Source organism: Lactobacillus xujianguonis (assembly GCF_004009905.1).
In the GTDB taxonomy this organism is placed as follows: Bacteria; Bacillota; Bacilli; order Lactobacillales; family Lactobacillaceae; genus Lactobacillus; species Lactobacillus xujianguonis.
In genome coordinates, this window is sequence record NZ_ML136883.1 from 1 (window position 1) to 57,671 (window position 57,671).

A 57,671-nucleotide genomic window follows, 5' to 3' on the forward strand; every position below is an offset into this window, starting at 1 on the left:
TGAGCGAGCTATTTTAGCCCAGCGACACATGAGATCAATCTTCCAATTGTACTTTTGATGACAATCATGGATTAATTGATATGTTTCTATTTTCCAGCGTTTTCTTATTGCTGTTTGTCTATATTTTTGGTTGCCCGGCAAGCACATCCTTTCTGGCTGAGTGGTTTTTCTTCTCGCTTTAGTCATATAAACCTCCGGATAGGGCTCATAGTTCCGATTGTCTATATGACTATTATACTTAGAAACCCATCTTCTTACTGTTTCGTGACTTCTAATGCCATACTTGTTAGCTAAAGAAGACAATGAGGTATTGCCATTTAAGTATTCCTGCACAACTTTTTCTTTGAATTCTTTAGAGTAATGCGCATTATGCTTTGCGTTACTAAGAAAAGCTTCATGATTGCTTTGATACTGATGAGCCCAGCTGCTAATCTGGATATATCCACTTTTAATTGGCATATCAAGTTGTGTAGCTATTTCAACAGCACTCACATAACCATTCAAGTACTGTTCAACGGCCCATTTCTTCTGTTTAAATGAATACTTACTTTTTCTAGGCATAAAAAATCCCACCTTCGTGAATAATTGAATACTTTATGTATTTCAATCGTCCACTTTAGTGGGATTGTATCAAATTGGGAGTCTCTCATAAATAAAGTATTTAATTCTAACCCGAATTACGTAAACCAGCAGCTACCCCATTGATAGTAATTGGAATAATGCTTTCATAAACACCATGTACTTCATCTTGACGATCACGTTTAATCATTTCTAATTGAACGTAATTTAGGATATTAAAGTATGGCATTCTTGCAGCTAAGCTAGTTTGCAAAGTTGGGGCGTCACTAAGCAACTTTTGATGGCCTTCAATTTGCAAAATGACTTCTTTAGTTAACTGCCATTCCTGATTGATGATTTCAAAGACAGACTCTGCTTGTTCATCTTGACACAAATCTGCATATTGCTTGGCAATTTCCATGTTTGATTTTGATAAAACCATATCAACATTAGACATCAATGCATGGAAGAATGGCCAGCCTTGATACATCTGTTGTAACTCTTTCAAGTTGTTAGGATCTGCATCAATAAAGTGTTTGAATGCTGAACCTACACCAAACCATCCTGGGAACATTACTCGACTTTGAGACCAAGAGAAGACCCATGGAATAGCTCTTAAACTAGAAAAATCGGAAAGTTTCTTTCTTGAGGCTGGACGAGAGCCAATATTTAAATTAGAAATTTCCTTAATTGGAGTTGCTTGTAAGAAATAAGAAAGAAAATTAGGATTTTCAAAGACCAGTTTCTTATAAATTCGGTTGCTTTCTTTAACGATCTCATCCATGGATGAACGAAATTCGGCAATATGGTCTTCACTAACAATTTGCTTAGAATCAATCCGATCGATCGTAGCTGAAACTAACATTTCTAAATTGTAGTATGCTGTATCTCTATTACCATATTTGTTTTGAATAATTTCACCTTGTTCGGTCATGCGAATGCGATCATTAATTGACTTAAAAGGTTGAGCCGTAATTGCTTCGTAAGATGGACCACCACCACGACCAACAGTACCACCGCGGCCATGCATGAAGGTAATCTTAACCCCACGATCTTCACCAATGGCTGTTAAATCTTTTTGTGCCTTGTAAAGATTCCAATTTGAAGCTAAATAACCACCATCTTTATTAGAATCAGAGTAACCGAGCATAATTTCTTGGTAATGATTTTGCGAATCGAGCCAATTCTTGACAATATCCAAGTCTAAGTATTCTTTGATAATTTCTCTTGAATTATTCAAATCCTCTACCGTTTCAAACAATGGTACAACTTGGATACGTGCTTTTTGCTTGTCTAGCAAATCGTATTCTTTGAGCATTACCGCTTGTTCCAACATATCAGAAACACTTTCAGTGTGTGAAATAATATGTTGCTTGATTACATCTTCACCTAAACGATCTTTTAATTCACGTGCGGTTTGATAGATTTTTAATTCTTTTTCTAGTAATTCAGACTTTGGCTGATTATTAACATGTAAACACCGTGGATCATTTTTTAATTCTTTGAGTAATAATGATACCTTTTCTTCTTCACTTAAATCACTATAATGATCACAAATTTCAGCACTTTTCAGTAACTCTGCAACACATGCTTCATTTACACTAGAATCTTGCCGCATATCAATTGTTGCTAAATAAAAGCCAAAGACATCAATTGCTTCTAAAATTTCAGTAAAGTAACTCTTAACAACTGCTTGATCACGATTCTCTTCTAAAGAATCTTTGATAATTTCTAAATCTGCTTTAAATTCTTGAGCATTATTATAGGAAGGAATTTGATCTAAATGTTTTAAATCTTTCTCTTTCAAAAAGCTATTTTGATTAGTAATCCCCACTAAGTCTCGTTCAGTTTTCACCAAACGACTTTCAATATAATAGAAAGCTCTTCGATATGGTTCATTAGTTCTAAATGGAGAATCATCATTTGAAAGTTCTGACAAATGCATTACTTCATGGGAAGGCTTCATATATGAAGTTGAAAGTGAAATTGCACGATAAAGTTGGTTTATTTGCTTAATATAATACTCAAAGATAACTTGACTTTGAAGAGTTGCACTTAATCGTAAGGTTTCAGCCGTTACGTATGGATTACCATCACGATCGCCGCCAATCCACATCCCCATCGTAATCGGGGTTGCATCACTTACATCTAAGCCATGTTTTTGTGCCAATTTCTTGTAGCGACTGGTAAATTTAGTGATTGCTGGAATTAAAGCCTTAGGATAATAAGCTAGAACATTAGTAATTTCGTTAGAAACTTTCAGTTTTTCGCTTCGAATAATATCTGTTTGCATCAGAATTTCAATTGATGCACGTAATTGCTCAGTCCACTCTTGCCGATTAATAGTACCATTCTTGACTTCACGATAACTACGTAAAAGGTTATGAACTCTATCAGTTATTTCAAGCACAGTTTTTCTTTGGACCTGAGTCGGGTGCGCAGTTAACACAGGTACGACATTTACATGATCCAAGATTTCTTTAGCATTGCTCTTTTGCGCAACAACATTAATCGTATCTTCCAATTTACCTAAGTAATCTTGCTCAGTATTATTTAAGACATTAACTTTGCTGGCTAATTCTACATCTTCAGAAATATTAATTAACAGTGGTAATGTTGCAAAGTAGCGCGCTACTACGATCATTTCTTGATTGTCTAAATCAGCAATTTGCTTTTCAAGTTCCTGATAGTCTTGTTTAGCAGAAATTTGAATTAGTTGCTCGATTTTTCCAAAAAGTTCTTTACCAACTAATTGTTCAGTCGATTCATTCAGTAAGTTAGTTAAGATTTTTACTTCTTCTGCTACTACTTTCACATCGCTGCTATTTTCTAATTTTTTAACAGTCATGTTGAAATTCCTTTCTTATTTGCTAGGAATAAGATACCATAAAATATTCAAAAAATAGCATAAAAAAGTATTAAAAAACACCCAAGTCAAACAGACTAGGTGTTTATCAGTTACTAATTTTTTAATTAATCTAACTCTTCATTAGTAGTTACCAATCTTTTCTTCTTCATCAAATGACCAACTAATCCAATTACCAACCCTACTAAAGCAGGTACAAGCCAGGATAAACCCATACTTGCAAGTGGCAAAGTACTTCTCACTGAAGCTACCCATAAACCAAATTGACTTTGACTAACTACACTCGGAAAGGCAATGACCATATCACCTAATGCAGGAAGGACCGTAAACAAGATGACAAAGAAGTAGACTACTCCATCTTTATTGAACAATGGTGAAAAGACAGATAATAAGATTAAGACCATTGATAATGGGTACAAGAACATGAGCATTGGAGTTGACCAAGAAATGATCTGATCCAAACCAAAGTTAGCAGCTAAGAAAGATGCTAAACAACTAAGAGCAAGCCAAGTATGATAGCTAACTTTAGGAAAATGCTTGTGGAAGTCTTGCGCAAACGCAGCTACTAAGCCAACAGCAGTAGTTAAACAAGTAACAGTTAATAAGAATGCTAATAATGCTTGACCAAAGAGGCCACCATATTCATTAACAATTTGATTAAAGGCAACACCACCGTTATCAGAAACTTTAAAGCGTCCCAATGACATCGCACCCATTAAGATCAAAAGTAAATAGATTAAACCAACGGCTCCCATGGCTACTACACCAGATTTAGCAACCACCTTTGAAACACTCTTAGGATCCTTTTGGCCCATTGACCGAACAGCGGTAACAACAGTAACACCAAAGGCTAAACCTGCCAAGGCATCCATCGTGTTGTAACCTTCAAGAAATCCATTTACTAAAGCTGAATGCTTGTAAGCAGCAGTAACAGCGGCAGTTTGCGGATTACCTAGAGGATTAAGAAAGGCAACAATAAAAACTAAGAATAATAATGCTAGAAATAATGGATTGAGAACCTTACCAACATTGGATAAGATATTGTTTTCATGATAGGAAAAAGCAAATGCTAACAAGAAGAAGACTGCCGAAAAGATAAACAAAGCCGCCGTCTGTTGATCTTTAGGGATGAATGGTGCAACCCCAACTGTGAAAGAAACAGTTGCTGTTCGTGGAGTACCAAACAAGGGCCCAATCGTGGCATGAATTAAAACCATGAAAACTACTGCAAATCCTGCACCTAGCGGTTTCCCAATATCATAAACCCCTTCTGAACGAGTAATTGCTACAGCTAACACCGATAGTAAAGGTAGTAGCACACCAGTGATCAGAAAACCAACTGCGGCAGTACCCCAATTGGCACCAGCAAGTTGTCCTAAATGAAGTGGGAAAATCAAGTTGCCGGCTCCAAAGAACAAACCAAATAGTAATGAAGCAACGACTAAATATTGCTTCCAAGTCAATTTTTGAGATTTGGATAAATTTTTCATCGAAAACTCCTCCTGAGAATTAAGAATTATCTGATCACAAAAAAAGCCCCTCAACCAAAATAACTTTGATTGAGGGACGCTTTAGCGTGGTACCACCCTTTGTTTATATTGCTATTACTAGCAATACCTTTCACGTGCAGTTGAACAAATTCAACGATACGTAGGCACTATAATGGGTGCTCCCACTATTTCTTACTAAAATTAAGAAACAGAACTCGAAAGTGATTTTCACCTAATTTTACCTTTATCTCCTCACACCTAACGAGACTCGCTGTAAATTCAAATTAGATTACTCTTCTTTCTCTTTGCTTTCAGATTAATTAAATTGCTAATAAGTATTTTAATCTATTTATTATTAATGTCAACATCTTTTTATAATTAATTCGCTTTCGAGTTAATTTTAGTTTATGCTTAAGTTGTATCCAATTAGAAACGAGTATAAAAATGAGTAAATTATATTTAATGCGTCATGGTGAAACCTATTTCAATCTTTGGCACAAAATTCAAGGATGGTGCGATTCACCCTTAACTGAAAGTGGAATCAAACAAGCTCAAGCTGCTAGACAGTATTTTTTAGATAAAAACATTCATTTTGATGCAGCTTACTGTTCAACTTCTGAAAGAGCGAGCGATACTCTCGAAATTGTAACCAATCACACCCTTTCCTATCACCGTTTAAAAGGTTTAAAAGAATGTTATTTTGGCTCCTTTGAAGGACAAGATGAACGGCTAAACCCCAAGCCACCCTATGGTGACTTTTTTGTACAATATGCTGGTGAAAGTCAAAATCAAGTTCAAACACGCATGCTGCAGGCACTAACCAAGATAATGATCACAGCACGAGAAAATGATAATGTCCTAGTAGTTTCTCATGCCGGCGCTTGTTTTAATTTCTTGACTGCTATTCAAACTGATCCTCAAGAATTATTGACACACCGCTTAGGTAATTGTGCAATTATTGATTTAACTTATTCAAATCAACATTTTTCACTTAATCAAATTATCAATCCCAATTAAAAAGACGCCAATGGCGTCTTTTTTATTTAATAAAAGCGATAATTTTTCTTAGTATCTACTTTCACATCAGCATGAGTCAAATACTCAGTAAACATTTGAACATAATCTTTATCAAGCGTGAATTCAATCTTATCCATGCTATATTCCGGATAAAAACCGCCCCCCATTGCTCGATAGTTGTTCACTGCCAAATGATAAATCTGATCATCTTTAATTGGCTTGCCGTGCAAAGTTAATTTAGTTAGTCTTTGACCTTCAGGCTTAGATAAATCAGCCTCATATTCGACTGGATAGAACACATCAAAATGATAAAGCATTGGCTTAGGTTTAATCCAGCGATCAATAAAACTAATAGTGCCATCTGAATTCTTCTTCAAAAAACCAGCGCTATGTTCAATAATATGTCGCAATTGTTTGCCTGTTAATTTTACTCGGCAAAGTTGGTTGGCATATGGATAGTTTAGTAAAACATCCCGCATGGTTACTTCTTTACCAAATCCTTTGGCCTTTTCACTCATTACCGCAGTTGCTGAAATATCGGCCTTAGTGAACCATAACTGCATTTGCTGAAGCAAATTAATAAATGGTGCTCCCTCGATTCTGCCTTTCATAGCATTCTCAATTGGAGCTGGTTCACTCAATTTAGCTAATGGTCGATCTAGCCATTTTTGTGTCCGTTCATCTAGTGGTTTAACTATGTCAACAATCTCTGGATCTGGCTCATAGTTTTTAGTATCAATCAATTCAGTAGACATCTTTTTGATCTTCTTGGTTTGATCATCAATCTCTAAGATCACTTTTGCAACAGCTTCACCACGATACCCTGGTTGAACAATAGCTGTATCACGCGTAACTACATTTAAACGACGATGTTGGTGGCCTGTTAAAAAGACGTCGATTTCAGGAATTTCAGTTAAGATCTTATAGCCTTCATTTTCACCACGATGAGGTTCAGTTGCTTTTCCAGACACTGGATCACTTTCAAAACCACCATGGTACATCACAGCTAAGACATCGACTTGCGGACGCAAAATTTTAGCATAATGTTTAATTCGCTCAAAAGCCGAAACGAACTTTAAACCAGCAATATTTTCTTTAGGCTCCCAATGAGGAATATATTGCGTTGTAATTCCTAAAATTCCAATTTTAACCCCATTCTTTTCAATAATGGTGTACTCTCTTCCAAACGCTGGGACATTAGTTTCTTCATCAAGCACGTTATCATTGATCATTGGGGCACGATTATTATCAATGTAATAAGTCAAATAGTCTAACCCAAAATTAAAATCATGATTACCTAAGCAGCGCGCATCATATCCCACCTTGTTATAAGCCTCAGTAAAAATAGCCAAATCAGCGTAATCGCCCGTTGAATGAGCATATGAAGCCAATGGTGATCCTTGCAAGCAATCGCCGCTATCCGTCACGACGACGTGATCGGCACCATATTTTTCTCTTTCAGCCTTAATAACTGAGCTTACCCGACTTAAACTAAATGGTGCATCACAGTCATTTTTATCTTGATAATCTGTCGGTAATAAAAAGCCATGAGTATCACTTGAATGTAAAAAAACTAGTTTCATCTTTTTCCTTCCAAAATTAGGTATAAAAAAAGACACCTGAATGCCGGTGCCTTTTAATTAGTTATTGCCGTTGTTGTTTTCGTTAACAACTTGACGACCCTTGTAGTAACCCTTAGGTGAAACACGGTGGCTTAAACGGTATTCACCAGTAGTTGCATCATAGTGCATTGCTGGAACACTCAACTTAATATGACCACGACGTGAACGTTTCTTTTGTTTAGAAGTATGTCTTGCAGGAACTGCCATTTGATTTGATCTCCTTTATTGTAGTCTTTAAGTTTTCATAATCACTAAAAAGTAACTATGAATTACTCACATGGTTCAATGATACTATTGAATTAACGATAAATCAAGCTCATTACTTCTTCTTTTTATTAATTTGGTGATCTTCATTCCAAAACCAACCTAGTAAAACTCCAACAATTACCATTACTACTAAAACGACAATTAAAGGCAATTTTACTTTAAAGAAGCCAAAGTTAATCGCAACTGGATTAGTATTTAAAACCACAAAAATTACTGCTACTAAGGCAATAATCAGCCCAATAATTAAATTAAGCTGACGCCGCTTATCTGTATTCATTCCTATCCTACTTTCTTGAAGCAAATTCTAATGAAATCTTATCTCCAAGAGCTGGGAATAAATTATACAACTTAGCCGCAACTGCCAAACTAATTGGTAAATTCAATTCTCGCTTATTGCTACCAAAGTAATGAACAACTTGCCAAGCAACATCGTCAGGATCCAGCATGAATTCTTGAACATTTTTGACGTAATTGCCACTCTTATCAGCAATATTAAAGAAGTTAGTGTAAACAGGACCTGGGTTAACCGTCATGACCTTAACACCAAAAGGCTTCAATTCTAAGCGTAGAACATTCGAGAATTGAATAACTGCTGATTTAGATGCACTATATGCAGCTGATTTAGTTGTTGGCACTTTACCAGCAATTGAACCGAAGTTAACAATTTGTCCAGTCTTCTCTTCAATCATTACCCGACCGACTAAACGAGTAAAGTACATTAATCCCAGAACATTAACTTGGAACATATTAGTAGCATCTTGCATGTCACTGTCCATGAAGTTTTCAAATTTACCAAACCCAGCACAATTTACTAAATAGTCAATATGCTTGACAGAAGAAACAATCTTCTTAAAAGTGGCTTCAATTTCATCTGCCTTGCCCATATCAGTTGGGAAAACAAAAGCATCTGCCCCTGAGAGTTCTTTAGCTTCAGCCGCAATATCATTTAATTTATCTTCGCTACGAGCAATTAAAATTACAGTAGCTCCGCGTCCTGCGCTTTCCAAAGCAATGGCACGTCCAATACCACTAGAAGCTCCAGTTATAACAACAACTTTATTTCTCAATGAATCACTCATTTTTCTGTTCCTTTCATTGGAATTATAATTTGGTCAAAATCATTTACTAACTTAGTATTAGGGAAAACTTTTTTTGCCTGCTTCTCTAAACGTTTAGCCTTGCTTCCTAAATAACGAGCTGAAATATGATCCAAACATAATTGCTTAACTCCATTATCGCGCGCCACCTCTGCTGCTTCAACACAAGTTGAATGGTAGTAAGCATGAGCTAACTTAGCTTCATTACCAGCAAAAGTTGATTCATGAACTAAAACATCTGCATTTTTAGCCAGTTCAGCAATACTTGGAGTTGAGCGAGTATCATAAATAATGGTTACAATTTTTCCTGGTCTTGCAGGCCCTAAATACTCTTTACCATCAATCATTGTACCATCTTGCAGAACTATCTGCTGACCTGCTTTTAATTTTCCTAATAACGGTCCATTAGGAATATTAAATTTGGCCAATTTATCCATCAATAGTTCACCTGGCCGAGAATTTTCAACAATTCTAAAACCAAAACTAGGTACACGGTGATCTAACTTATCAGTATAGACTTTAAAGCCTTTCTCCTCGCAAATAATTCCACCTTCGGTTAATTCGACAAAGTTAATCGGATATGAAACCTTAGTCCGTGAAACGCGTAAGGCCGTCTTCACAAATTGTTCAATTCCTGCTGGTCCATAAATCGTTAACGGACCAACATCTCCCTGAAAAGAACGTGTCGCCAATAATCCTGGTAAACCAAAAATATGATCACCATGGTTATGGGAAATAAAAACCTTGGTTACTTTACGCAATCGAATATTGGTCTTTAAAATTTGATGCTGGGTTGCTTCCCCCACATCAAACAGCCAAATTTCATTTAATTCATCTAATAACTTTAACGCTAAACTAGCGACGTTTCGCTGCTTAGACGGCTGTCCTGCTCCTGTACCTAAAAATTGTAATTCCATGAAATTCCTATTCTAAAATTTTGAATGTTCTACTATCTTTTTCACTATAAATGCACTGTAATACTTAGAACCGGTAACATTAGGGTGCGTTTGGTCTTGATAGAACCAATTTGAATGTCTCTTTGAATACTCATACCAATTTATGACTGTAAGATTATGATACCGTTTTGCCGCTTGAGTTAGCAAGTCATTAACCTGTCCTTGCCACTGTCTAGTTGGCACATGTGTATTGATCCAAAAGACATGGCGCTTAGGGCCAACTTGTTTCATTAAGCGATCCAAATCGTCCATTGAAAATGGACCATTCGTGCCCAAGCCAATTAAGACATTATCTGCCAAAGCTCCTTGATTCTGATAACTAGTAATTAATCCAAATGCAACATTTAATTGTCTGGAAACAGCTGCATCAATAATTGCCTTTGGCATCAAACGCTTTATATCATCACTCGATCCTGCCATAACCGAATCTCCAATAGCTGTCACTTCTAAGTTACGTGCTAATTCTAGATCAATCTGAGAAATACCATATTTTTCAAACGATTGATTAATTGGATGCTTTTTAGCATTTCTCCGTGCTTCTTTTAAAGCGTGACTATCTTCCAACTGGTCCTGTTTTTTCTTTTTATCTTTCTTTAGTTTAGCAATGATATCCCGATTATCTTTTTCTTGTTTTTTACGATTAGTATTAATTCTTTCTGCTAATTGTGACTTATTAAAATCCTCAACTTTTACCTTAGGCGAAATAGCAATTCCAACACTACCGATTACTAGGATAAAGACAGCCAGTCCTGCTTGGATTTGTTTGACGTAATTATTGCTCTTTGGCATAAATAGTTGCGTGCAATAATTTTTAACTTTAGCAAAAGTAACTTGGGCAAAGGGCTTTTCAATCAACCGATAAGAGACTTCTCCTGTTATTAAGATAAGGATTACTTCAATGATATGATACAAAGTTGGGTGCTCACCCACATTAGTAAACTTATCCTCAAAAAAGATCATAATTGGGAATTGATATAAATAGATTCCATAACTGCGGGACCCAATCCAACTAAAGACTGGATTAGTTAACAGCCGATTCCAATGACTACCCGGATGAGCAATAATTGCAATTAAAATAGCAGTAATAACTGAGAATAAGAACATCCCACCTTGATAGGTAAAGGCCTCTTGTGGGTTCATCTTCTTACTAAAGAACATCCCAATCATACCTAAAAAGGCAGCTAGCCCAATACCATCTAGAATCAAGGTATCTTTAAAATCAATCTTTTCTTTTAAATCCTCAATTGGCCAAATAACAGCCAATGCAGCACCCAAACCTAATGAGAAGAAGCGAGTATCAGTACCATAATAAATCCGATTAATATCAATATTAGGACGATATAGTAGCGCCATTTCAAGTGCGGAGGCCAACGAAAGAATGAGCAATATCCCAAAAATCTTTTTACGACTCTTTACAAATCTAAATAGTAAAAAAATCACTAGTGGCCATAATATATAAAATTGCCCTTCAATTGACATCGTCCATAAATGGATAAACGGCGATTCATTCGCCGCAAAACGTTCAAAATACGATTGTCCATTGGCAATTTGCCAGAAATTATAAACACTAAGTAAATTAGTGATCACAATTTGATTCAATTTTGCCAATAAATTCTGCTGAAATAAAACGATCCATGCCGCCGAAACCCATAAAACTGTAATGAGCTGAGGATAAAGGCGCTTTAACCGGCTTAAATAAAAATGACGATTATTATAATGACCTGTTGCTTGATAGGAACGCAACATATGATCAGTTACTAAATATCCTGAAAGAAGCAAAAAAATCGGCACTCCAAGATAACCGCCGATAAAAGTATTAGGATCAAGGTGATAAAGTATAACCCCAATAACTGCTAATGCTCTAATTCCAGAATATCCTGTAATAAATTGATTCTTTTTCATGCTTTCTCATTCTTAAATTCTAATCTGCTATCAAATTTATCAATTATTGCACAAATTCAAAGTTGAAATCACCTATGGCAACATCGTCGCCGTCAACAGCACCTTTTTGCCGTAAAGCCTCATCAACCCCGAGGTTCTTTAACTTTCTCGCTAAAAGCATTACTCCGTCTTGGTGATCAAGGTTAATTCTTTGAACCAAGCGTTCCAAACCTTCACCTTTAATGACAAAGTAATGGTCATCAACCTTTTCAACAGTAAATTGATCAGCCTTGGGTGCTTTGTACTTATATTCTTTAACAGCTACTGTCTCTTCTGGAACAGCTTCAGCTTGTTGTGCTTCAACTTCGTCAACTAAGTTAGCTGTATCTTGCATCAACTTATCAACGCCTTGATGAGTTACACTGGAAATCGCATAAACTGGTTCTTCAATCTTTTCAGCAGCTAATGCTTTTTTAAACTCAGCTAATTTTTCTTCAGAACCAGGGATATCCATTTGTGTAGCAACAATCAATTCGCGCTTAGTTGACAAGTCCTTAGTATAACTAGCTAATTCATGCCGGATGGTCTTGTAGTCTTCAATGGCTTCACGCCCATTATTAGGATCCATTGAAACTAAATGTAAGATTACTTTGGTTCGTTCAATATGCCGCAAAAATTGAATTCCTAAACCTACACCCTGGCTTGCACCTTCAATTAAGCCTGGTAAATCAGCCATGGAGAAGTCACGACCATCTGGTAAAATTACCATCCCTAAATTAGGGGTTAAAGTCGTAAATGAATAAGCAGCAATCTTTGGCTTAGCTTTAGTTACTACTGATAACAGTGTTGACTTCCCAACTGAAGGAAAACCAACTAAACCAACATCAGCCAACATTTTTAATTCCAAACGTAAAACTCGATCTTCACCGGGTTCACCATTTTCAGCAATTTCTGGGGCAGTATTGACACTAGTAGCAAAGTGAATGTTTCCTCTACCACCACGACCACCTTTAGCAACAACTAGTTCTTGACCATTCTTGGTCAAATCACCAATCATTTCATTGGTATTAAAATCATAAACAGTCGTTCCAACTGGAACTTTTAAATATAGGTCTTTAGCTGCACGACCATATTGTGATTTAATGCGCCCATTTTCACCACTATCAGCTTTAAACTTACGCCGATAACGGAAATCCATCAAAGTTCTTAAGCCACTATCAGCGACAAAAATAATGCTACCGCCACGACCGCCATCGCCTCCGGCGGGTCCACCATTTGGGACAAATTTTTCATGGCGGAAAGCTACCATACCATCGCCGCCTTTTCCGGCTTGAACTTCAATTTTAGTTTGATCAACAAATGTTGGCATGTGTAAACCTCCCCATCTTCTCTAACTCTAGTATCATACTACAAAAACTTGATTTAATCAGTACTTTTCTTCTTATAAACTTAATTTTACTGCCTGTGCTTGGGTCAATGTCAAGCCAGCTTCTCTTAATTGATCAACGGAAGCTTCTTTGATCTTTTTCAATGAACCAAATTGCCGTAAAAGTTTATTCCGACTTTTCGGTCCAATACCCTTGATGGAATCTAATCTACTAGACAAGGCATTCTTAGCATGAGTTCTTCGGTGAAAAGTGATGGCAAAGCGGTGGACCTCATCCTGAATTCGCGTCATCAAATAAAAACCTTGTGATTTAGGATTTAACGGAATTAACTTTAAAGGAATTCCGTTAATTGGATCTCCAAATAAAAGGTGATTGGTACGGTGTTTATCATCTTTAACCATTCCGGCAACTGGAATATTAAGATTCAATTCATTTCTTAGGACATCTTCACACGCCTCAACTTGGATTTGTCCACCATCCATCAAAATTAAATCAGGCATTTTCTTATGTTCGCGCAATAAACGACCATATCTTCTGCGCACAACTTCACGCGTGTTACGCACTTCGTCACCACCATTTTGGTGCTCAACTTCACCCTTTAATTTGTATTTGCGATAGGATGTTTTATCTGCTTCTCCATCTTTAAAGACGACTAGCGCAGACACGGGATCAGCTCCTTGAATATGAGAGTGGTCAAAACTTTCAATCACATGGCCATAAGGTAAGCCTAAAGCATCAAAAATTTCTTTTTGCGCTCCTTTAGTCTTCCGATTTCCTAATTCTAAGAGTCTAAATTTGTCATCAAGTTTCAACTTGGCATTGTCTTTCGCCATTTCTAGCAAGGCCTTTTTTTGTCCGCGTTGCGGAGTTCTGACTGGCACATGTAAAACTTCAGATAAAGCTTGATTATCAATGCCTATTGGTACTAAAACTTCTTTTGGTAAAACGTGATTTTTCTGACCATAAAATTGCACAATAAATGAAGCAAATTCATCCTCTGGATCATTTTCATCAGTTAACGGAAACATTCTAGTTTCCCGACGCAAAAGTTTAGCTTGGCGTAAGAAAAAGATTTGCACTGAGAGCCATGACTTATCAACGTAAAAGTTAAAAATATCACGTTGAGTATTATCATTTGAGATGATTTTTTGCTTTTCAACCGTCTCTTCAATGTATTTCAATTGATCACGATATTCGCCAGCCCGTTCAAATTCTAATTGTGCCGCAGCTTGACTCATTTTTTGCGTTAAATCCTGCTTAACCCAGCCAATATCACCATTCAAAAAACTCTTAATTTTCTTGATTTGTTCATCATATTTTTTTTGTGGCACTTCTTGAAAACAAGCCCCTAAGCATTGCCCCATATGATAGTAAAGACATGGTCGACCCTGATATCCTTTACAACGTCTCAAAGGAAATACTTTTTGGATAAATTTTAATGTCGCTTGTGCTGCATAAACGTTAGGATATGGTCCAAAATAATAACCATTATCCTTGCGCACAATACTAGTTAATTTGGTTTGGGGATCATGTTCATGGGTAATTTCAATATATGGATAACCTGTTCCCTGCTTGAGTTGAACATTGTAATATGGTTGATATTTTTTAATTAAAGTAATTTCGAGCAAAAAGGCTTCTTTATCAGTTGAAACAGTGATAATGTCATAATCACGAATATTTGCAACTAATTCTGCCCGTCGCCCTACCTGCTTACTCTTGAAGTAAGAACGAACACGATTCTTTAAGTTTTTTGACTTGCCGACATAAATGACGGAACCGTTAATATCTTTCATTAAATAGCAACCTGGTTTTTCAGGTAAAAGTTTTAATTTGTTTTCGATTAATTCAGTTTCCAAAAAATCACTTCCTAAATTCGCACGTTAAATTTTAACATATTTATTAATTTTTTCTTTAATCGACGCTTCTTTATTAAAAATTCGATATTTGTTAAATCTTTTTTGATATATTAAGTAAGTAATAACTAGTATTAAGGAGCTTAATATGACAGATTGGATTTATTCATCAATTGATCAATTTGGCTATCTCGCCGTCATTTTTTTAATTGCTATTGAGAATATTTTTCCTCCTATTCCTTCAGAAGTTATTTTGTGCTTTGGTGGCTTTATGACTTCTTCCACTAAAATGAACATTGGCGGTTTAATTATTGCTTCAACTATTGGAGCCTTAATTGGCGCTTTGGCTTTATATGGGTTTGGAAGAATTTTAAATGAAGAGCGCTTAGAAAAAATTTTTAGCCACAAGTTATTCAAACGCCTAGGCTTTAAAGCAAATGACGTTAATCGCTCGATTGCTTGGTTTGATCGTCACGGAATCAAGGCGATCTTTTTTGGGCGGTTTATTCCAGTAATCCGCAGCTTAATTTCTATTCCCGCCGGAATTGCCAAAGTTAAAATGCTTAAATTTTTGATTTTAACAACTTTAGGAAGTCTGATTTGGAATACAGTATTAATCGTCCTTGGCGCATACATGGGTAGCAAATGGGAAGTTATCGTCACTATTTTTGAGGAATACTCATTGATTGTCTCAGTTATTCTACTTATTGCAATTTGCTATTGCGTATATCGTTGGTATAAGAGTAGAATTAAAGAATAATGAAAACTATTAAAAGGAGTGGAAGCGATTGGAAATTAATCTCTTCAGAAAACCAGGAATTAAATCCTATTTAAATGAGGACATTAAATTTAGTAAAACTTTATCTGCCTTTGATCTAATTGCCATGGGTGTTGGAGCTGTAATTGGTACTGGAATTTTTATCCTGCCAGGAACGGTTGCCGCTTTAACAGCAGGACCAGGTGTCAGTTTTTCATTTTTAATTGCTGCTTGCATCTGCGTATTAGCCGGAATGTGCTATGCAGAGTTTGCCTCATCAATTCCTGTCGCCGGTTCTGCTTATTCATACGGTAATATCATTTATGGCGAATTTATCGGTTGGTTAATGGGTTGGGCTTTAATACTTGAATATATGCTGGCTGTAGCTACAGTAGCCGCCGGTTGGTCATCTTACTTTAATTCATTTATTGAACCTTTCGGTCTTAAATTACCGAAATCATTGTCTGGCCCATTTGATCCGCAGCATGGGGTTTATTTCGATCTGGTCGCAGTTGTGGTGATTGTCTTAATTGCTTTACTATTAGCTCGCGGAATTAAAAGTTCAATCAAAATTAACAACTTAGCGGTAATTATTAAGATTGCAATTATTTTGATTTTTATTGTTGTTGGCTTAAACTTCATCAAACCGGCAAATTATCATCCCTTCATGCCCTATCATCTCTCTGGGGTAATCAAAGGTGCGACTACTGTCTTCTTTGCCTTTCTTGGTTTTGATGTAGTTTCCGCATCAGCCGCTGAAGTTAAAAAGCCACAAAAGAATATGCAATTAGGAATTATTAGCACTCTAGCGGTTGCCGTTGTTCTTTATATGGGTGTTTCTATTGTCTTAACAGGCATGGTCAACTACAAAGATTTAAATGTTGCTAATCCAGTAGCTTTTGCATTGCAATACGTTCACCAAGATTGGATTGCTGAACTACTTTCTTTAGGAGCAATGGTCGGAATGGCTACAATGATGTTAACCATGATTTATTCTAGCTCTCGCTTAATTTACGCAATGGCTCGAGATGGTCTTTTACCCCACCATTTCAGTAAATTAGACAAAAAACATAATTCCCCTCAAATTGCCCTTTTTGCAGTGACTGTTATTATCGCATTAGGCGCTGCCTTCTTCTCAGTTGATCAATTAACTAACTTAGTTAGCTTTGGTACCTTATTTGCCTTCACCTTAGTTTCCTTTGGAATCTTACTACTTAGAAAGCGGACTGATATTCCAAATAACGGCTTTAAAGTACCTGGCTATCCTGTTATCCCAATTATTTCAGGTTTATTCTGTATTTTTATGATGTGCCAATTAAACAAAGATGTTTATATCATGGCTGGTATCTGGTTATTAATTGGAATCGTCATTTACCTATCTTATGGCTATCGTCATAGCTTAATCGAAAAGAACAATTCTACTTTTGGTAAGGACTAACAATGAGTCAAAATCAATTCGATGATCTAGCAGTCTTGATGGCTAAGATTTCTCATAATTATGCTATCTTAGCACAGGCTAATAAGTTAACTTTAAATGAATTACATGTACTTTATCATATTGCTACCTTGGGACCTTGTTCTCCATCGATTATTGGGAATAAATGGAGTTTGCCTAAGCAAACATTGAACTCTACCAATAACAAATTAGTCAAAAAGGGCTTAATTTCTTTTGCTAGTTCAACAACCGATCGACGCAAAAAAATTATTAGTTTAACTCCAGCTGGAAAAGAGTTTGTTAAGCCAATTATCGACCAAATTAATCTGGCAGAAAAAAATGCTAGTCAGCAACTTGGTAAATCTAAATTTAACAAGTTAATTCAAATTATGTCTGAATTACAGCAACTGCTAGCCAAAAACCTTGATTAGGTTTTAAAAAGTGGTGAGAAGATGAATCTTCTCGCCACTTTTTTTATCTGCTATTGACTTTTTCTAAAGACGCGTTATGATATTTTTGTCCGAGGCCGTACTACCTTTGGAGAAAAATATCAAATGAAAGAAAAAAAGATACCGAGTCTTTAAGACTGGGTAAGTACTCTTGGACATTTATTATTAAATGTCTAATTGGAATTATGCTGTTATATGCCCTTTTTGGCTGGGTCTTTGTTTCCAGTCCTTTTGCTTTTTATACTGCTAGAGGGACAAATTTAAACTATTCTCGTATTTTTTACTTACACGGATTAACTGTTGGCTTTGCTGGAATTACCTGCCTAATGGTTAGCTAAACCTTTAGACTAAAACAAATAATCAAGAAAATTATTTTCTACGCAACAATTGTTTGTGTATTAATCGGCGTCACCGGCGGGGCCATCAACCGTTCCATGAAGTACAAAATTACCTTGTGGTATCAAATTCTAAGTATGTTTGCCCTCGATGTAATTTTAATTACCATGTTAATCGGTTTTATTATCTTCATGGTAAAAAAAGTAAATTATCGCAAAAATATTGCTTATTGGTTAGGTTTACTAGCTACCCTTTCGGCAACAATTGTTGGACTTTTTGGTGATCGAGTAGGTTATATTATGGATTTTGGCGACAATCCACCGATCTTGGGCAGGTATGCTCATGCAGTTGGCTATACTCTAGCAGAATGGCAAGATAACCTGCTTCGCACTCACTCAGACATGATGGTCGTTTCTGTTCTCTGCTTGCTGTTATCAATCACCAATTACAAATATGGTGAGCACCTCACTAACAATGCAGCCAAAGTAAGACTCTGGGGTGAATGGTTAATTATCATCGGGATTATTTCTATGCTTTTAATTTACGTAATTTCAGGTCTTGGCGGGTCAGGTGTTCAAATTCCTCACCTCTTCACTGAAAAAGGAATTTTTGAACCTAGAGGACATAGTGTTGCTGGGGTTGATTTAGGTGACTTTGTCATTGGCGTTTTTGTCTTCATCGGTGGTATCTTAACTACCGGTGCTGCAGCTTTTGGCAAACATGTCGCTGGTCACGAATTAAGTAAAAGTAATCGTTATACGGTTCGCGGTATTTTCACCGCTATGTGTTGTATTTTACTTGCAGTTGGTGGACTAGGCTTTTTAGAAGAATATCGTGCCGACTTATACAATTTTGATGTGGCAACTACCCCCTCTTGGTAACTATGGCTTCATTTTTAGAATTTTACACGTTGATGTCTGTTTGTTGCCATTCCCAGCAATGATGTTAATCATGCTTTTAGCTGAGAGAAATTTAGCTGAAAAGGATAATCATCGTTTGCAACTTATTTTAAGAAGTGGAATCATTATTACCTTCATCGGAGCTTTAATTTTCATGTTAGTAAACTATCATAGCTTTGGCCCAGGAAGTTGGGTCCTAGCAATCGGGATCATAATTTTATTGATTGGGATACTTTACTACTTGTTTAAACCACAAGTAAAAAATAATAATTAAACAAATTAACAAAAAAAGTGATGAGATATCTTTAAAAAAAGGTATCTCATCACTTTTTATATACTTGATCTTATTTAACTTGATTTAAAATCTTGCCATCAACTAAATATGAACTAATATTCTTAGCTGCTTCTTTAGTTAAATCAAAGCGAGCTTTATGCGTTGCTGCGCCAACGTGTGGAGTCATAATTACATTATCTAAAGCTGTCAACCGCTCGTCTGGTTCAGTTTCATCCTCAAAGACATCTAAACCTGCGCCTGCAATTTCACCACTCTTTAAAGCTTGAACTAAGGCTGTTTGTTCAACTAATGATCCACGAGCAACATTAATTAAACAAGCCGTTTCTTTCATTTGCTTTAAGGCTGCAGCATCGATAACCTGTTTAGTTTCATCTGTTGCGGGAGCATGCAAAGTTAAATAATCACTTTCTTTAAGCAATGTTGGTAAATCAACATATTCAGCGCCAAGATCTTTTTCGATTTCAGCAGAAACTTGTGAACGATTGTGGTAAATAACTTTCATCCCAAGCATTTGTCCAAACTTGGCAACCATTTGACCAATTTTACCCATGCCTAAAATTCCCAAAGTCTTGCCTTCAATGGTATAGCCTTGGTTATCATATTCATTCATGTTTAAAAAGACACCTTCACGCATTGTATGATCATAAAAGTGCAACCGACGAGCACAGGCTAAGATCATAGCCAAAGCTAATTCAGCAGTTGGTCTAGCAACACTAACTGGACAATTAGTGACTACAATGCCTTTTTCTTTAGCATAGTCAAGATCGATTCGGTCAAAACCAACACCATAAGTAGAAATAATCTTTAAGTTCTTAGCATGATCTAAAATGGTATGATCAATTGGCATTTTGGCAACAATTAAGCCTTCATAATCACCAATGTGATCAATTACCCATTCTCGGTCATCTTCCATCCGATGTCCTACTGGTCCAACAGTAACATCACATTTTTCCTTTAAATCAGCCAAAGCGTCTTCTCTTAAGCCACCTAGTATTAGAATTTTTGCTTTATTCATATAAATTCCTTCTTATCAAATATACTCTTATCATATGAAGTATACTATTTTTGATCACAAAATCATAATATCTTGTCAATTGCTTGGGCTACCCCATTATGATCACAGTCAGCTGTAATTAGATCGGCATTTTCCTTCGTAACTGCTACGGCATTACCCATTGCTACACCTAGACCAGCAAATTTAATCATTGCCAGATCATTAGCTTCGTCGCCCAGAGCCATGACATTTTCAGGATTAATCTTCAAATAATCACATAATACTTTCAAGCCACTCCCCTTGTCGACGCCTTTTGCTGTAGCTTCATAGTAGAAGGGCTCTGTTTTAGAAAAAGTAACTTGATCTGCAACAGTCTTAAACAAAGGATCTTTAATCTTTTCGTCTAAATAATCAGGATCATCAATATACATGCATTTAATGATCGGAATTTGTTGCATCTCTTCAGGGGTTCGATAAGAAACTTCCAACTTAACAATTCTTGAATTATAAATCGTATAATGGCCCAAATCACGATTAGCCGTGTAAAGTCGATCCAGGCCAACTGCATGAAAATGCAACTTCAATTTTCTGGCAATTGCGTCTAAATCAACATAATCAGCGTACTCAAGTCCTTTTTTAAATAAAACATCCCCTTGAGTCGATTCAACAACAGCCCCATTAAAGCTCACCACATATTGATCAGCTTGATTATTTAAGCCTAATTCATCCAAATATTGTTGTGCACCTGAAAGTGGTCTACCAGTACAAATTACTATCTTTTTACCACCTTGTTGAGCTCGTAAAATACTATTCTTAACTTCAGTTGTTATTTCCTTTTTGGAATTTACTAAAGTTCCATCAATATCAATTGCAATCAGTTTTATTTCTTTCATTATTTTTCCCATAAAAAAACATCATCGTGGTTGATGATGCTTAAAACTTAAGTTGTTTAAGTTTCTTCATATCTTCATCGCTAATTTCAAAATCTAATTGGCGATTCTCTTTCATTTCGTCCAGGATATCAGTCTTAGGTAAAACTACGCAACCTAATTGGCAATCATAACGAAGCATCAATTGCGCTACTGAAACTTGATATTTCTTAGCGTATTTTTTTAATGTTTCATTATCAAATAGACGGCCATGAGCTAATGGAGAATAAGCTTCAATGATAATGTCTTTACTTTGACAATACTTAATTAATTCTTCAGGAGTATTACCAATATTAACACCAATCTGATTCACCGCTGGTTTAATCGTACCGTTTTCTAGAATATTATTTACATCTTCGATTAAAAAGTTAGAAACTCCAATCGCTCTAACTTTACCAGCCTTAACTGCTTCTTCCATCGCACGCCAATTCTCGAGATTACCTTCAAAATGTCGATCTTCAACCCGATTTACTTCAATCCAAGGCTGAGGAGAATGAATCAACAATAAGTATATAATCAAGACTAAATCTGTCTAATGCGTCATCAATCGCTTTAACAGTACCATTGTAATCCTTAACTGCTGTAGGAATCTTTGTCGTTAGAAAAATGTCGCTGCGTTCCACATCGGCATTCCAAATTCCCTTACCAACACCTAATTCATTACCATAATCTTTTGCAGTATCAAAACCGCGATAATCTACTGAAATAGCTCGCTGAACTACTTTTTTTACATTGTCGTTATTAATTAACCAAGTTCCCATTTGAACCCGTGGAATCTCGACTTCATTATTTAAAGTTAGCACTGAATCTGAATACATAAACGTCACCTCGCATTTTTGAAATGTCTCTGGTGATTCTTAATTCCTATTTGAATATAGTTTTTCGCCACAATTTATAGTCATATGCCGTTACATCAACTATATTCTATCAATAGTTTACCGCTCTCAATTCATAGTGCAAATTATTTTTGAAAGGTTGCTATTTTATAAAGTCCCTTAGTATCAAGGCTTCTAGCCTTTTTTGCTAAAATATGTTGTCTTATATCCTATACGGAAAATAGTTTTAAAAGCAAAAAAAGAAAGGGCTGACTTTCTCACTTGTCAACTCTTTCCCTTCAGTCTCTTAATTCCCATACATTTATCTTACCTGTTTTTAGTAAGATAACAAGAGCTAATTTTGTGTCGTGTATAGGTTTAGTTATTTATTATCATCAATCAATTAGATTAGCCTTCAGGAAAACTATTTTATTATTCCACTTGTTATATTACAAATATGTTACAAATCACTCAGCAATTCCGAGACTAATTTCTGAGCTATTTCGGTTTTAGTCATTCTAGGCCAAGTTGTGTTTTTGCGCTTTTGACTCAAAATTATGACTTGATCTTCATCGCTACCAAAGACACCTTTGGAAACATCATTAGCAACGATATAGTCAGCGCCCTTTGCCTTCAATTTCTTTTGCGCATTAGTCAATAAATCCTGCGTTTCTGCAGCAAACCCGATTACTATTTGACCTTCCTTTTTCAACTGACTAACTTTTTGAAGAATATCATTTGTTTTCACTAAGGCTAAATCTAATTTAGTTTGACCAGACTTTTTCTTTATTTTCTCAGCACTAGGCTTTTCACTCCGCCAATCTGCTACCGCAGCCGCCATAATTAAGGCATCCATCTTAGGGAAAGCATTTAGCACTGCCTTTTCCATTTCCTCACTGGTTTCAACCGAAACTAGTTTAACGCCGCTCGGCAACTGGACAGTAATATGACCATAAATTAACGTAACTTCTGCTCCTTGATCGCGGGCAGCCTCAGCAAGCGCAATCCCCATTTTGCCACTGGAGCGATTTCCAATATAGCGAACTGGATCAATTGGTTCACTTGTACCTCCAGCAGTAACTAGAACCTTTTTCCCAGCTAGCTTTGATGAAAAGTTGGTCTTCACCCACGCTAAAATTTCTTGTGGCTCAGGCATGCGCCCTTTACCAGCATAGCCTTCGGCAAGCATCCCAACCGCTGGTGACATAATTCTGACTCCATCTTTTTGTAGCTGCGTCAAATTGCGCTGTACAGCAGGATTAAACCACATTTGATCATTCATAGCCGGTACTACGAGTTTTTGCGCTCCGGTTGCTAAAATCGTTGTACTAGCTGCATCATCTGCAATCCCTAAACTCATCTTGGCAATAAAGTCAGCGGTTGCTGGCACGACTAAAGCTAGTTCTGTCCATTGTGCTAAGTGAACATGGGGAATCGTGGCCTCGTTTTCTTTAGTCCAAAGATCATCTAAAACAGGAGCCTTGGTTAAAGCTGCTAAAGTATTGCTCGTAACCAATTTTTCCGCGTTCTTGGTCATGACTACTCTGACCTGATGGCCTTCTTTTTCTAGTCCGCGAACTACCTCAATTGCCTTGTAGATGGCAATTCCGCCAGTTAAATAAACTGTAATTTTCATTTCAACCCTACTTTTTTAAGTTAATTATTCTTTGAAATTCCTTATTCAAATCCTTATCTGAGTTTTGATGTACTACTAGTGGATTAACATTCTTGCTTTCATCAATTAAAATGACACCTTTACCCCGATGCAAAGTAAATAAATATGTTAGATGCATGCCATGTTTTTTAAAATTGTCATTATAGATGGCAACCACGTTATAGTCATATTTGTTTTCGCCCTTGAGACTTAAGCCGATTTTAATTGTCTTTTTACCTAAAACAAATCGTCTCTTCTCTAATACTTCTGGATATTTTGCTCCACTAGAAAGCGTCAAAGTTTTGCCTACGTACGGAGTAAACTTCTGTTGCCGTTTAGCGCTCCACTTCTTCATAAAGGTATTAAGCATCTGCGACTTTTGTTTATTCCAGAGGGTTGAGTTTTTCTTTACTACTTCAGTCTTCTTATGTTTCTTCTTTAAAACTGGTTTGACCTTTTTTATTTTCCTTTTGGAACTAGTTTGTTTAACTTTTACGGGTTCATTCACATGAATGCCGTCTTTTTCAAAACGCATACTACACCCACTTAGAACTAATGCTAAACCAACTACTCCCACTAAAGCTTTTTGATTCATCTTTTTACTCCATTTTTCAAACTACTTCCATTATATCTAACTTATAACTAAAAAAATATGAAAATCCTCGTTTGCATTTGACAACGCTTACATAAATAATTATCATCTATTAAAAAGTATATATTTTTAAGGAGCAAATTATGAATTTAATGGCAATTGATATTGGTGGTACGACAATTAAGCTAGCCTATTGGAAAAATGGCCAGTTAACTAATGAGCATGCGGTTGATACCCCAAAGGATCTAGAAAGTTTTTATCAAGTATTAACTAAAGAGGTAAATCAAGCAAAAACTGCTATTAATGCAAAAGGAGTTGCTATTTCCTCTCCTGGTGCTGTCGACCAAAAAACTGGTATCATCGGCGGAACTAGTGCTCTACCTTATATTCACAACTTTAAAATTCAGGCCGAACTAGAAAAAAGATTTAGTCTTCCAGTCACGCTTGAAAATGACGCTAATTGTGCTGCTTTAGGTGAACTAGCTGCTGGTAGTGGACAAGGATGTAATTCCATAGCCTTCTTTGTAATCGGTACTGGTATTGGTGGTGCAATGATTATGAATCAAAGAATTTGGCATGGTGCACATTTATACGGTGGTGAATTTGGCTATATGATGATTGACAATGATCAGCTGTCTTCTTTAGCCTCACCTGTAGCTTCTGCCAAACGCTATAATGAACGAACAGTAAAGAATTTCACTGGCAAAGAGCTATTTGAAGCTGCTGATCAAGGTGATGCCATTGCTGAAGAAGAACGTGATAAAATGTTACATTCATTGGCTGTCGCTATTTTTAATATCCAACATAGTTTTGATCCAGAAAAAATTGTCTTAGGAGGAGGCATTTCTAACAATCCAGAATTATTGCCATTATTAAATAGTGTCTTAGCAAAAATCGTCAAAAAAGTTCCAGCTGCAATTATGCCTGATTTAGCACTCTGTCAATTGAAGAGTGAAGCTAATTTACGTGGAGCTGTCGCTAATTTCGAACAACAACATTAATAAAAATTTTGATTAAGCCTGATTTTTCAGGCTTTTTTTGTTCTCCTAATAAAAATATATACTTTCACTTTCTTTACAAGTAAAAATATACACTTTTACTTGTAAAGAAAGTGTAAGCGTTTACAGAGAGGGAGCAAATAATGACTGAAAAGCGCAAATTACCTAGCACCTTCTTCTGGGGAAATTCAGTTTCAAGTATACAAACTGAAGGCGCCTGGAATGAAGATGGTAAAGGTCTCTCAGTATATGATATTCGCGGATCAACTGCCAATTCGAGTGACTGGCATGTGGCTATTGATGAATATCATCGCTACGATGAAGACCTTGATTTGATTAAAGACATGAACATGAACATGTATCGAATTCAAATTTCTTGGTCACGGGTGTGTCCTGATGGAGATGGTGAATTCAACCAAAAAGGAATCGATTTTTACGATCGCCTAATCAATGCCATGCTTAAGCGCGGGATTGAGCCAATGGTCTGTCTTTACCACTTCGACATGCCACTAAATTTAGCCAAAAAGTATAACGGATTTATGTCAAGACACGTCGTTGATGCTTTTGTTAGATTTGGCAAGAAGATGATTGATCATTTCGCTGATCGCGTAAAATATTGGATTGTCTTTAATGAACATAACCTTTATTTCCAAGACGAAGTCTTCAACATCTCGGGCTATGAACATGGTGATCAGTCTTTAGACGACATGTACACCATCTTTCATCACACAATGCTAGCTCATATTCGGATTGCTAATTACATCCATCAGCATTACCAAGATGTAAAGATCGGCGGAATGTTAGCCTATCAACAAATCTATCCAGAAACCAGCAAGCCAAGTGATGTTTGGGCTGCTAAACAAGTGCAAGAGTTTTTAAACTTTAACATTTATGATGCGGATACTGGTCAAGGCTATTCGCCAGAGGTTTTACAATATGTGAAAAATCATCACATTCAAATGGACATTACGCAGGAAGACCAAGTAATCATGCAGAAAGCAAGTTGCGATTTTTTGGCTTTCTCCTACTACTCTTCTTGGGTAATTTCAGCTGAGAAAATTCCAAAGGGCGTAGCGCCAAACCGATATTTGAATCAAGGTGGTGTTCCAAGCAAATATTTGAAAACTAATGACTGGGGTTGGACAATTGATCCTCTTGGCTTTAAAAATGCCATTATCACAATGTACAATCATTACCACATCCCGATCTTCCCAATCGAAAATGGAATTGGCCTTAAAGAAACCTGGGATGGAAAACACATGATTGAAGATGATGAGCGCATTGCTTATCATCGCGAGCACATTAAAGCAATGAAAGATGCCATTTTCATTGATGGTGCGCAAGTTCTAGGCTATCTAGGTTGGGGACTCATCGACATCCCTAGTTCACATGGTGATATGGAGAAAAGATATGGTGCCGTCTATGTTAATAGATCAAACCATGATTTAAAGGATTTAAAACGAGTACCGAAGAAATCATTTTATTGGTTCCAAAAGGTACTTAAAGATAATGGAGATGAATTATAATGGCTGATCAAAAACAATCAAGCTTCGGTAAATTCGTTAATGCGAAAATTTTACCGCCAATTATGAAATTCGTTAATACCAAGGCCATTGTGGCCTTACAAAATGGTATGATTTATACTTTACCATTCATTATTATTGGTTCTATTTTCTTGATTTTGACCAATATCCCTATTCCAGCAGTTGCAAATGCAATTAATGCTTCTGGTTGGGGCGCTATTTTCAATCAAGCCTATACTGTTACTTTCAACGTTATGGCTCTTTGGGGTTCAATCGGTATTGCTTATATTTATGTTAAGAATGTAGGCTTCGAACCATTAGCTGGTGGTTTAACCTCATGTGCTTCATTCTTAATGCTGCAAACTTTATCAATTGCTAACCCACTTAAAGCTGCTTTAACTGGCGGGATCAATAATGGTCAAATGACTGGTAAAGTGGTCACTGAAAATATTGATAAGTTACCACATGCTTTACAGTCCTTCCTTGAAGCACCTGTTACTGGTGTAATTAACATCACCTGGCTTGGTGGTGACGGGATGATTGCCGCTATTATTGTTGGTTTAATCGTTGGTTGGGCTTACTCAGCAATGATGAAGAAAGGCTGGACAATTAAGCTTCCTAAGCAAGTTCCACCTGCAGTTTCTAACCAATTCACTGCGATGATTCCAGCTGGCGTAATTTTGATTGCCACGATGCTTATCTACGGTGCCTTCAATACCTTTGCTCATACTGACTACTTACAATGGGTTTACAACACTGTTCAAATTCCTTTGCAAGGTTTATCAGACTCATTTGGTGGTGCCGTTGCGATTGCCTTCTTAGTACCATTCTTCTGGTTCTTTGGTGTCCACGGTGGTTTAATCGTTGGTTCTTTAGTTGGTTCATTATTACAAGCTAACTCATTTGATAACGCTGAATTATACCGTGCTGGTAAGTTAACCATTGCTAACGGAGCTCACGTTGTAACTAACGAGTTCTACAACAATTTCATCAACTTAACTGGTTCAGGTATTACTCTTGGTTTGGTTGTCTTCACAGTTATCGCCGCAAGATCTGCCCAATTGAAATCACTTGGTAAATTGGAATTAGTACCTGGTATCTTTAACATTAACGAACCATTCCTCTTCGGGATGCCAATCGTTATGAACCCATTCTTAGCAGTTCCATTCTTCTTGACTCCAATTGTAGTTGCTATTTCTACTTACTGCGTCATTAAGTTCGGTATTGTTCCACCATTAAACGGAATGGCCGCCCCTTGGACTACACCAGCAGTTATTTCCGGATTCTTAATCGGCGGTTGGAAGATGGCCATTTGGCAGGCATGTACCCTAGTCATTTCAACCTTGATTTACTGGCCATTTGCTAAGAAATACGACAATATTTTGCTTAAACGTGAACAAGCTAATGCTGCCAAAGAAAATAAATAAGCGAGGTGCTAAACATTGAACAACAACGAAAAGATTGTTAACGAATTTGACCGCGATGGTCATCACTTCAAAATCGGCGTCAAAGCTGACGGTCAAGTATCAGTTTATTTAGATGATGAAACTAAAGCTCATCATGGTTACCACTTCCCTGGTGTAATCCAATTACCAAAAGGAATCGAAGTTGATGGTCAAATGATTCTTCGACTTCCAATTGACTGTGATGAAGCCATCGAAAATGGAATAAAGGAATTACAAGCTTAAAGTTGAATAGGAAAAAGAGATGTTACCTGATTTAAGCAACATCTCTTTTTTATCAGTAGACCATTCAGTAATGCTTTTTATGTGTAGAAAAAAGAATCTAAGCATATAATTAAATGTATAGATATATGATTTTAAAATAAATATTTTTAGTAAAGTTGGTTGATACAAATGGTAAAAGCTAAATATCTTGAAATCGCTAAAGCAATCGAAGCAAAAATTATGGATGGTACTTTTAAAAAAGGTAATCCCCTTCCCGATCAGCAAACTTTAGCAAAACAGTTTAACGTTAGTCGCTTAACTGTTAAAAAGGCCTTAGATGGGTTAGATCGAAAAGGCCTAATTTATAAGCAATCGGGACTAGGAACTTTTGTGTTAGGTGAAATTCCAATTAAGGAGGGTATCGATGCCCCTGCCAACGCTTTTATCGGTTTGCGGAACCAAATGGGTAAAGAACAAGTTTCTAGTAAAGTAATTCTCTTCTCTATTGAATTTCCTAACGAAAAAATTCAAGAATATTTAGATCTTAAGCGTAGCGAACCAGTCTATAATATTCGCCGCTTACGTTTATACAACAATGAGCCACTAACCTTAGAACATACTTATATGCCCGTTAAATTGGTCCCTGATCTGGATCAAGATATCCTCTTAGATTCGATTTATGACTACATTCATGAAAAGCTAAACTTGCAGTTTGGTCATGCTTATCGGCGAATTTCTGCTGTTAAGGCTGACGAATATGATGAAAAATATTTAGATGCTAAAAAAGATGATCCCATTTTGGAGTTACAACAAATTGTTTGGCTAACTAACGGTCAACCAATTGAATACTCTACTAGTAAGAATCGCTATGACAGAAGAAGTTACATTACTGTAGAAAATAATAGATTTTAGAGGTTCATAAATGAGTTTAAATAAAGATTTTATGTGGGGTGGCGCTAGTGCCGCTAACCAATATGAAGGTGGTTACGATGAAGGCGGCAAAGGCTTAAACGCAGTTGATGTCTTAACTAATGGTTCAGCCACTGAGGCGCGGAAGGCTACCTGGAAAACACCAGACGGCGAAGTTGGCACCACTGATTTACATTGGGGGCCTGGCGAATTTAAATTACCAGAAGGTGCTGTGCCACAATTAGTTGACGGTTACTACTACCCTAGTCATCAAGGCACTGACTTTTATCACCATTACAAAGAAGACATTAAATATATGGCTGAAATGGGCTTTGACGTTTTCCGTCTTTCAATGAACTGGTCACGTATTTTACCAAATGGTGATGACGAAAAACCAAATGAAGCAGGATTAGCCTTCTATGATCAAGTCTTTGACGAATGTGCTAAATATGGCATTAAACCACTGGTAACTCTCTCCCACTATGAAACGCCATTATCACTAATTCAACGTTTTGGCGGTTGGAAGGATCGGCACCTGATTGATGCCTTTGCCCACTATGCCGAAATTGTCATGAAACATTATCAAGGTAAGGTCCAATACTGGCTGACTTTCAATGAAATTAACGCCATGGATATGGCTCCTTACATGGGAGGCGGTCTAATTGATGGTAGTGAACAAAATCGTGCTCAAGGAGCTCACAATCAATTTGTTGCCAGCAGTAAAGCTGTCAAAATTGCCCATGAAATTGATGCTCACAACCAAGTTGGGATGATGCTGGCCTACAGTGCGATTTATCCTTACACTTGTGATCCTGCCGATCAATTATTGGTCATGAAGGCTAAGCAAGACATGCTCTTTTACTCTGATGTGCAAATGCGTGGATATTACCCTACTAGTCGACTAAAGAAATATGAACGTGATGGCATCAAGCTAGATGATCGTCCCGAAGACTACGAATTACTGAAGAAGTACCCTTGCGACTTTTTAAGTTTTTCTTGCTACACTTCAAACGTTGTTACTACTCATGCTAATGACGCTAAAGCAGCTGGTAATGTCAGCGCAGGTAATATTACTAACCCTTATCTAGAAACTAATGCTTGGGGCTGGGCAACTGATCCAGATGTCTTGTGCTTGGGCTTAAATGAGTTATGGGAAAGATATCATAAGCCTCTCTGGGTGGTCGAAAATGGCCTTGGCTGGGCAGATAAATTCGAAGATGGTAAAATCCATGACGATTATCGAATTAAATATCTTCGTGCTCAAATCAAATCAATGGAAGAAGCAGTTAGCTTAGATGGCGTTGACTTAATGGGTTATACCATGTGGTCAGCAATCGACCTGGTATCCAACGGTACTGGTGAAATGAAGAAGCGCTACGGCTTTGTTTATGTCGACCGTGATGATCGCGGCCATGGTTCACTCAAACGCTACCCTAAAGATTCATTCTATTGGTATAAAAAAGTCATTGCTTCCAATGGACAAGACTTAGCTTAATAAAATAATAGAGCCTAACTTTAAAAAGAGCTAGACTCTATTTTTTCAAGAAAATATAATGAACTTGATAAGTTTTATAGAATAGAGAGTAAAAGAATTGATCACAATTACACGACAATATAACTTTAAGGCGAAGGACTTTTTTAATTACTTAGAAGCTCAATTAGTACCTACGATCAAAAAAGCCCGCGGTAATAATCTTCCTGTGACTTTAACCAAAGGCACTAAATATGAAATGGCTGATGCTAAAGTAGAAATTACTGACTATGAGCGAAATAAGCTTTACGCGGCTCGCTTTCAAACACGTGGAATGGACATTGTCATTAAATATGTGACGGAAGACATCGCGGACGGTGTCAAAATCACCTTCTCCGAAGATATGCTTAGTTTTGATCGAGAACACCATGGTAAATTGCAAACTATGTTTTATAACTTCCAATTAAAAATGGGAGCTAAACGTGAATTGAAACGGATGGCAGATAATGTGTATGCTCATCTAGCCAATTAAAAAGATACGAAAAATGACTACAAGCTTAAAAATTTGTAGTCATTTTTATTTGTTAATAGTTAATAGATGTTAATTTTCTTCTTTAAGAGCACCGGATTTATATAGCTTTTCATAAAGATCAACCATTTCTCCAGCCAAGTCTCTAAAGGTAATTGCATTCATTAAATGGTCTTGGGAGTGCACCACAAGTAAAGTTACATGCATATGATCGCCTTGAGCTTCTTTAGTCAACATCCCTGTTTGAGAATTATGAGCTTCAAGCAAGGATTTATCTGATTCCTTTAACTTTTCACGCGCTCCAGCAATATCGCCTTTTTTAGCTAAGCGAATAGCTTCAAAAGCTAAACTCTTGGCATTACCACCATTGGCAATTAACCCCATCGCAGCCATCAAAGTTGCTTGTTCTTTTTCTTCTGGAGTTTGTTTCTTTTTTTCTGCCATATAATATCTCTCTTTCTTGTGTTAGCCGTTAATTAAGCTTTCAGCTTGCTTTAAGACCTTTTCGCCGTCCATCATGCCGTAAGCTTGCATGTCAATGACGTCTAAAGGAATATCCTTGCCATCTTTACCAGCACCCTTAACTTTGTTTTCAAAGTCACCACGCATGTAACTTACTTGAGGCCCAAGCAAGACACAGTCAATTTCTTCATTTTGAATGTGTTGATCAGCTTCTGAAGCTGGACAAGCAAAAATTTTAGCATCAATGCCATCAGCCTTTGCAGCTTGTTGCATCTTAGTTACTAAAAGTGAAGTACTCATACCTGCACTACAATTAAGCATAATTGTTTGTTCTGCCATAATAAAAATTCTCCTAAAAACGATTTTTTACTTGTTTCTTTACAAAACATATTATAAAGCGTTTGCAGATTACTGTAAACGCTTTTATAGACATACGAAAAAGGAAGTATATACTTTGTCTCTAAAAACCCTAGTCTTATCATGTTTATTCAAGGCAAATTTTTTATTAAGTTTTTTACATCAGCAACCGCTTTCAATTTTTTAACAAATTGTTATCATAGAGATAGATATATGTAATATTTTTCTTAACATATAGTTTCGAAAGGAGGCTAAGATGAGTCGTTATCGCGAAATTGCAACTGCTATTGAAAAAGATATTATTGAGAAAAAATATGTCGATAAATTACCTGAGCAATTCTATCTAGCTGACAAATATCACACTAGTCGCGTAACTATTGTTCACGCCCTAAAATTGCTTTCACAAAAGCATTTAATCAAAACTGTTAAAGGCCACGGGACTTATATTCTTTCAAAAGAAATCCCTAATATTTTTCTTAATTCAGGGACTTCAGAAAATGATGGCTTTACTAAACATATCAATGGTAGTGGTGTTGTCAGTAGCCATATCATTTCTTTTCAAACCCGTAAGCCTACTCATGATGAAGCCTGCGCGTTAAATATTAGTCCCAAAGAACAAGTCTATGATATTATTCGCCAACGCTTGCTTGATAACCATTCTGCTAAGCTCGAATATACAGTCATGCCAGTTACGCGCATCCCTGGATTAAACCGCGACATTTTACATCGTTCGATTTATTCTTACATTCAAGATAATTTAGGCTTAAAAATTGGTAAGGATGACCGTATTATTGCTGCTGATAAAGCTGATGCTTATGACATGCAGTATTTAAATTGCCGCAGCGATGATCCAGTGTTATGTGTCAAACAAAATGCTTATTTAGAAGATGGAACACCTTTTGAAATTTCTGAATCACGTAATCGTTATGATCGCGGCGTTTTAACCGTTAATAATAGTTAACTTAATTTAAAAGTGAGGTTTATGTTTATGTTTTCAGCAAAAATGCCAAAGAATTTTTTATGGGGCGGTGCTGTAGCTGCTCACCAACTTGAAGGTGCATGGAAAGAAGGCGGAAAAGGTGTTTCTGTTGCCGATGTGATGACTGTTGGGTCTGCTACTAAGCCACGTGAAATTACCGATGGTGTTCTTCCAGATAAAAACTACCCTAATCACTCAGCAATTGACTTTTACCATCACTACAAAGAAGATCTTAAGTTAATGGCTGAAATGGGCTTCAAAGCTTTTAGAACTTCGATCGCCTGGACTAGAATTTTCCCTAATGGTGATGAACAAGAACCTAATGAAGCAGGTTTAAAGTTCTATGACGATTTATTTGATACTTGTCATCAATACGGCATTGAACCTGTCATTACCCTCTCCCATTTTGAAATGCCATTTAACTTGGCTAAGAATTATGGCGGTTTTACTAACCGTAAGGTAATCGACTTCTTTGTACGCTTTGCGGAAGTTTGTTTCAAACGTTACAAGAACAAGGTTAAGTATTGGATGACCTTTAACGAAATCGATAACCAATCAGCATTTAACAATGACTTCTTAATGGCTACTAACTCCGGTATTCTTTTCAAAGATGGCATGACTGACAAGGATAAAGAAGCTGCCATGTATCAAGCTGGACATTATGAATTAGTTGCCTCTGCCTTAGCGGTTAAGATCGGTCACAAGATCAATCCTAACTTCAAGATTGGTTGCATGATTAACTACTCACCTGTTCGTCCACTTACTCCATCAAGTGACGACGTTCTTTTAGCTGACAAATGGGAACAACGCCGTGACTGGTTCTCAGATGTTCATGTCTTTGGTGAATATCCAAATGCAGTTGAAGCTTACATCGAAAGAAACGGTTACCGTCCCGACATTACCGATGAAGATCGAATTGTCTTAAAAGAAGGTAGAGTTGACTACGTTGGCTTTAGCTACTACCAAACTACTACAGTTTCTAGCGAAAAAGTTAAGCCAAATGATTTAACTGATTTAGCTAAGGCTGTTGCTAAGAACCCTACTTTAAAGCGCAGTGATTGGGGCTGGGAAATTGACCCAGAAGGTTTAAGAATTGCTTTAAACCAATTACAAGATCGTTACCACAAGCCACTGTTCATTGTTGAAAATGGACTTGGTGCTTACGATAAGGTTGAAGACGGCAAAATTCACGACGACTACAGAATCGACTACTTAAGAAGTCATATCTCAGAAATGGAAAAAGCAGTTGAACTTGATGGCGTCAACTTAATGGGCTATCTGCCATGGGGTTGCATCGACTTAGTTTCAGCTGGTACCGGGCAAATGGACAAGCGCTATGGTTTTATCTATGTTGACAAAAATGATGCTGGCGAAGGGACTTTAGCGCGCTTACGTAAAGATTCTTTCTTCTGGTATAAGAAAGTCATTGCTTCTAACGGTCAAAATTTAGATAATTAGGTTAGTTATTCTGAATTTTAGAAAGGCCAAATTTATGAAAGAAATTTACTTTAATCACGATGGCAATATTGATGATTTAGTCTCTTATCTAGTACTTCTACAAGCTCCAGATATCAAACTATTAGGTGTGGGCGCTATTGATGCTGATGGTTTCATTGATCCCTCAGTTGAAGCTTGTCGTAAAATGACCGACTTATTTAATTTGCGTGGAGATAAGTTGGCAGTAGCTCGTTCTAATTCACGTGCCGTCAACCAATTTCCTCATGACTGGCGAATGGCTACCTACTCCTTCAACTATTTACCAATTTTGAATGAAAAAGGCAGTGTTACTACTCCTCAAGCTGAATTACCTGCCCATCTCGACATGGTAGAAAAGTTAAAGCAAGCCAAAGAACCGGTAACCTTAATCATGACTGGTCCACTGACTGATTTAGCGCGGGCACTTGATGCCGAGCCAGAAATTGAACAACATATTAAGAAACTTTATTGGATGGGTGGTTCACTTGATGGCCATGGAAACGTAGCAATGGTTAATGCTGATGGCAGTCAAGAATGGAATGCCTTTTGGGATCCTTATGCTGTTAAACGTGTCTTTGAATCAGAAATTACAATTCAAATGGTCAGTCTGGAAAGCACTGAAGAAATTCCTTTAAATGATGAATTAAGGCAACACTGGGCTAGTTTACGACGCTATCCAGCAATGGATTTAGTTGGACAAGGTTATAGCTTAATTATCTCTGTTCCAATGGCAGAATTATATCTGTGGGACGTTTTAACGACTGTTAGCGCCCTTTATCCAGAGGTCGTTGAAACTAAAAAAGCCAAGGCAACTGTCATTACCGATGGCTTGAGTGCCGGCAGCTTTAAACACGATGCAAATGGTCGTGAAGTTGAGATTGTAACAAAAGCTAATAAGGAGCTCTTTTTCAAAAAGATGGATGCTATCTTGGAGCGAACAAAATAAATATCGTAGTAAAAAAATCATCCCTGGTGGGGATGATTTTTATATTGCCTTAATATGCTTCTTAAATAAGATAACCGCAATCCACGCCGAAATAAAGGATGGTAACACGATTACCACCAATAAATTTGGATCTAAGAAATTCCCTACCCGAATGAATTCAGTAATCGTCGAAATTCGCTTAATGTTGGAAAAAATTGCTTGATAAACGGTCACGTAAATTAAACTCCATTGAATGTAATATTCAATCAATGTTAAAGTTGTCGTTGAAAATTTAAGCACATGTTTAACCATCCGCATGCCCCAATAAAGCAAAATACCAGATAAAATCACGAAAATTGCCAAAAGAAGAAACAGATTACCTAAATTAACATGGTCCCGATTATTCATCATCCAATAAGCAATGACAAAGAAAATTAAGAAATTAATTGTACTAAAGAAAATTTGCCCAATAAACAAGATACCAGCTTTAATCCACTGAAATCGGTTCTCTGAGCGAAATAAAACTAAGATTAGTGCAATTACCGCAATCGCTCCAAAAACGTAAGTGACCCGCATTTTTAACTTCTCCTTTACAAGAAAAAAGATAGGCGACGCACCTATCTTCTGGATTCATTTTATAGATCTTTAAACTCTATGTTATTTATTATAGGATACTCAGATACATTAGTTAACCCCTTTAAGTAAGAAGACTAGCATCTCAAGCAAATTTTTTATATAATCGGTTTAACAAATGAAAGGAAGAGAATTATGGGCTTAACTTTTGATAATCCAAATAACTTAGCGAAAATGCTTGATAAATTTGCGACTGTTCCTGACCCTAAAAAGTCACCAATGAACAAACACAAAAAAGAAGCTGAAAAGGATAAAAATAAAGACGATAAAGATAAGAAATAGAAAAAGCTAGGCTGCGGCCTAGCTTTTTTCATTAGTAAATTGCTTCAACTTGCTTTTGCACATCTGGGCTATTTATGAATTCGTCATAAGTTGTATCCTTCCGGCTCACGATTCCTTTTGGCCCTACTTCAATAATATGATCAGCAATAGTTTGCAAAAATTCATGGTCATGAGAAGTAAAGATAATCGAACCTTGATAAGCTTTTAAAGCATCATTAAGCGAAGTGATTGATTCCAAATCTAAATGATTAGTTGGATCATCCATAATTAACACATTAGCTGGTTCAAGCATCATACGTGACAATTGGCAACGAACCTTTTCTCCACCAGAGAGCACTTTGATCTTCTTCTCAATCTCATCCCCACTAAAGAGCATTCTACCAAGAAAGCCACGCAAGAAAGTATTATCATCTTGTTCTTTGTTGGCATATTGTCTTAACCAATCTAAAATTGTTAATTCATCATTGTTGAAATTGGCATTTAAATCGCGTGACATGTAATTAAAAGCCGTCGTCTGTCCCCAAGTAACAGTACCACTATCAGGTTTAACTTTACCAGCCAAGATATTCATTAAGGCAGTTGTTGCCAAAGTATTACGTGAAAGAAGCCCAACTTTATCACCTGGACGTACGATAAATGACACGTTATCGAGAATCTTTTCACCATCAACACTATACGAAACATTCTCGACTCTTAAGAGATCATTACCTAAATCACGGTGCAATTCAAATTTAACAAACGGATATTTACGTGAAGATGGCTTAATATCCTCAAGTGTAATTTTTTCTAATTGCTTCTTACGTGAAGTTGCCTGCCGGGACTTAGAAGCATTAGCAGAAAAGCGTGCCACAAATTCTTGTAGTTCTTTGATTTTTTCTTCTTTTTTGGCATTTTGATTGGCAGCAAGCTCAGTGGCAAGTTTACTTGATTGATACCAAAAATCATAGTTACCAACGTATAACTGAATCTTACCCCGATCAACATCACACATTTGCGTACATACTTGATTCAAAAAATGCCGGTCGTGAGAAACAACGATCACAATATTTTGATAATCAGCTAAGAAATTTTCTAACCATTCAACAGTGTGAACGTCTAACCCGTTAGTTGGCTCGTCAAGTAATAAAATATCCGGATTACCAAACAAAGCTTGGGCAAGCAAGACTTTAACCTTATCCGCTTCTGGCAATTCACTCATTAAGGTTTGATGCAACTTCTCTGGAATTCCAATTGATTGCAAAAGTTTAGCAGCATCAGCCTCCGCATTCCAGCCATCAAGTTCAGCAAATTTACTTTCTAGTTCAGCAGCTTTAACCCCATCTTCGTCACTAAAATCAGGCTTTGCATATAAGGCATCTTTTTCTTTCATCACCTGGTAGAGTTCATGATGGCCTTGAATCACAGTCTCCATTACTGTGAAATTTTCAAAGGCAAAGTGGTCCTGGTTTAAGCTGGACATTCTTTCATTAGGGTCAATATTAATCGTGCCAGTGGTTGGTTCAATCTTACCTTCAAGTAGTTTTAAAAAGGTAGACTTTCCAGCACCGTTAGCACCAATGACACCATAACAGTTACCTGGTGTAAATTTTAAATTAACATCCTCATATAAAGTTTTCCCCGATAAATTAAGACTTAAATCAGAAATGGTAATCAAAATGTTCATCCTCCGCAATTAAATATTCAAATAAGTATAGCAAACAAAAAGAAAAAAGCCATCTTAATTGAGATGACTTTGAAAAAATCTTATAAAATAATCTTTTACAGTATCTTTATAAAAAATTATTTGTTATACTAGTTGCCGGGTCTTATGTAATTTGTAAAGTCCTTAGATGCCCCAGCACCAGGTAGTTGTATCCCCTTCTACCTGGTTTTATTTTAGCATAAATATAACAAATGTTATAGTATTTTTTAAATTTATTTGAATTATTGCCTCAAAAATATACAGAGCCAAGTTATTAAGTTAAAATTGAATTAGTAATTATGACAATTTTTTGTTTTGAAGGTGATATTTTGTATCCTGATAACAATATTTTTTCCTATCTTAAATGGCGAGGCGATATTGACCTGGCTAAAGCACCTTTTAATGAAATTGACGCGCTTGTTTTAGCGGTTTTTTCGTATTTAGATCTACCTAAAATTGTCTCCTCTGGTAATAAAACGATCACCATTAGTGAGGCAGCCAAGCGTTACTTTGCACCTAATTATGATAATAACGATCATGTTTACTATCAACGTTTATTAAAATTGATGGCCGAAGCTGATCGCTTTAAAAATGCTAAACTTTCCAATTTTGTTAATACTTTAACTGATCAGACCCAATTCAGCGCGATCAAAATTCAACTTGAAGATGGGACCAATTTTATTTCTTTCAGAGGAACCGATGACTCATTGGTTGGCTGGAAAGAAGATTTTGAAATTAGTTTCAAAACCACGATTGCTCAAAAGCAAGCTAAAGAATATCTGGAAAAAATCATGCGCCACGATGACCAGCATTATCTCTTAGGTGGACATTCAAAAGGCGGAAATTTGGCCGAATATGCTGCAATTAATATTGAACCTAAATTCCGTAACCGGATTGATTATATTTATACCTTTGACTCACCTGGTATTGCTAAAGAAGTTGGTGCTCAACTACCAAGTAAGTTTTTACAAGAAAAGCTGAAGCGTTTTGTACCAGAATTCAGTATTATTGGTCGCTTGTTTGAACCCCAGACCATCAAACCAGTAATCGTCGACTCTTCTCGACCAGGCTTAGCTCAGCATGATGCTTTTTCATGGACTGTCAATGGTTCTCATTTTTCTACTGAAAAGCACCGTAATCCAAAAGCGAGAATTTATAATCAGTTGATTAATGATTGGATTGGGGATGCAACGTTAACTGAACGTGAAAGTTTAACTAATGATCTCTTTGATTCATTAGCAGCTAGTGGTTCAGACAAAATCAATCAGCTAAATAAAAACGGGTTTGGAGGCTTTGGAGCAATTTTATTTTCTTTAACTGGGTCCTCGAGAAGAACTCGTTTTGTCTTCGGTAGTTTATTCTCAGCTATCTGGCAAAATATTAAGAGCCACATCTCTTCGACTCTCTTTACAGTCGATTCAATTATTGGCTGGGTAATGCTGGTTTTAGGGATTATTTCCTTAACTGTTCCCCAATATGCTTTACGCGCATTTGGGATCTTAGTTGCTTTTGCAGGAATCGGCTACAGCGTTAAGCAGATCATTGATACTGCTCAATCTAAATTGCAAAATCGGCAAAAACGCTTCTTTATTGTCAGTTGGTTAATTATTTTTGCCCTTTCGGTAGCTTTAATTTCAAATAATCGTTTATTAATTTTTCTGGCACACTATTTCCTAGGTACGTTCTTAATTATTTACTCCTATATTCGGATCCGACAACTAATTTTACGTCGCATTAAAGGAGTTTTTCATGTAATTATTACAGCAATCGAGGCGCTAATTGCCTTTGCCTTAGGAATTATTGTCATTGTAAATCCGCAATACTTTACTAAACGCTCAATTGTCATTGCCGGAGCACTACTAATTGCTTATGGCTTCTTTAAACTGATTGGTGAAGTCTTCTTACAAAGAAAAAAAATACCGCGTAAACATCGTTAGACAAAATAAAAAGTTCAAAATTCACTTTCAGAATTTTGAGCTTTTTTAGTTGTCTAAACTAAACTTTAATTTAAATCAGTTAACCCATGCTTCTTCTTACTGATTATATAGAAGACGTAAGCTACCAAGGCAAAGAAGACGGGACCAAAGCCTGTCCAAAAAGCAGTGGCATAATGATGTTCTAGAATTGGTTGAACAACAGTGAAGATAATTCCCGTGCAAACAATAATTTCAACAAAAATAACTAAAGCCACTGTCCAACGATAGTTGGTAAAGACCCTAAACTTGCGTGGGTAGTCTTTTTCAAGAAGAAAGGAAAAGCACCTATCAAGAAAATATAAGGCGCTGTAGCGGCTACATTGCCCATATCAGTTAAAATTTGATAGAAATCTGTCGCTGCTTTACTACCAAAAGAAACAACTGCAATTAAGAGACAAACAAATATACTTTGTGCCCACATTGCATTGGCTGGAAAATCATGTTTATTTAACTTAGTAGCAGCCTTAGGCCACAGACGTGGATCAGAGCCCATAATAAATGATTTAATCGGTGAATAAAGTAAAACAAAGAATGCTCCTGTCATCCCCATTAAACCTGATAAAGCAATCGCTCTAACAAAAACCTTACTAATGACTAAGGCTGTAGCCATATTTAAATGCAAAGCAGTTCCCAGTGCTTTACCTAAAGTTCCGTAGACCACGTAAGTAATATTTCCTGTATTTGCTGTACCATGAAGGATATCTTGTTGGTAATTAACTGAGAAACCAGTCATAAATATCATCAATACATAAGAAATAATGGTAAATAGTGATCCAATGATTAAGCCTTTTGGGAAATCTCTCTCAGGCTTTTTCATATTGTTAATCACACCACCTACTGTTTCCATTCCGCCGTAAGCAAAGACCGCATATACAACGAAGGAAATGATCGTAATTGGTGTTTGAAATGCCTTATTAGGAGAAATGATAAAACTACTTAAGCCATTAATTGGTTGGGCTAACTGACCATGATTCATAATGATGATGACTAAACTGGCCAGAATGAAGATTGCATTCATGACAATCATAAAGACCCCACCAATTGAGGACATGATTTTAATTCCCGTCATCCCTCGCGAGGATAAATAAGTTGATAAGAGCATAAACAGAATTGCTAGAACTCCGATTAACTGTGTGCCATGCAAACCTAGGATTGACCAACTCTGGGTTGTATCTTTACCAAAGAGAAAAGCAGAGATCGTAATCCAAAGCCTTGAAGCACTGGATACTAACCATAAAACCCAGTTAGCTAGCCAAACAAAAGTCCCGATAAAGGCCCACTTTTCACCAATTGAGCCTGCAAGCCAAGAATAAATCCCACCTTGGGCATCGTGAAAAGCTGAACCATATTCAGCCATCATTAATCCTGCTGGGAAAAAGAAACAAATACCTGCAAGAATAAACCAGATAATTCCTGCATATGTCATTTGTTCATAAGAGACCGATACATTTCCAAAACCATAAACCGTGGTAATGATCATTAAGACCAAACTGGTTACAGTTAAATTTTTTTGTTGATTGTCCTCTTCCACAATTAAGCCTACTTTCCTAAAGCCAACTTTATCCTAGCATTAAGTTAGACTTATGACAGCGCTTTTAATATCTTGTTAAGAAAAAACGTTGTCATACGACAACGTTTTTCAGATTATTACAGATGAGCTTCAATCCAATCTCCTAGCTCTTTCACGTGAAGCTTAGTTACTGAACTAAAAGTTAAGACAGTTACATTATCATAACTTAAATCAAGTGTTTTAGCTAAATTAGCCTGCACTTTATTAACCTGACTCTTCTTAATTTTATCAATCTTAGTGCATACGACCAAAATTGGCAAATTTAAATATTGGGCGTACTCATACATAGCAATATCATCTTTGGTCGGTTCGTGACGACTGTCAACTAAAATAATGAGCCCCTGCAAGTTAGCTCTAGTCTCTAAATAGTCTTGAATCATCTCACCAAAGGCTTCTCTTTGCTTACGTGAGACCTTTGCATAGCCATAGCCAGGCACATCTACTAGATAAAATGAATCATTTACCAAGTAGAAATTTAGTGTTTGCGTTTTTCCCGGCTGAGAAGAGGTTCTAGCAAGATTTTTTCTCTTAAGTAGGGTATTTATCAAGCTAGACTTTCCCACGTTTGAGCGACCTGCTAGAGCAATTTCAGGCAAATCATCTTTGGGATATTGGCTTTCTTTGACAGCACTGACAGCATATTTACTATCTTTAATGATCATTAGTGGAGGCCTTTACACTTTCCGGTTTTTCATTATCTTCTTTCCGCGTTATTCTTGGCTGAGAATGACGCGTAATAACATCTTTAGTTACTTCTACTTCTTCAATATCTTTTTCACTTGGGGTCTTGTACATAACATCCATTAATGAATTTTCAATGATGGTTCTTAAGCCACGAGCTCCCATATTACGTTGAATAGCTAAGTCAGCAATGGCTTGAAGGGCACCCTCAGTAAAGGTTAATTTTACATCATCAAGAGAAAGCAACTTTTGGTATTGCTTTACCAAAGCATTCTTAGGTTCAGTCAAGATCCGAATTAGGTCTTTACTATTAAGCTTATCCAAAGTAGTAATAACAGGAATTCGGCCAATGAATTCTGGAATCATTCCAAATTTTACTAGATCACCAGTAGTTAAATAATGAGTCCATTCATCAGCATTTACTTTATTCAGTTGATTTTCAGCACCAAAACCTATTGTCTTTTTCCCTAAGCGATTTTTAACAATTTGTTCAATACCATCAAAGGCACCACCAACAATAAATAAAATATTAGAAGTATCCATTCTAATCATTTCTAGTTGAGGGTGCTTACGTCCTCCTTGAGGTGGAACAGAAGCAATGGTACCTTCCAAAATTTTTAACAATGATTGTTGAACACCTTCACCGGAAACATCTCTAGTAATTGAAACATTTTCAGCCTTCTTAGAGATCTTATCGATTTCATCGATATAAATAATCCCTCTTTGTGCTCTTTCCAAATCGTAATCTGCATTTTGAAGCAACTTAAGCAAGATATTTTCTACGTCTTCCCCAACATACCCTGCTTCAGTTAAAGTAGTTGCATCAGCAATAGCAAACGGAACATCCAATATTTTAGCAAGAGTCTGAGCTAAATAAGTTTTACCAGATCCAGTAGGCCCAATTAAGGCAATATTGGACTTTTGCAATTGCGTAGACGAGTCAACGTCCATTTGTCCAATTCGCTTGTAGTGGTTATATACAGCTACTGAGAGGACACGTTTAGCTCGATCCTGACCAATTACATATTCATCCAATTCCTTTTTTATTTCCATTGGCTTAGGTAAATTGCGGGCTTGTTTAACAGAATCTGCTCGCAATTCATCATCAATAATTTTCTTGGATAAGTCAACACATTCATTACAAATGTAAACACCGTTACCGGCAATCATTTTCTTGACTTGATCTTGAGTTTTACCACAAAACGAGCACTTAATCTCTTCTTGATCTGTAAACTGTGTTGCCATAAAAACATTCCTCCTAATATCTACAGATTTAAGGTTATCATAAAATACACAATAAGAGAAAAATTTAACACAGAAAAATAAAAGGCGACTGCTTTACAGTCGTCTTTTGATTGAAAAACCAAGTTTTAGTCTAGTTTAATTACTTGTCAGACTTCTTGCTTTCCTTTTCTTCTTTAACTTTTGATTTAGCTACTTGCTTTGATTCGTTAGTAACTAAGTCCATAGCCTTACGTACAGTAATGTCGTGAGTCAACATGTCATCACTCAAGGTGTTACGAACCATCTTTTCATCCATGTTGTATTCAGCAGCCAAGTCCTTGATTTCCTTATCAATTTCATCCTTAGTTGCCTTAAGGCCTTCTTTAGCTACGATAGCTTCAAGAACTAAGTTAGTCTTAACTCTTTCTGCAGCATCCTTAGCAAATTGGGCACGTAATTGTTGTTCGTTAGTATTGGTTAACTTGTAGTAAGTTTGTGGGTCAATACCTTGACGTTGCATGTTACCTAAGTATTGGTTCAATTGAGTGTCAACATCTTCTTGAATCATTGCATCAGGAATTTCGTCGATCTTAGCGTTCTTTACAGCACCTTCAATAGCTGCTTCTTGAACTGCATCCTTAGCTTCTGCTTCTTTTTGACTCTTCAAGTTCTTCTTGATCTTGTCCTTTAATTCATCAAGAGTTTCCACTGAGTCATCAACGTCTTTGGCAAACTCGTCATCTAACTTAGGAAGTTGCTTTGACTTAACTTCGTGAATCTTAGTTGCAAAGTGTGCTTCTTTACCAGCTAAATCCTTTGCACCGTAATCCTTAGGGAAAGTTACTACTACATCAACATCATCGCCAGCTTTGTGACCTACAAGTTGGTCTTCAAAGCCTGGAATAAATACGTTTGAACCTAATTCAAGTGAGTAGTTTTCTGCAGAACCACCATCGAAGGCCTTGCCATCAATAGTACCCTTGTAGTCGATAGTTACAGTATCGCCCTTTGCTGCCTTGCCCTTCTTAAGAACAAGTTCAGCATTTTGTTCACGACGCTTGTCAAGTTCAGCATCAACATCCTTAGCGTAAACACGAGTGTTTTGCTTTGGAACTTCGATACCCTTGTATTCACCTAATTCAACTTCTGGTTGAACTGAAACTGTAGCCTTCATAGTCCAGTCCTTACCCTTATCCATTGATACAGGTACGATTTGTGGTTGGCCAACAGCTTCAATCTTAGCTTCCTTAACAGCTGCTGAGTATGCATTTGGCAATACTAAGTTCAAAGCATCTTCATATAAAGCTTCTTCACCGTAGTATTGATCAAAAATAACACGAGAAACGTGACCCTTTCTAAAGCCAGGAACACGCAAATTCTTCTTTACTCTTCTAAAAGCTTGGTCTAAGCCTAATTTGATTTCATCTTGTGAAATATCAAAAGTAAGTTCACCGGTAGTCTTACCGGTCTTTTCCCATTTTACAGACATTAATTAAATACCTCCAATGTCAAATTTGAGTTTGCTAGTTTGCTACTTGCATACTAAGTTATCTTACCTTAAACGGCAACAAAAAACAAATTTTGAGCAAAAAAAGATGTACTTCTTAAGGAAGTACATCTCTTTTTCTATATCGTTAGAAATTAGTCAAGGATTTCAGTAACCTGACCGGCACCAACGGTACGACCACCTTCACGGATAGTGAACTTAGTACCCTTTTCGATGGCAGCTGGCTTAATCAATTCAACAGTGAATTCAGTGTTATCACCAGGCATAACCATTTCAGTACCTTCTGGCAATTCAATTTCACCAGTAATATCAGTGGTGTGGAAGTAGAATTGTGGACGGTAGTCTGAGAAGAATGGGGTGTGACGGCCTCCTTCTTCCTTCTTCAAGATATAAACTTGGCCCTTAAACTTCTTGTGGGTTTGAATTGAACCAGGTGCAGCCAAAACTTGACCACGAACAACTTGGTCACGGTCAATACCACGAAGCAATACACCAACGTTATCGCCGGCTTCACCCAAGTCCAAAGTCTTGTGGAACATTTCCAAACCAGTAACAACTGACTTAAGAACCTTGTCTACCAAACCAACGATTTCAACTTCGTCACCGACCTTAACAGTACCACGGTCGATACGACCTGAAGCAACTGTACCACGACCAGTGATAGTAAATACGTCTTCAACTGGCATTAAGAATGGCTTATCAGTTTCACGTTCTGGAGTTGGGATGTATTCATCAACGATGTCCATCAACTTGATGATTTGTTCTTGAGCTTCCTTGTCGCCTTGTAAAGCCTTCAAAGCTGAACCACGAACAACTGGAATATCGTCACCAGGGTAATCGTATTCAGTTAACAAGTCACGAACTTCCATTTCAACCAAGTCGATAAGTTCTGGATCGTCAACCAAATCACACTTGTTCAAGAATACAACGATGTAGTTAACACCAACTTGACGAGCAAGCAAAATGTGTTCACGAGTCTGTGGCATTGGACCATCAGTTGCAGCAACAACCAAGATAGCACCATCCATTTGTGCAGCACCGGTAATCATGTTCTTGATGTAGTCGGCGTGGCCTGGAGCGTCCATGTGAGCGTAGTGACGATTTTCAGTTTCGTATTCTACGTGGGCGGTGTTAATAGTGATACCACGTTCCTTTTCTTCTGGTGCAGCATCGATTTGTGAATAATCTTCAGCTTGTGCCAAACCTTTTTCAGCTAAAACAGTAGTAATAGCTGCAGTTAAAGTAGTCTTACCGTGGTCAACGTGACCAATAGTACCAATGTTTACGTGTGGCTTAGTTCTAACGTAATGTTCTTTTTCTGCCATTAAAATGACCCTCCTGTAATTTTGCAAGAAGTCCGTTGAGATAAGTTAACGGATAATTCTCTGTTGAATATTGTACTACTTTCATCGGCAAATGCCTAGTATAAAATGCTAACGCCATGCCTTAATGAAAATAACCTTAGCTAATTATACTAAATCCTTTCAAAAAGTAAACCTTTTTGCCTAAAATTATTGCGGTAAATTTTGATAAATTTTTTCAAGTAGCTCCTGATGGCTTCGACCATTTTTTGTTTCAAGAAAAGAAACCAGATCACTCGTAAAACTATCAGGATCCTTGATATAGCTTGAAATCATTGGATAAAGACTACCAAAAATAAGATTTGCCTCTCCTAACATTAGTGGCAATTGACTAGGATTATTTCTAAATTTACTACCTAAAGAAGCAATCACTTCTTGATAAATAGTATTTTTCTCTAACAAGACTGTTTCAGCAGGAATAAAAGCTTGCATTTTTCCAATAACCCAAACTTTGACTTCTTCTGTAACGCCTAGACGAACCAAGTCTTCGCAAATTGCTAAACGAACCGCAAAATTTTGACTTGGATCTAATAATAAGCTTTGTGCAAAAGACTTAAAATTAATCAAGTTTAACTTCAATAACTGTTCATAATCAAATTGACTAATATTCTTCTGCCGCTTAAATAAATCCATAATCATCTTTTGATCTTGGTCACTAGCTGGAGTTACTTGAAGTGGGGCTTTACGTCCACTAACATGTTCTACTTGCAAAGCCTCAATCAAAAAATGATTTGCTGCTAAAACATTGAAATATTCTAAATAAACTTGCTGGTCAGAAAAAAGATCAGGTTCTTCCTTAATTAAGGTGTAGGCCTGATCTTCTTGCTTATTACGACAATATAAATCACATAAACGCAAAACAATTTGCGTATCGTGATGCATTCTTAGAGCTTCTAATAAGTTCTGAATGGCACCTGTTAAGTTGTGATTCTTTTCGTTTTCTTCAGCAAGTTTCATCAAATTTTCTTGACTTAATGAAACCATACTTATTCCTTATTTTCTTTACTCTTCTCAACTACTTTTTTGCCCGTCTTATTTACATCGACTGGATGGCGTGATTTACGTCTATTCTTATGATTAGTAGTTGAATGGGACTTTTTAGGAGCTGATTCCTTATTATCATCAGTCTTGGCACTCTTCTTTTGCATTGCCCGATGACGATTTTGATTTACTTCCATCACTACCGGTAAGACTACTGGACGACGGTTAGTTTGCTTATACAGGAACTTCTCCAAGTCATTCCGAATATCTTGTTTAAGTTCACTCCAATCGAACTTTTTATGTTCAAAATTATTTGCAATTGCCTTTTTAATAATTTCGATGGAGTCATTCATCAACTTATGATTTGCTTTAATATAAACAAATCCACGGCTTGTTACTTGTGGTTGGGCAATAATCTTTTTCTTTTTACGGTCGATCGTTACCACGGCAATAAAAATCCCGTCATCTGATAAAATTTCACGATCCCGTAGAACAATATTACCTACATCCCCTACACCGGAACCATCAATCATAATATCTTCGCCAGGAACTGGATCAGATAAATAGAAACGCTTTTTCTTAAAATCGTAATTATAGCAATCACCGTTCTTGGAAATAAAGATATTATCTTTATCCATACCAGTTTTTTCGGCAAGATCTTTATGAATTTCCATTAAACGATATTCACCAATTACTGGGAACAAAAACTTAGGCTTCAAGGTATCAATCAATAATTGCAAGTCTCTTCCCGTAGCGTGTCCGCTAGTGTGCTTATCACGGCCTAACTGAATGACAGTCCCGCCGGCACGGTAAACCATATCGCTAGTTTCTGCTACCATTGTTTCCACTGAATGAGATGGTGTAGTAGCAATAAAGACTAAATCACCTTTATGAATCTTAATCATGCTATGGCGCTTAGTGGCCATTTTTTGTAATGAGTTTAATGGTTCACCCATCCGACCAGTCTCCAAGATAACAGTTTTATCATCTGGGGTAGTCTTAAGATCCTTAACTCTCATTAATAAGCCATCTGGGACTTGTAAATAGCCCAGCTTCATTGCTGTACGAACGATTTTAGCAACATCGCGACCAGTTAATAAAACTCTGCGTCCAGTTGCATGGGCAGCATTCAAGACTTCTTGAACACGGTTTAAATTAGAAGCTTTAGCCGCAACAATAATTCTCCCTTTTGCATTTCTAAACACATCAGTGACATAGCTACCAATGCTTTGCTCAGATGCGCTTGGGAACCAGGCTTCAGCATTTGAAGAATCACTAAGTAAAGCCAAGACATTCTTAGTCTCAATTTCAGCTAAGCGATCCATATCAGTGCGGTAATTTGGTGCAGCTGATGGATCAAACTTGAAGTCACCAGTATAAACAATTTCTCCAGCTGGTGTATGAACGACAATTCCTAATGAATCAGGTATTGAGTGGGTAGTATGGAAGAATGAGATGCTAGCATTTCTAAAATCAATTTCAGTATTAGCATCAATCACGTGGAAAAGACTATTTTTAATCTTTTTATTTTCACGTTTTACTTCAATTTTTGCCAATTCAACGGTTAATTGTGAACCAAATACCGGAATATCATACTTGCGCAAAATATATGGTAATGCACCAATTGAATCGGCATGCCCATGAGTTAAGAAAATTCCAGCTACACGATCTCCATATTGTGCAAAGAAATCTAAATCGGGAATCACAACATCAATTCCGAATAAAGAACTATCTGGATACTTCAATCCTGCATCCAAAACAAAAATTTCATCATTAACTTGAACTGCGAACATGTCTTTTCCTTGCTCACGTACGCCGCTCAAAATCATTATCTTAATTTGATCAGCCATATTAATTCCTTTTCTACTTGTAATATTTTTATTATTGAATTTTTAATTTTATGGATCTGACGATCACAACGTAAATACAATCTTATTTGATTTTAGCATAAACAGGACCTAATTGACAAAAACAAAAAAGCCAGTCCAAACGGACTGACTCTTAAATCATTTAAGCTAAGACTAACGACGCAAACCTAACTTCTTGATCAATTCACGGTAACGGTTAAGATCGTTCTTTTCTAAGTAACGAAGTAAGTTACGACGGTGACCAATCTTCTTAAGCAAACCAACGTATGAGTGGTGGTCGTGCTTGTGACTCTTCATGTGGTCAGTTAAGTTGTTGATGTCAGCAGTCAAAACTGCAACTTGAACTTCAACAGAACCAGTGTCACCTTCGTGGGTTGCGTATTCTTTAATGATTTCGTCTTTTTTTGCTTTTGAAATAGCCATTTTATTCACCTTTCAAATACTAAAACAATTGCCATTAACAACGTTTATCGTCAGGTGTGAGCGTATAAACAGCGTTAATGGTTCAACAACATCTACTATCATACAAATTATTTTTTTAAAAAGCAAGTACAAATTACCTTGCATCAACCATGATTCTTAAGTATAATCAATTAAGTAAAATTTAACGACTAATGGAGGTGAAATTTCATGCCACAAATTAAATCAGCTATTAAACGTGTTAAGACTCAAGACGCTTCCAAAAAGCACAATGCTGCCGAAATGAGTAAGTTAAGAACTGCTGTTAAGAAGTTCAAGACTGCTGTTGCAGCTGGCGAAGAAGATGCCTCCAAGTTACGTTTAGAAGCAGAAAGTGCTTTGGATAAGGCCGTATCAAAGGGCTTAATTCACAAGAACAAGGCTGCTCGTGACAAGAGTCGTATGGCTAAATTGTCTAAGTAATTGACGAGATAATCTAAAAAGACGGGAAATCAATTGGTTTCCCGTCTTTTTTTATACATTTAAAACAAACATTTTCAAGAAATTATCAGTTTTATAAGTACCATTTTTGTAATTGTAATCTAAATCAATTAATTTGGCTAATAATTCTTGCAGTTTTTCAATCGTAATTCTATTCTTTAAAGCCAGCTTAACTCGGTACGGATGAATCCCTAATTCTTTGACAATTTGCGATTCATTTCTACCCCTTTTGTTCAGAATCTTTACAACCAAAAGAATTTCTAACTGATTTTCAAAAACTGCAACTAATTGAATTGGATTAGTCCCCTGGCGTAATTGATCACTTAATCGCTCAACAGCTTGCCGATAATTATGTTGCAAGGCATTTTCTAAAATTGCAAAAATATTTTGGGCTAGTGACAAATCAACATTTTGTTCAACGGACTTCTCAGTAATCTTCCTATCTATAGCTGCCATCTTCAACTTAGCGTAATTACTCAGAATTGTATCCATCACTTGATCACTGCGCTCTACCAATAGTTGCAAAGCCGACTGCGTAATAGTATAACTTTCAGCTTTAATAATATTTTTGGTAACCGCAGCAACTTCATATGGACGAATTGCTGGCTGCACTACATTAAAATTGGCTGTAATTATTTTGGTCAATTTTTTCCGACGATCAATTTTTTCATAAGAAGCAACAATAACGACAACATCTGTTAATTCTTTTAAGTGTGAAAAAATGTCTTGCAATTTTTCAATTTGTTTCTGATATTTTTTTGGCACTTTGGCTGTTAAAAAGAACGGATTTTTTACGGTAATAATTTTCTGACTAGAAAACAAGCTTGATTCTGTTAAAGCATTAATTAACTCGTCTAAGCCATCACTTTCACAATCAACCGTAACCTTTTCTAAATCTTTAAAGCGTTCATCTTGAACGTATGACCGCGCTAAATAATTGTTTAAAAATTCGTCATCGCTCCAAATTAAGGTATGCGCATTGGTATTAGTGTTTTTAAATAAAGAAATTAAATTCATTCATTTTCCTTTCTGACGAAGCGATTAAAACTAGTGTGATTGAATTGATCATAATACCAGCTAATCATACCACAGTCTTGTGTTGAGACCCACGGAATATTTTGCTGACGCAAAGTATTTAAAGTTTCTTGATGCGGGTGCCCAAATCGGTTATTGCGACCGGCAGAAATAAAAACTAATTGCGGCTTTAAAGCCTGAAGGAATTCTGGATTCGAAGAAGTTTTACTCCCATGATGCCCCAATTTAAAGTAGTCAGCATGCAACTGATATCGCTGCATTATCTGCTTTTCCCCTTCTTGTCCTAAATCGCCAGTAAATAACCACCGCTTATGGGCTACTTCGAAAGTTAAGGAAAGTGAATCCTCATTCTTCCCCTCTCCCGGTTTAAAAGGATAAACCACTTGAAAATTAATTTTGGGTTCCTTCACCTGCATCCCTGCGATTAATTCCACCAATTGGGTATGTTTAACTACCCCATCAACTCTTTTCTTAAAAGAAGGATTTTTAATTAATCCTTGCGCCATAAACAACTTATCAACCTGTACTTGCTCTAGTAACGGGCGGACGTCACCAACATGATCTGCATCTTGATGTGAGACAAATATGCCATCAATTTTATTAATTCCTAGCGCTTTTAACAAAGGAATAGTAATCCGATTAACTTGCGGCGTTTGTTTTTTCCCTGAAAAATTTAATTTTCCCCCGGTATCAATCAAATAAACTCGCCGCGGGAAAGGAGTGGTAATCAAGATACTATCACCCTGCCCTACATCAATAAAACTAACTTGTCCTTTTAACGGACAATGAATCATCACAAAAAAGCTGATATATAAAGTAACCACTGCTCCTAACCAGCTATATTTGATTTTTTTAAGCAGTTCTTTTTCGTTTAAGTACATTAAAAAGCAACTAGTCACTATCAAGAGTAACAGACATTGCCACCACGTGATTTTGCCAAAGGTTACTAAACCTAATTTAGTGTGCGAAAGCTGACCAATTAACTTTTCAAAGAATAATAAGATATTTTCTAGATATTCGCTTAACTTAGGCAAAAGACTAAAGCAAACCAAATTAATAAAAGTAATCGGTAAAACTACCCAATTAAAGTAAGGCACGACTAGTAGGTTAAAAATCACCGTTAGAAGATTTACTTGAAAGAAAAACAATAGTAATAACGGTGTCAAAAATAAATTAAGCGACACAGCTTGCCCAAACTTGGAAAATTTGCTGGTCAACTGTAATCCTAAGGCTAACACATAACTTAAAATGGCCCCGATTCCCATAAACAGCCGCGGATAAAGGCAAAGGTGAAGCAAACAAGTTAAACCTAATATATCGATCCCTGCCATTTTAATCTTTTTAAATTTACTAATTTTACCTAAGACATAGGTCAAACTTGCACGCACAAAACCAGCTTGGCCATCACTCAAAAGAATTCCCATCGTCAATACTATTAAACACAAAATAAAGGCCTTATCTTCCGTAATTTTGAGATAAAAGCATAAACTGCTAACTACTAAGGTATAAATGCCAACATGTAAGCCTGAAATACTGAGTAAATGAATCACGCCTAAATCGCGATAATTATCAATCACTTCTTTATTATCAGGTGAACTATTTTCAGCAAGAATTAACTCACTAGCAAAAAAACCTAATAAACGTGGCATTTTTCTAAAAAATTGTTGAAACTTAAAGCGAATTTGGTGAATTTGATCTTGCCAAGTAATTGATTGTGGCAGCAAGCGACAACTTTTAAATTTGATTTTTTGCGTAATTCCTTCGGCTGCATAATAAGCTTGATAATCAAATTCACCTAAATTTGTCGCTGGATCAATCGGACCCAGTTCTCCTGCAAAATGACTAGCAATTACTGTCTTACCGGTCTTAAAGAGTTCTTCTTGACTGGAATCAATATTACCTGAAAGCAAAATCTTTCCTACTTCTGAATGACCTGTTCCGGAGAGCCAACCATCTGTTACTTTCACTTCATCTGGAAAAATTTTAACCAGTGTTTGATCCGATAAGACTGTTAACTGATGAGGCTGTTTAACTAACCAGGTCTTGGTCAAAAAGATCGCAGCAATTATTAATAACAAGGAAAAATTTTGATATTTAAACAATATTAGTAGTAATAAATACCCTAGCATCATTAAGACAATAATTTCTTGTTTAGTTGTCTTTACTTCAAAAAAATAAAATGACGCAGCTACAAATAATAATGCCGTTAAGAACCAAAAACCAAGTTGATTAAAACTATATTTCCAATTGATCTTTAAGCCCTGCAAAAGTCTTCTCCCCAATACCTGAAACTTGCATCAAATCTTCAATTTTCTTAAATTGACCATTTTGCTCTCTGTAAGCCACAATTTGTTCTGCCTTTTTCTCACCGATACCATTTAATTTTTGTAAATCAGCAGCTGAAGCAGTGTTTAAATTGACCTTTTCGCCCGTAGTACCACTTGAAGAATTGGCTGCCGATGAATCACTTGCGGAATTAACGGTCGTTATATTATCTACCTTTTCGCCTTTAAAAGGAATATGAATCTTATCTTGATCCTTAAGAATAATAGCTCGATTAATCGCTTTAACTTGTGCGTTACTTCGCAATCCACCAGCTGCTGCGATCAGTTCGTCTAATCTGGCGCCATTTTTCAGAGTATAAACTCCCTCATGCTTTACCGCTCCTGAAATATCACAGGTAACAGTCTTACTCTGACTGCTATTTGCAACATTATCAGTTGAGCTTGAACTTGTTCTTTGATCACTTACAGAACTTGATTGAATAGCAGTCTGCATGAAATTATCATTATTAACCTCTTCTTTTTGATTTTGATGTAAGAAAACTGCTCCAATCAAAAGTAAAACTACAACAATTAGAACCAACTTTCGATTTTCGCTAACAAATTTTTTGATTTTTTCTAAATCCATAATTTCTTCCCCCTAACTAATAACTACGCAAAAAAGGCCTAGAATTTTTTTCTAGGCCTAATATTTTTATAAATTTAAACTTTCTTAGGATTTTATAGCGCTTATTCAAGTAATTTAATGCATCATCAAAAGTTTTGACTGGCACAATTTTCATCTTGGAATGGATCTGCTTGGCAGTTCTCTTGGCTACTGCATAATTACTTTCAGACTTCTTAATTCCAGTATGATCACTTGGAGCAAAGAAAACTTCTGCTCCAGCTCGATCAGCAGCGACAACTTTCTTATCAACTCCGCCAATCATCCCTACTTGCCCCAAGACATTAATCGTCCCAGTGCCGGCAACCTTATGGTTTTTGGTCAAATTACGATGGGAGAAAATTTCATAACTTTCCAAGGTAAACATCAATCCCGCCGAAGGACCGCCGATTTCACCCACATCAATCTTCAACTTAGGTTTAGTAGTTACTGTCGTCCGCTCAACTAACTGAATACCAATGCCGTTACGTTTACTCCCTGCTAATTTTACAATTTTACCAGTAAAGTTCTTCTTTTCATTATTGCGTAAAACTTCAATTGTAACTTTGCTTCCCGGCTTTTGCTGATTTAAATAAGACATCATTTCTTGGGTTGAACGAAAGCGTCGATCATTGGCGCCTAAAACTGTATCGCCAATTTGCAAACGATGACGAAAACTAGAATTTTTTTGTACATTCATCACATACACGCCATGATAATTAAGTTTTGGTTTTAAACCAGCTTTTTTAGCAGCATAATAAATCGCCGTTTGCTGGGAAGTTTCCATGTACCAATTTTGCAATTCTTGATACTGACTACTAGTTTGACCAGCTAATAAATCTTTACTTGGAGTCCGAGTAGCAAATTTTTGCGTATAACTCCACAAATACTCCAAAACTGAAGCTGGACGCGAAGTAATACTTACCGTTACTAAATATAAATTCATTGGCTTTTTAGTTTCAGACTTAATAAATTGGCCAACCGGAACTGATTCTCCAGGTCCTTCAATAAAATAATCAGTTGGCCAAGAAAGTCCAATTGCAAGTGCCACTAGTATAAGTATTCCAATTAGCCAGCGATAAAACTTCTTTTTACCTTGATTCTTATTATTTACCATCTTTTTGCCTCAATTTAGCTGTTAAAGCTGCCGCGGCTTTTGCCGGTAAAAACTGTGCTATTTCACCACCAAATTTGGCTACTTCCTTGACCATACTTGATGCAATTTGGCTATTTTCGGGATTAGTAAACAACAAAATGGTCTGCACATCTGGTGCTAATTGATTATTTAATCCTGCAATTTGCTGTTCGTATAAGAAATCCTGACTGTTTCTGACGCCTCTAATCATTGCTTTAGCATTTAATTCATGTGCAACATCAATCGTCAATGCATCAGGTCGACTAACAGCAGTTACATTTGTTAGCCCTTTTAAAGCATCTTGCGCCAAAACTAGCCGTTCGTTAGCTGTAAAAAGATATTTTTTATGAGTATTGGTCATTACCACTAAATAGACGTGATCAAAAAGAGTTGCTGCTTTTTTCAAAACATCAAGATGACCATTAGTTATGGGATCAAAACTTCCCGGAAAAATTGCATCTGTCATGATCGTTATTCCTTTTGATAAATTCGCACAATAGTTTTACCTAAATGATGCTGCTTTAACAATGAAAAGCCACTAACTTCAGGTAATTCTGTCTGATCGTCGGTTTCAGCAACAATTATTGCTTGCTGATTAAGTAATTGTAGGTCCAACATTTTCTTCATATCAGCTGCAATCTTTTGCTTAGCATAAGGCGGATCTAAAAAAACTAAATTAAACTTCTTACCTTCTTCAGCAAACCGTTTTAAAGCGACACTACTTGGCATCTTATAGACGCTAAAAGATTCTGGAGCTCTAGTTAAAGCAACATTCTTTTTGATAATTTCAACAGCTGCATAATTGATATCCACGAGTGTCGCATGTTCACAGCCACGAGAAACAGCTTCAATTCCTAAAGCTCCACTACCACCATATAGGTCTAGTACTTGTCCACTCTTAAAAAATTGTCCCAAAGAATTAAATAAAGATTCTTTAACTTTATCACTGGTTGGACGAGTTTTTCTACTCTTTAAAGTAAATAAATTACGTTTGGCAAATTTCCCTGAAATAATTCTCACTTCAATAAGTCCTCATTCTTCTCTTGTCTGCGTTGTATTTCCTGCTCTGCTTCTTGAGCCATAGTGGCAATTTGCGTCTCAATATGACTACTGCTTAAATCAACTTGGTCTTTTTCAGAAAATTCTGCATATTTCACAAAATCTAACTTGCGGATTTCTGCTAATTCTTGTTTAGCATTTTCTTGAGTAACGTACACAATGCAGTACTTCATCTTTTTGGAAAAATAAACAATATCGCCAAATCGACGTAATTTATACTGATCGCTAGCATTTTTTAGGTAAATTACTAAACCAGTGCGTTCAGTTAAGCCTGCACTCTTAAGCTCTTTATTAATACTCATGCAACATTATCATCCTTTGCTTGCTTTATTTTTTCATTAGCTGAAATATTTAACACTAAGCCAATACATGCCGTTAAGACAATCATGGAAGAGCCACCATATGAAACAAACGGTAAAGTAACCCCTGTGATTGGTAATAAACCTAGCATAGCCCCAATATTGAAGACTGACTCCGTAAAAATAATGGTGGTCACACCAAAGCAAATTAAAGCATTATATTGACTAGTTGCTTTAATGCCTACTTCCATGATATTCCACATTAAATAAAACAACAAAAATACCAGAAAACTAGCACCAACTGCGCCTAACTCTTCAGCTGCAATTGATAAGATGAAGTCAGTATAAGGCTCAGGCAAATATCCTCGCTTTTGCATACTATTACCTAGACCTACACCAAACAAGCCACCATTATGGATGGCATAATAAGAATTAACTAACTGTGCGCCACCTTTTCGCTCTAAGGCAAAGGGGTGTAAAAATGAAAGTAATCGCTGAAACTGATAATTATCTTGTAAAAACTTAGGATTTAACTTGATTACCAGAAAGAATACAGCCAATACTCCAACTACTATTGAAATTAACCAGAACAACGCTAATTTGGTTGGAACTCCAGAAACCGAAAACATAACTAGAGCAATCATAAACAAAATTGCTGTCCCACCCAAATCTGGCTCGACAATTACAAGTGCCATCATGAAACCAGTTAAAATGGCTGGATGAGACAAGTTTTGCCAAACATGACCATAAGTAAATTTACCATCACGTTTATTCAAAACATACGCTAAGTAAATTACCAATGCCAATTTAGCAATTTCTAGTGGTTGCAAGTTAATAAATCCTAAATTAATCCAACCTACAGCACCATTAACTGCCGCACTGGATCCGCGAAAGAATTTCATCAAAACCAAAAAAGCTAACAGAATTAAACTGATTAGTAAAAACCATAAAACAAATTTTTTATTTCTAAAAACTTCTAGCTTTAAAGCGAAAAATGGGCAACCAAAGCCAAAAAAAGCGACAGCTGCATAAATTGCTTGACGTACACCATAAAAATCAGGCTTGAATCCATTTGTTAACAAAATAACCGAACTAGCTGAATAGACTA

Annotated in this window: 53 protein-coding genes, 2 pseudogenes and 1 other annotated feature (1 of these 56 running past the window's edge); of the genes and pseudogenes, 19 read left to right on the forward strand and 36 right to left on the reverse strand. The window is 36.6% G+C overall.

Annotated features, from left to right (window positions below):
* The 3 genes from EJK17_RS06305 to brnQ all read right to left on the reverse strand — a co-directional run.
* The coding region (locus tag EJK17_RS06305) for a transposase (protein WP_246011974.1) at positions 1-561 on the reverse strand (561 nt) is incomplete at its 3' end.
* 106 nt (positions 562-667) lie between these two features.
* The gene (gene ppc / locus EJK17_RS06310; RefSeq protein ID WP_103662560.1) at positions 668-3,406 is read right to left on the reverse strand and encodes a phosphoenolpyruvate carboxylase; all 2,739 of its coding nucleotides are present in this window, start codon (positions 3,404-3,406) and stop codon (positions 668-670) included.
* A 125-nt stretch (positions 3,407-3,531) separates the two neighbouring features.
* Complete coding sequence (gene brnQ / locus EJK17_RS06315; protein WP_103662559.1) at positions 3,532-4,914, reverse strand: branched-chain amino acid transport system II carrier protein; 1,383 nt, start codon at positions 4,912-4,914, stop codon at positions 3,532-3,534.
* Positions 4,915-4,983: 69 nt separating this feature from the next.
* Positions 4,984-5,229, reverse strand: a binding site (T-box leader).
* A 129-nt stretch (positions 5,230-5,358) separates the two neighbouring features.
* Between brnQ and EJK17_RS06320 the strand changes: the two genes are divergently transcribed.
* Positions 5,359-5,931: a histidine phosphatase family protein gene (locus EJK17_RS06320; RefSeq protein WP_103662558.1), complete on the forward strand. Its 573-nt coding sequence runs from the start codon at positions 5,359-5,361 to the stop codon at positions 5,929-5,931.
* 26 nt (positions 5,932-5,957) lie between these two features.
* Here the strand turns inward: EJK17_RS06320 and EJK17_RS06325 are convergent, their stop codons facing one another.
* From EJK17_RS06325 to uvrC, 8 genes are all read right to left on the reverse strand, one after another.
* Positions 5,958-7,514, reverse strand: a complete 1,557-nt coding sequence (locus tag EJK17_RS06325) for a bifunctional metallophosphatase/5'-nucleotidase (RefSeq protein ID WP_103662557.1) — start codon at positions 7,512-7,514, stop codon at positions 5,958-5,960.
* A 57-nt stretch (positions 7,515-7,571) separates the two neighbouring features.
* Positions 7,572-7,760, reverse strand: coding sequence for a 50S ribosomal protein L32 (rpmF, locus tag EJK17_RS06330; protein WP_103662556.1), 189 nt, complete (start codon positions 7,758-7,760; stop codon positions 7,572-7,574).
* Positions 7,761-7,872: 112 nt separating this feature from the next.
* Entirely contained in the window at positions 7,873-8,097 is a 225-nt protein-coding gene (locus EJK17_RS06335) for a lipopolysaccharide assembly protein LapA domain-containing protein (RefSeq protein ID WP_103662555.1), read from the reverse strand.
* 7 nt (positions 8,098-8,104) lie between these two features.
* On the reverse strand, positions 8,105-8,899 hold the full coding sequence (locus tag EJK17_RS06340) for an SDR family NAD(P)-dependent oxidoreductase (protein ID WP_103662554.1): 795 nt from the start codon (positions 8,897-8,899) through the stop codon (positions 8,105-8,107).
* Positions 8,896-9,834: a ribonuclease Z gene (rnz, locus tag EJK17_RS06345; RefSeq protein WP_103662553.1), complete on the reverse strand. Its 939-nt coding sequence runs from the start codon at positions 9,832-9,834 to the stop codon at positions 8,896-8,898. Before rnz ends, EJK17_RS06340 begins: the two co-directional genes overlap by 4 nt.
* A 12-nt stretch (positions 9,835-9,846) precedes the next feature.
* Positions 9,847-11,775, reverse strand: coding sequence for an acyltransferase family protein (locus EJK17_RS06350; RefSeq protein ID WP_127796288.1), 1,929 nt, complete (start codon positions 11,773-11,775; stop codon positions 9,847-9,849).
* A gap of 43 nt (positions 11,776-11,818) precedes the next feature.
* A complete protein-coding gene (gene obgE, locus EJK17_RS06355) occupies positions 11,819-13,123 on the reverse strand; it encodes a GTPase ObgE (RefSeq protein WP_103662551.1) in 1,305 nt (434 codons plus the stop codon).
* A gap of 72 nt (positions 13,124-13,195) precedes the next feature.
* On the reverse strand, positions 13,196-14,998 hold the full coding sequence (uvrC, locus tag EJK17_RS06360; RefSeq protein ID WP_103661923.1) for an excinuclease ABC subunit UvrC: 1,803 nt from the start codon (positions 14,996-14,998) through the stop codon (positions 13,196-13,198).
* A 145-nt stretch (positions 14,999-15,143) separates the two neighbouring features.
* Between uvrC and EJK17_RS06365 the strand changes: the two genes are divergently transcribed.
* The 5 genes from EJK17_RS06365 (at position 15,144) to EJK17_RS06385 (ending at position 19,145) form a co-directional block, all read left to right on the forward strand.
* Positions 15,144-15,755, forward strand: coding sequence for a DedA family protein (locus EJK17_RS06365; RefSeq protein ID WP_103661922.1), 612 nt, complete (start codon positions 15,144-15,146; stop codon positions 15,753-15,755).
* A gap of 28 nt (positions 15,756-15,783) precedes the next feature.
* The gene (locus EJK17_RS06370; protein WP_103661921.1) at positions 15,784-17,190 is read left to right on the forward strand and encodes an APC family permease; all 1,407 of its coding nucleotides are present in this window, start codon (positions 15,784-15,786) and stop codon (positions 17,188-17,190) included.
* 2 nt (positions 17,191-17,192) lie between these two features.
* Complete coding sequence (locus tag EJK17_RS06375) at positions 17,193-17,618, forward strand: MarR family winged helix-turn-helix transcriptional regulator (protein WP_103661920.1); 426 nt, start codon at positions 17,193-17,195, stop codon at positions 17,616-17,618.
* A 452-nt stretch (positions 17,619-18,070) separates the two neighbouring features.
* Positions 18,071-18,853, forward strand: coding sequence for a hypothetical protein (locus EJK17_RS06380; protein WP_103661919.1), 783 nt, complete (start codon positions 18,071-18,073; stop codon positions 18,851-18,853).
* Positions 18,807-19,145 (forward strand): hypothetical protein, encoded by a 339-nt coding sequence (locus EJK17_RS06385; RefSeq protein ID WP_127796289.1) that lies wholly within the window; start codon positions 18,807-18,809, stop codon positions 19,143-19,145. The genes EJK17_RS06380 and EJK17_RS06385 overlap by 47 nt, the downstream gene beginning before the upstream one ends.
* Positions 19,146-19,215: 70 nt before the next feature.
* Here EJK17_RS06385 and EJK17_RS06390 read toward each other — a convergent pair whose 3' ends face one another.
* The 5 genes and pseudogenes from EJK17_RS06390 to EJK17_RS06410 all read right to left on the reverse strand — a co-directional run bounded on the left by EJK17_RS06390 (position 19,216) and on the right by EJK17_RS06410 (position 24,153).
* Positions 19,216-20,181 (reverse strand): NAD(P)-dependent oxidoreductase, encoded by a 966-nt coding sequence (locus tag EJK17_RS06390; protein WP_103661917.1) that lies wholly within the window; start codon positions 20,179-20,181, stop codon positions 19,216-19,218.
* Positions 20,182-20,243: 62 nt separating this feature from the next.
* Positions 20,244-21,053, reverse strand: a complete 810-nt coding sequence (locus EJK17_RS06395) for a Cof-type HAD-IIB family hydrolase (protein WP_103661916.1) — start codon at positions 21,051-21,053, stop codon at positions 20,244-20,246.
* A 40-nt stretch (positions 21,054-21,093) separates the two neighbouring features.
* A pseudogene (locus EJK17_RS06400) lies at positions 21,094-21,907 on the reverse strand (aldo/keto reductase family protein).
* Between the two features lie 457 nt (positions 21,908-22,364).
* Positions 22,365-23,540 (reverse strand): bifunctional phosphopantothenoylcysteine decarboxylase/phosphopantothenate--cysteine ligase CoaBC, encoded by a 1,176-nt coding sequence (coaBC, locus tag EJK17_RS06405; RefSeq protein WP_103661915.1) that lies wholly within the window; start codon positions 23,538-23,540, stop codon positions 22,365-22,367.
* Positions 23,541-23,547: 7 nt separating this feature from the next.
* Entirely contained in the window at positions 23,548-24,153 is a 606-nt protein-coding gene (locus EJK17_RS06410) for a DUF4767 domain-containing protein (protein ID WP_127796290.1), read from the reverse strand.
* Positions 24,154-24,293: 140 nt separating this feature from the next.
* Between EJK17_RS06410 and EJK17_RS06415 the strand changes: the two genes are divergently transcribed.
* The 7 genes from EJK17_RS06415 (at position 24,294) to EJK17_RS06445 (ending at position 31,250) form a co-directional block, all read left to right on the forward strand.
* Complete coding sequence (locus tag EJK17_RS06415) at positions 24,294-25,151, forward strand: ROK family protein (RefSeq protein ID WP_103661913.1); 858 nt, start codon at positions 24,294-24,296, stop codon at positions 25,149-25,151.
* 140 nt (positions 25,152-25,291) lie between these two features.
* Positions 25,292-26,674, forward strand: coding sequence for a glycoside hydrolase family 1 protein (locus EJK17_RS06420; protein WP_103661912.1), 1,383 nt, complete (start codon positions 25,292-25,294; stop codon positions 26,672-26,674).
* Complete coding sequence (locus EJK17_RS06425; RefSeq protein WP_103661911.1) at positions 26,674-28,098, forward strand: PTS sugar transporter subunit IIC; 1,425 nt, start codon at positions 26,674-26,676, stop codon at positions 28,096-28,098. Before EJK17_RS06420 ends, EJK17_RS06425 begins: the two co-directional genes overlap by 1 nt.
* Before the next feature lie 15 nt (positions 28,099-28,113).
* Complete coding sequence (locus EJK17_RS06430) at positions 28,114-28,359, forward strand: hypothetical protein (protein ID WP_103661910.1); 246 nt, start codon at positions 28,114-28,116, stop codon at positions 28,357-28,359.
* Positions 28,360-28,527: 168 nt separating this feature from the next.
* A complete protein-coding gene (locus EJK17_RS06435; RefSeq protein ID WP_103661909.1) occupies positions 28,528-29,250 on the forward strand; it encodes a GntR family transcriptional regulator in 723 nt (240 codons plus the stop codon).
* 10 nt (positions 29,251-29,260) lie between these two features.
* Complete coding sequence (locus EJK17_RS06440; protein WP_103661908.1) at positions 29,261-30,742, forward strand: glycoside hydrolase family 1 protein; 1,482 nt, start codon at positions 29,261-29,263, stop codon at positions 30,740-30,742.
* A 97-nt stretch (positions 30,743-30,839) separates the two neighbouring features.
* Complete coding sequence (locus tag EJK17_RS06445) at positions 30,840-31,250, forward strand: DUF3284 domain-containing protein (protein ID WP_103661907.1); 411 nt, start codon at positions 30,840-30,842, stop codon at positions 31,248-31,250.
* A gap of 69 nt (positions 31,251-31,319) precedes the next feature.
* On the opposite strand, the gene EJK17_RS06450 is transcribed toward EJK17_RS06445, so the two are convergent.
* Entirely contained in the window at positions 31,320-31,691 is a 372-nt protein-coding gene (locus EJK17_RS06450; RefSeq protein WP_103661906.1) for a PTS lactose/cellobiose transporter subunit IIA, read from the reverse strand.
* 21 nt (positions 31,692-31,712) lie between these two features.
* Complete coding sequence (locus tag EJK17_RS06455) at positions 31,713-32,048, reverse strand: PTS sugar transporter subunit IIB (RefSeq protein ID WP_103661905.1); 336 nt, start codon at positions 32,046-32,048, stop codon at positions 31,713-31,715.
* A 274-nt stretch (positions 32,049-32,322) separates the two neighbouring features.
* On the opposite strand from EJK17_RS06455, the gene EJK17_RS06460 reads away from it, so the two are divergent.
* Genes EJK17_RS06460 through EJK17_RS06470 form a run of 3 tightly spaced genes read left to right on the forward strand, consistent with a single transcriptional unit; the run spans position 32,323 to position 35,467 of the window.
* Complete coding sequence (locus EJK17_RS06460) at positions 32,323-33,027, forward strand: GntR family transcriptional regulator (protein WP_103661904.1); 705 nt, start codon at positions 32,323-32,325, stop codon at positions 33,025-33,027.
* Positions 33,028-33,054: 27 nt separating this feature from the next.
* Entirely contained in the window at positions 33,055-34,503 is a 1,449-nt protein-coding gene (locus EJK17_RS06465) for a 6-phospho-beta-glucosidase (protein ID WP_103661903.1), read from the forward strand.
* A gap of 34 nt (positions 34,504-34,537) precedes the next feature.
* Positions 34,538-35,467, forward strand: coding sequence for a nucleoside hydrolase (locus EJK17_RS06470; protein ID WP_103661902.1), 930 nt, complete (start codon positions 34,538-34,540; stop codon positions 35,465-35,467).
* 39 nt (positions 35,468-35,506) lie between these two features.
* Here EJK17_RS06470 and EJK17_RS06475 read toward each other — a convergent pair whose 3' ends face one another.
* On the reverse strand, positions 35,507-36,022 hold the full coding sequence (locus tag EJK17_RS06475; RefSeq protein ID WP_103661901.1) for an SA1002 family membrane protein: 516 nt from the start codon (positions 36,020-36,022) through the stop codon (positions 35,507-35,509).
* A 192-nt stretch (positions 36,023-36,214) separates the two neighbouring features.
* Here EJK17_RS06475 and EJK17_RS06480 point away from each other — a divergent pair, with 192 nt between their 5' ends.
* A complete protein-coding gene (locus EJK17_RS06480) occupies positions 36,215-36,361 on the forward strand; it encodes an SPJ_0845 family protein (RefSeq protein ID WP_103661900.1) in 147 nt (48 codons plus the stop codon).
* A gap of 31 nt (positions 36,362-36,392) precedes the next feature.
* Here the strand turns inward: EJK17_RS06480 and EJK17_RS06485 are convergent, their stop codons facing one another.
* The gene (locus EJK17_RS06485; protein WP_103661926.1) at positions 36,393-38,015 is read right to left on the reverse strand and encodes an ABC-F family ATP-binding cassette domain-containing protein; all 1,623 of its coding nucleotides are present in this window, start codon (positions 38,013-38,015) and stop codon (positions 36,393-36,395) included.
* A 356-nt stretch (positions 38,016-38,371) separates the two neighbouring features.
* Here EJK17_RS06485 and EJK17_RS06490 point away from each other — a divergent pair, with 356 nt between their 5' ends.
* The gene (locus tag EJK17_RS06490) at positions 38,372-39,979 is read left to right on the forward strand and encodes an Mbeg1-like protein (RefSeq protein WP_103661899.1); all 1,608 of its coding nucleotides are present in this window, start codon (positions 38,372-38,374) and stop codon (positions 39,977-39,979) included.
* 65 nt (positions 39,980-40,044) lie between these two features.
* Here the strand turns inward: EJK17_RS06490 and yjeM are convergent.
* The 8 genes and pseudogenes from yjeM to rpsO all read right to left on the reverse strand — a co-directional run bounded on the left by yjeM (position 40,045) and on the right by rpsO (position 49,633).
* Positions 40,045-41,549: pseudogene (yjeM, locus tag EJK17_RS06495) on the reverse strand (glutamate/gamma-aminobutyrate family transporter YjeM).
* A gap of 116 nt (positions 41,550-41,665) precedes the next feature.
* On the reverse strand, positions 41,666-42,250 hold the full coding sequence (gene yihA / locus EJK17_RS06500) for a ribosome biogenesis GTP-binding protein YihA/YsxC (protein WP_103661897.1): 585 nt from the start codon (positions 42,248-42,250) through the stop codon (positions 41,666-41,668).
* On the reverse strand, positions 42,240-43,514 hold the full coding sequence (clpX, locus tag EJK17_RS06505) for an ATP-dependent Clp protease ATP-binding subunit ClpX (RefSeq protein WP_127796291.1): 1,275 nt from the start codon (positions 43,512-43,514) through the stop codon (positions 42,240-42,242). Before clpX ends, yihA begins: the two co-directional genes overlap by 11 nt.
* A gap of 139 nt (positions 43,515-43,653) precedes the next feature.
* On the reverse strand, positions 43,654-44,982 hold the full coding sequence (tig, locus tag EJK17_RS06510) for a trigger factor (protein ID WP_103661895.1): 1,329 nt from the start codon (positions 44,980-44,982) through the stop codon (positions 43,654-43,656).
* A gap of 152 nt (positions 44,983-45,134) precedes the next feature.
* The gene (gene tuf / locus EJK17_RS06515) at positions 45,135-46,325 is read right to left on the reverse strand and encodes an elongation factor Tu (RefSeq protein WP_103661894.1); all 1,191 of its coding nucleotides are present in this window, start codon (positions 46,323-46,325) and stop codon (positions 45,135-45,137) included.
* Between the two features lie 186 nt (positions 46,326-46,511).
* Complete coding sequence (locus tag EJK17_RS06520) at positions 46,512-47,345, reverse strand: hypothetical protein (protein WP_103661893.1); 834 nt, start codon at positions 47,343-47,345, stop codon at positions 46,512-46,514.
* Positions 47,346-47,347: 2 nt separating this feature from the next.
* Entirely contained in the window at positions 47,348-49,192 is a 1,845-nt protein-coding gene (locus tag EJK17_RS06525; protein ID WP_103661892.1) for a ribonuclease J, read from the reverse strand.
* Between the two features lie 171 nt (positions 49,193-49,363).
* The gene (gene rpsO, locus EJK17_RS06530) at positions 49,364-49,633 is read right to left on the reverse strand and encodes a 30S ribosomal protein S15 (RefSeq protein WP_103661891.1); all 270 of its coding nucleotides are present in this window, start codon (positions 49,631-49,633) and stop codon (positions 49,364-49,366) included.
* A 207-nt stretch (positions 49,634-49,840) separates the two neighbouring features.
* Between rpsO and rpsT the strand changes: the two genes are divergently transcribed.
* Positions 49,841-50,092, forward strand: a complete 252-nt coding sequence (rpsT, locus tag EJK17_RS06535) for a 30S ribosomal protein S20 (protein WP_103661890.1) — start codon at positions 49,841-49,843, stop codon at positions 50,090-50,092.
* Positions 50,093-50,143: 51 nt separating this feature from the next.
* Here the strand turns inward: rpsT and holA are convergent, their stop codons facing one another.
* The 8 genes in view from holA to EJK17_RS06575 are tightly spaced (at most 16 nt apart) and all read right to left on the reverse strand, a layout consistent with a single transcriptional unit that may run on beyond the window.
* Entirely contained in the window at positions 50,144-51,127 is a 984-nt protein-coding gene (gene holA, locus EJK17_RS06540; protein WP_103661889.1) for a DNA polymerase III subunit delta, read from the reverse strand.
* Positions 51,124-53,412: a DNA internalization-related competence protein ComEC/Rec2 gene (locus EJK17_RS06545; protein ID WP_103661888.1), complete on the reverse strand. Its 2,289-nt coding sequence runs from the start codon at positions 53,410-53,412 to the stop codon at positions 51,124-51,126. Before EJK17_RS06545 ends, holA begins: the two co-directional genes overlap by 4 nt.
* Positions 53,381-54,055 carry a ComEA family DNA-binding protein gene (locus tag EJK17_RS06550; RefSeq protein WP_103661887.1) on the reverse strand — a complete coding sequence of 225 codons (675 nt, stop codon included), beginning with the start codon at positions 54,053-54,055 and terminating at the stop codon, positions 53,381-53,383. Before EJK17_RS06550 ends, EJK17_RS06545 begins: the two co-directional genes overlap by 32 nt.
* A 16-nt stretch (positions 54,056-54,071) precedes the next feature.
* Positions 54,072-55,187: a SepM family pheromone-processing serine protease gene (locus EJK17_RS06555; RefSeq protein WP_103661886.1), complete on the reverse strand. Its 1,116-nt coding sequence runs from the start codon at positions 55,185-55,187 to the stop codon at positions 54,072-54,074.
* On the reverse strand, positions 55,177-55,671 hold the full coding sequence (coaD, locus tag EJK17_RS06560; RefSeq protein ID WP_103661885.1) for a pantetheine-phosphate adenylyltransferase: 495 nt from the start codon (positions 55,669-55,671) through the stop codon (positions 55,177-55,179). Before coaD ends, EJK17_RS06555 begins: the two co-directional genes overlap by 11 nt.
* A gap of 5 nt (positions 55,672-55,676) precedes the next feature.
* Positions 55,677-56,225, reverse strand: coding sequence for a 16S rRNA (guanine(966)-N(2))-methyltransferase RsmD (rsmD, locus tag EJK17_RS06565; RefSeq protein WP_103661884.1), 549 nt, complete (start codon positions 56,223-56,225; stop codon positions 55,677-55,679).
* Positions 56,222-56,566, reverse strand: coding sequence for a YlbG family protein (locus EJK17_RS06570; RefSeq protein WP_103661883.1), 345 nt, complete (start codon positions 56,564-56,566; stop codon positions 56,222-56,224). The genes rsmD and EJK17_RS06570 overlap by 4 nt, the downstream gene beginning before the upstream one ends.
* Positions 56,563-57,671: the 3' portion of an FtsW/RodA/SpoVE family cell cycle protein gene (locus tag EJK17_RS06575; protein ID WP_103661925.1), read on the reverse strand. Its footprint extends 76 nt past the window's final position; only the last 1,109 of its 1,185 coding nucleotides appear in the window; its start codon lies off the right edge, out of view — the gene reads right to left on this strand; the stop codon is at positions 56,563-56,565. Before EJK17_RS06575 ends, EJK17_RS06570 begins: the two co-directional genes overlap by 4 nt.

What these genes read in the sequence shown, in the direction of transcription:
- rnz (WP_103662553.1), bottom strand. Translation starts at nt 9,834, where the DNA reads ATGGAATTACAATTTTTAGGTACAGGAGCAGGACAGCCGTCTAAGCAG.
- EJK17_RS06440 (WP_103661908.1), top strand. Translation starts at nt 29,261, where the DNA reads ATGAGTTTAAATAAAGATTTTATGTGGGGTGGCGCTAGTGCCGCTAAC.
- rpsO (WP_103661891.1), bottom strand. Translation starts at nt 49,633, where the DNA reads ATGGCTATTTCAAAAGCAAAAAAAGACGAAATCATTAAAGAATACGCA.
- EJK17_RS06525 (WP_103661892.1), bottom strand. Translation starts at nt 49,192, where the DNA reads ATGGCTGATCAAATTAAGATAATGATTTTGAGCGGCGTACGTGAGCAA.
- EJK17_RS06395 (WP_103661916.1), bottom strand. Translation starts at nt 21,053, where the DNA reads ATGAAAGAAATAAAACTGATTGCAATTGATATTGATGGAACTTTAGTA.
- tig (WP_103661895.1), bottom strand. Translation starts at nt 44,982, where the DNA reads ATGTCTGTAAAATGGGAAAAGACCGGTAAGACTACCGGTGAACTTACT.
- EJK17_RS06420 (WP_103661912.1), top strand. Translation starts at nt 25,292, where the DNA reads ATGACTGAAAAGCGCAAATTACCTAGCACCTTCTTCTGGGGAAATTCA.
- EJK17_RS06340 (WP_103662554.1), bottom strand. Translation starts at nt 8,899, where the DNA reads ATGAGTGATTCATTGAGAAATAAAGTTGTTGTTATAACTGGAGCTTCT.
- obgE (WP_103662551.1), bottom strand. Translation starts at nt 13,123, where the DNA reads ATGCCAACATTTGTTGATCAAACTAAAATTGAAGTTCAAGCCGGAAAA.
- EJK17_RS06470 (WP_103661902.1), top strand. Translation starts at nt 34,538, where the DNA reads ATGAAAGAAATTTACTTTAATCACGATGGCAATATTGATGATTTAGTC.
- coaBC (WP_103661915.1), bottom strand. Translation starts at nt 23,540, where the DNA reads ATGAAAATTACAGTTTATTTAACTGGCGGAATTGCCATCTACAAGGCA.
- EJK17_RS06520 (WP_103661893.1), bottom strand. Translation starts at nt 47,345, where the DNA reads ATGGTTTCATTAAGTCAAGAAAATTTGATGAAACTTGCTGAAGAAAAC.
- ppc (WP_103662560.1), bottom strand. Translation starts at nt 3,406, where the DNA reads ATGACTGTTAAAAAATTAGAAAATAGCAGCGATGTGAAAGTAGTAGCA.
- EJK17_RS06425 (WP_103661911.1), top strand. Translation starts at nt 26,674, where the DNA reads ATGGCTGATCAAAAACAATCAAGCTTCGGTAAATTCGTTAATGCGAAA.
- rpmF (WP_103662556.1), bottom strand. Translation starts at nt 7,760, where the DNA reads ATGGCAGTTCCTGCAAGACATACTTCTAAACAAAAGAAACGTTCACGT.
- EJK17_RS06380 (WP_103661919.1), top strand. Translation starts at nt 18,071, where the DNA reads ATGAAGTACAAAATTACCTTGTGGTATCAAATTCTAAGTATGTTTGCC.
- EJK17_RS06450 (WP_103661906.1), bottom strand. Translation starts at nt 31,691, where the DNA reads ATGGCAGAAAAAAAGAAACAAACTCCAGAAGAAAAAGAACAAGCAACT.
- EJK17_RS06320 (WP_103662558.1), top strand. Translation starts at nt 5,359, where the DNA reads ATGAGTAAATTATATTTAATGCGTCATGGTGAAACCTATTTCAATCTT.
- EJK17_RS06475 (WP_103661901.1), bottom strand. Translation starts at nt 36,022, where the DNA reads ATGCGGGTCACTTACGTTTTTGGAGCGATTGCGGTAATTGCACTAATC.
- coaD (WP_103661885.1), bottom strand. Translation starts at nt 55,671, where the DNA reads ATGACAGATGCAATTTTTCCGGGAAGTTTTGATCCCATAACTAATGGT.
- EJK17_RS06550 (WP_103661887.1), bottom strand. Translation starts at nt 54,055, where the DNA reads ATGGATTTAGAAAAAATCAAAAAATTTGTTAGCGAAAATCGAAAGTTG.
- holA (WP_103661889.1), bottom strand. Translation starts at nt 51,127, where the DNA reads ATGAATTTAATTTCTTTATTTAAAAACACTAATACCAATGCGCATACC.
- EJK17_RS06390 (WP_103661917.1), bottom strand. Translation starts at nt 20,181, where the DNA reads ATGAATAAAGCAAAAATTCTAATACTAGGTGGCTTAAGAGAAGACGCT.
- EJK17_RS06365 (WP_103661922.1), top strand. Translation starts at nt 15,144, where the DNA reads ATGACAGATTGGATTTATTCATCAATTGATCAATTTGGCTATCTCGCC.
- EJK17_RS06350 (WP_127796288.1), bottom strand. Translation starts at nt 11,775, where the DNA reads ATGAAAAAGAATCAATTTATTACAGGATATTCTGGAATTAGAGCATTA.
- EJK17_RS06460 (WP_103661904.1), top strand. Translation starts at nt 32,323, where the DNA reads ATGAGTCGTTATCGCGAAATTGCAACTGCTATTGAAAAAGATATTATT.
- EJK17_RS06415 (WP_103661913.1), top strand. Translation starts at nt 24,294, where the DNA reads ATGAATTTAATGGCAATTGATATTGGTGGTACGACAATTAAGCTAGCC.
- brnQ (WP_103662559.1), bottom strand. Translation starts at nt 4,914, where the DNA reads ATGAAAAATTTATCCAAATCTCAAAAATTGACTTGGAAGCAATATTTA.
- EJK17_RS06335 (WP_103662555.1), bottom strand. Translation starts at nt 8,097, where the DNA reads ATGAATACAGATAAGCGGCGTCAGCTTAATTTAATTATTGGGCTGATT.
- clpX (WP_127796291.1), bottom strand. Translation starts at nt 43,514, where the DNA reads ATGGCAACACAGTTTACAGATCAAGAAGAGATTAAGTGCTCGTTTTGT.
- EJK17_RS06435 (WP_103661909.1), top strand. Translation starts at nt 28,528, where the DNA reads ATGGTAAAAGCTAAATATCTTGAAATCGCTAAAGCAATCGAAGCAAAA.
- EJK17_RS06570 (WP_103661883.1), bottom strand. Translation starts at nt 56,566, where the DNA reads ATGAGTATTAATAAAGAGCTTAAGAGTGCAGGCTTAACTGAACGCACT.
- EJK17_RS06455 (WP_103661905.1), bottom strand. Translation starts at nt 32,048, where the DNA reads ATGGCAGAACAAACAATTATGCTTAATTGTAGTGCAGGTATGAGTACT.
- rpsT (WP_103661890.1), top strand. Translation starts at nt 49,841, where the DNA reads ATGCCACAAATTAAATCAGCTATTAAACGTGTTAAGACTCAAGACGCT.
- EJK17_RS06555 (WP_103661886.1), bottom strand. Translation starts at nt 55,187, where the DNA reads ATGGTAAATAATAAGAATCAAGGTAAAAAGAAGTTTTATCGCTGGCTA.
- EJK17_RS06465 (WP_103661903.1), top strand. Translation starts at nt 33,055, where the DNA reads ATGTTTTCAGCAAAAATGCCAAAGAATTTTTTATGGGGCGGTGCTGTA.
- EJK17_RS06480 (WP_103661900.1), top strand. Translation starts at nt 36,215, where the DNA reads ATGGGCTTAACTTTTGATAATCCAAATAACTTAGCGAAAATGCTTGAT.
- EJK17_RS06375 (WP_103661920.1), top strand. Translation starts at nt 17,193, where the DNA reads ATGAGTCAAAATCAATTCGATGATCTAGCAGTCTTGATGGCTAAGATT.
- EJK17_RS06325 (WP_103662557.1), bottom strand. Translation starts at nt 7,514, where the DNA reads ATGAAACTAGTTTTTTTACATTCAAGTGATACTCATGGCTTTTTATTA.
- EJK17_RS06410 (WP_127796290.1), bottom strand. Translation starts at nt 24,153, where the DNA reads ATGAATCAAAAAGCTTTAGTGGGAGTAGTTGGTTTAGCATTAGTTCTA.
- yihA (WP_103661897.1), bottom strand. Translation starts at nt 42,250, where the DNA reads ATGATCATTAAAGATAGTAAATATGCTGTCAGTGCTGTCAAAGAAAGC.
- tuf (WP_103661894.1), bottom strand. Translation starts at nt 46,325, where the DNA reads ATGGCAGAAAAAGAACATTACGTTAGAACTAAGCCACACGTAAACATT.